The 57,671-nt window shown below is 67.5% G+C and carries 38 protein-coding genes and 1 pseudogene; 8 read left to right on the forward strand and 31 right to left on the reverse strand.

Features of this window, described 5'->3' with window-relative positions; translation table 11 throughout:
- The 10 genes and pseudogenes from DIE02_RS19900 to DIE02_RS19945 form a co-directional block, all read right to left on the reverse strand.
- Positions 1-264, reverse strand: a pseudogene (locus DIE02_RS19900) (c-type cytochrome biogenesis protein CcsB); the annotation flags it as partial.
- A gap of 183 nt (positions 265-447) precedes the next feature.
- Complete coding sequence (locus DIE02_RS19905) at positions 448-1,119, reverse strand: cytochrome c (RefSeq protein WP_124521873.1); 672 nt, start codon at positions 1,117-1,119, stop codon at positions 448-450.
- 43 nt (positions 1,120-1,162) lie between these two features.
- Positions 1,163-2,548, reverse strand: coding sequence for a cytochrome C (locus tag DIE02_RS19910; RefSeq protein WP_185641327.1), 1,386 nt, complete (start codon positions 2,546-2,548; stop codon positions 1,163-1,165).
- Positions 2,549-2,696: 148 nt separating this feature from the next.
- Entirely contained in the window at positions 2,697-4,346 is a 1,650-nt protein-coding gene (locus DIE02_RS19915) for a c-type cytochrome (RefSeq protein WP_409364199.1), read from the reverse strand.
- A 74-nt stretch (positions 4,347-4,420) separates the two neighbouring features.
- Positions 4,421-5,251, reverse strand: coding sequence for a hypothetical protein (locus tag DIE02_RS19920; RefSeq protein ID WP_124521877.1), 831 nt, complete (start codon positions 5,249-5,251; stop codon positions 4,421-4,423).
- Between the two features lie 5 nt (positions 5,252-5,256).
- Complete coding sequence (locus tag DIE02_RS19925) at positions 5,257-6,096, reverse strand: outer membrane lipoprotein-sorting protein (RefSeq protein ID WP_124521879.1); 840 nt, start codon at positions 6,094-6,096, stop codon at positions 5,257-5,259.
- Between the two features lie 61 nt (positions 6,097-6,157).
- Entirely contained in the window at positions 6,158-6,658 is a 501-nt protein-coding gene (locus tag DIE02_RS19930; RefSeq protein WP_124521881.1) for a hypothetical protein, read from the reverse strand.
- On the reverse strand, positions 6,655-15,309 hold the full coding sequence (locus DIE02_RS19935) for a choice-of-anchor Q domain-containing protein (protein ID WP_124521883.1): 8,655 nt from the start codon (positions 15,307-15,309) through the stop codon (positions 6,655-6,657). The genes DIE02_RS19930 and DIE02_RS19935 overlap by 4 nt, the downstream gene beginning before the upstream one ends.
- A 17-nt stretch (positions 15,310-15,326) precedes the next feature.
- Positions 15,327-16,976 (reverse strand): multicopper oxidase domain-containing protein, encoded by a 1,650-nt coding sequence (locus DIE02_RS19940; protein WP_124521885.1) that lies wholly within the window; start codon positions 16,974-16,976, stop codon positions 15,327-15,329.
- A 66-nt stretch (positions 16,977-17,042) separates the two neighbouring features.
- Entirely contained in the window at positions 17,043-18,626 is a 1,584-nt protein-coding gene (locus tag DIE02_RS19945; protein ID WP_124521887.1) for a multicopper oxidase family protein, read from the reverse strand.
- A gap of 730 nt (positions 18,627-19,356) precedes the next feature.
- Here DIE02_RS19945 and DIE02_RS19950 point away from each other — a divergent pair.
- From DIE02_RS19950 to DIE02_RS19965, 4 genes are all read left to right on the forward strand, one after another.
- Positions 19,357-20,181 (forward strand): IclR family transcriptional regulator, encoded by an 825-nt coding sequence (locus DIE02_RS19950; RefSeq protein ID WP_124487387.1) that lies wholly within the window; start codon positions 19,357-19,359, stop codon positions 20,179-20,181.
- A gap of 273 nt (positions 20,182-20,454) precedes the next feature.
- A complete protein-coding gene (locus tag DIE02_RS19955) occupies positions 20,455-21,822 on the forward strand; it encodes an MdtA/MuxA family multidrug efflux RND transporter periplasmic adaptor subunit (RefSeq protein WP_124487388.1) in 1,368 nt (455 codons plus the stop codon).
- A gap of 15 nt (positions 21,823-21,837) precedes the next feature.
- Complete coding sequence (locus tag DIE02_RS19960) at positions 21,838-24,957, forward strand: MdtB/MuxB family multidrug efflux RND transporter permease subunit (RefSeq protein ID WP_044848932.1); 3,120 nt, start codon at positions 21,838-21,840, stop codon at positions 24,955-24,957.
- A 104-nt stretch (positions 24,958-25,061) separates the two neighbouring features.
- Positions 25,062-28,370: an efflux RND transporter permease subunit gene (locus DIE02_RS19965; RefSeq protein WP_124487389.1), complete on the forward strand. Its 3,309-nt coding sequence runs from the start codon at positions 25,062-25,064 to the stop codon at positions 28,368-28,370.
- A gap of 69 nt (positions 28,371-28,439) precedes the next feature.
- Here DIE02_RS19965 and DIE02_RS19970 read toward each other — a convergent pair whose 3' ends face one another.
- The 4 genes from DIE02_RS19970 to DIE02_RS19985 form a co-directional block, all read right to left on the reverse strand.
- On the reverse strand, positions 28,440-29,402 hold the full coding sequence (locus DIE02_RS19970) for an AraC family transcriptional regulator (protein WP_124487390.1): 963 nt from the start codon (positions 29,400-29,402) through the stop codon (positions 28,440-28,442).
- 31 nt (positions 29,403-29,433) lie between these two features.
- The gene (locus DIE02_RS19975; protein ID WP_124487391.1) at positions 29,434-30,528 is read right to left on the reverse strand and encodes a porin; all 1,095 of its coding nucleotides are present in this window, start codon (positions 30,526-30,528) and stop codon (positions 29,434-29,436) included.
- Between the two features lie 88 nt (positions 30,529-30,616).
- Positions 30,617-32,821: a molybdopterin cofactor-binding domain-containing protein gene (locus DIE02_RS19980; protein ID WP_124521889.1), complete on the reverse strand. Its 2,205-nt coding sequence runs from the start codon at positions 32,819-32,821 to the stop codon at positions 30,617-30,619.
- Positions 32,805-33,245, reverse strand: coding sequence for a (2Fe-2S)-binding protein (locus DIE02_RS19985; protein WP_124487393.1), 441 nt, complete (start codon positions 33,243-33,245; stop codon positions 32,805-32,807). The genes DIE02_RS19980 and DIE02_RS19985 overlap by 17 nt, the downstream gene beginning before the upstream one ends.
- Before the next feature lie 276 nt (positions 33,246-33,521).
- On the opposite strand from DIE02_RS19985, the gene DIE02_RS19990 reads away from it, so the two are divergent.
- Entirely contained in the window at positions 33,522-33,905 is a 384-nt protein-coding gene (locus DIE02_RS19990) for a VOC family protein (RefSeq protein ID WP_409362226.1), read from the forward strand.
- A gap of 104 nt (positions 33,906-34,009) precedes the next feature.
- On the opposite strand, the gene DIE02_RS19995 is transcribed toward DIE02_RS19990, so the two are convergent.
- A complete protein-coding gene (locus DIE02_RS19995) occupies positions 34,010-35,515 on the reverse strand; it encodes an NYN domain-containing protein (RefSeq protein ID WP_124521891.1) in 1,506 nt (501 codons plus the stop codon).
- 252 nt (positions 35,516-35,767) lie between these two features.
- Here DIE02_RS19995 and DIE02_RS20000 point away from each other — a divergent pair, with 252 nt between their 5' ends.
- Positions 35,768-36,397 carry an SDR family oxidoreductase gene (locus DIE02_RS20000; protein WP_124487395.1) on the forward strand — a complete coding sequence of 210 codons (630 nt, stop codon included), beginning with the start codon at positions 35,768-35,770 and terminating at the stop codon, positions 36,395-36,397.
- 107 nt (positions 36,398-36,504) lie between these two features.
- On the opposite strand, the gene DIE02_RS20005 is transcribed toward DIE02_RS20000, so the two are convergent.
- Entirely contained in the window at positions 36,505-37,056 is a 552-nt protein-coding gene (locus DIE02_RS20005) for a peroxiredoxin (RefSeq protein ID WP_124487396.1), read from the reverse strand.
- Between the two features lie 279 nt (positions 37,057-37,335).
- Here DIE02_RS20005 and cdpA point away from each other — a divergent pair, with 279 nt between their 5' ends.
- Together cdpA and DIE02_RS20015 are read left to right on the forward strand one after the other, a co-directional pair.
- Complete coding sequence (gene cdpA / locus DIE02_RS20010; RefSeq protein ID WP_193759872.1) at positions 37,336-39,075, forward strand: cyclic di-GMP phosphodiesterase CdpA; 1,740 nt, start codon at positions 37,336-37,338, stop codon at positions 39,073-39,075.
- A 27-nt stretch (positions 39,076-39,102) separates the two neighbouring features.
- Positions 39,103-40,614 (forward strand): HDOD domain-containing protein, encoded by a 1,512-nt coding sequence (locus DIE02_RS20015; protein ID WP_124487397.1) that lies wholly within the window; start codon positions 39,103-39,105, stop codon positions 40,612-40,614.
- 78 nt (positions 40,615-40,692) lie between these two features.
- On the opposite strand, the gene DIE02_RS20020 is transcribed toward DIE02_RS20015, so the two are convergent.
- The 15 genes from DIE02_RS20020 to hpnJ form a co-directional block, all read right to left on the reverse strand.
- Complete coding sequence (locus DIE02_RS20020; protein WP_044849131.1) at positions 40,693-41,487, reverse strand: ABC transporter substrate-binding protein; 795 nt, start codon at positions 41,485-41,487, stop codon at positions 40,693-40,695.
- 356 nt (positions 41,488-41,843) lie between these two features.
- A complete protein-coding gene (astE, locus tag DIE02_RS20030) occupies positions 41,844-42,902 on the reverse strand; it encodes a succinylglutamate desuccinylase (protein ID WP_124487398.1) in 1,059 nt (352 codons plus the stop codon).
- Positions 42,886-44,226 carry an N-succinylarginine dihydrolase gene (gene astB / locus DIE02_RS20035; protein ID WP_044849129.1) on the reverse strand — a complete coding sequence of 447 codons (1,341 nt, stop codon included), beginning with the start codon at positions 44,224-44,226 and terminating at the stop codon, positions 42,886-42,888. The genes astE and astB overlap by 17 nt, the downstream gene beginning before the upstream one ends.
- A 14-nt stretch (positions 44,227-44,240) precedes the next feature.
- Entirely contained in the window at positions 44,241-45,704 is a 1,464-nt protein-coding gene (gene astD, locus DIE02_RS20040; RefSeq protein WP_124487400.1) for a succinylglutamate-semialdehyde dehydrogenase, read from the reverse strand.
- Positions 45,705-45,711: 7 nt separating this feature from the next.
- Positions 45,712-46,743 (reverse strand): arginine N-succinyltransferase, encoded by a 1,032-nt coding sequence (gene astA, locus DIE02_RS20045; protein WP_124487401.1) that lies wholly within the window; start codon positions 46,741-46,743, stop codon positions 45,712-45,714.
- On the reverse strand, positions 46,740-47,792 hold the full coding sequence (aruF, locus tag DIE02_RS20050; protein ID WP_044849126.1) for an arginine/ornithine succinyltransferase subunit alpha: 1,053 nt from the start codon (positions 47,790-47,792) through the stop codon (positions 46,740-46,742). The genes astA and aruF overlap by 4 nt, the downstream gene beginning before the upstream one ends.
- 30 nt (positions 47,793-47,822) lie before the next feature.
- Positions 47,823-49,055, reverse strand: coding sequence for an aspartate aminotransferase family protein (locus DIE02_RS20055; RefSeq protein ID WP_044849125.1), 1,233 nt, complete (start codon positions 49,053-49,055; stop codon positions 47,823-47,825).
- A 946-nt stretch (positions 49,056-50,001) separates the two neighbouring features.
- Positions 50,002-51,045, reverse strand: coding sequence for a GlxA family transcriptional regulator (locus DIE02_RS20070; protein WP_124487403.1), 1,044 nt, complete (start codon positions 51,043-51,045; stop codon positions 50,002-50,004).
- 19 nt (positions 51,046-51,064) lie between these two features.
- Positions 51,065-51,865 carry an ABC transporter ATP-binding protein gene (locus tag DIE02_RS20075; protein ID WP_124487404.1) on the reverse strand — a complete coding sequence of 267 codons (801 nt, stop codon included), beginning with the start codon at positions 51,863-51,865 and terminating at the stop codon, positions 51,065-51,067.
- A gap of 20 nt (positions 51,866-51,885) precedes the next feature.
- The gene (locus DIE02_RS20080) at positions 51,886-52,599 is read right to left on the reverse strand and encodes an ABC transporter permease (protein ID WP_044849122.1); all 714 of its coding nucleotides are present in this window, start codon (positions 52,597-52,599) and stop codon (positions 51,886-51,888) included.
- The gene (locus DIE02_RS20085; RefSeq protein ID WP_044849121.1) at positions 52,596-53,285 is read right to left on the reverse strand and encodes an ABC transporter permease; all 690 of its coding nucleotides are present in this window, start codon (positions 53,283-53,285) and stop codon (positions 52,596-52,598) included. Before DIE02_RS20085 ends, DIE02_RS20080 begins: the two co-directional genes overlap by 4 nt.
- A gap of 265 nt (positions 53,286-53,550) precedes the next feature.
- A complete protein-coding gene (locus DIE02_RS20090; protein WP_044849120.1) occupies positions 53,551-54,108 on the reverse strand; it encodes a lipoprotein in 558 nt (185 codons plus the stop codon).
- Positions 54,109-54,196: 88 nt separating this feature from the next.
- A complete protein-coding gene (locus DIE02_RS20095) occupies positions 54,197-55,237 on the reverse strand; it encodes a lysylphosphatidylglycerol synthase domain-containing protein (RefSeq protein WP_044849119.1) in 1,041 nt (346 codons plus the stop codon).
- Positions 55,234-56,118 (reverse strand): hopanoid biosynthesis-associated protein HpnK, encoded by an 885-nt coding sequence (gene hpnK / locus DIE02_RS20100; protein WP_124487405.1) that lies wholly within the window; start codon positions 56,116-56,118, stop codon positions 55,234-55,236. The genes DIE02_RS20095 and hpnK overlap by 4 nt, the downstream gene beginning before the upstream one ends.
- Positions 56,119-56,121: 3 nt before the next feature.
- On the reverse strand, positions 56,122-57,564 hold the full coding sequence (hpnJ, locus tag DIE02_RS20105; RefSeq protein WP_308234889.1) for a hopanoid biosynthesis associated radical SAM protein HpnJ: 1,443 nt from the start codon (positions 57,562-57,564) through the stop codon (positions 56,122-56,124).
- Positions 57,565-57,671: the final 107 nt, after the last annotated feature.

Genomic DNA, 57,671 nt, shown 5'->3' on the forward strand with positions numbered 1-57,671 from the left:
CAGCCGCGCGGGCTTCCAGCGCCAGCCGAGCACGACGAGCGCCGGCACGGTGCCGATCATCACCGCCTTGTCGTAGTCATTCATGTGTTCGTTGTAATGCACGAACGCATGGCCCGCGCACGCCACGAGTGCCAGTGCGAACAGCCAGTCGATGACCGACAGGCGCGCGAGGAACGGACGGTCGTCGCCCGGCCCGCACGCGCGAACCGCGGCCGGCGCGCGAAGTCGTCGAGGCAGCCGATACAGTGACGCGGCAACGGACATCATGCCGCCGCGGGACGATTGAATGGCTTTCATGAGCGTCACCAGGATGGAACCATCGGATGCAAATAAAAAGAGGCGCCCCGCCCCGGGGGAGACGAGACACCTAAACGATCGCCGCCGGCGCCGCTCGTCTGCCCGCCCCGCGGCACCTGCCGCATGTGACGCCGGTTCGGCGCCGGCGGCTCATTGCGCGGCCGACGGGCTCGCCGGTGCGTCGGCTTCCGGCGGAAACGCCTCGACATAGGCCGCGACCGCGCGCATTTCCTGCTCGGTCATGTTCGCGCACACCCCCTTCATCACCGCACCGCGTGGCCGCGTGTCGGTTTCCCGGAAAACCCTCAGCTGCTTCAGCACGTAGTCCGCGTGCTGGCCGGCGAGCCGGGGAAACCCGGTCATGCCCTCGCCATGCTGGCCATGACAGCCGACACAGGCCGACACGCCCTTGTCCGGCAGTCCCGATACGAAGATCGCCTTCCCCGCGTCGAGCAGCAGGCGATCGCCGACCGCGCCGAGCACCGCCGGCTGGCTCGAGAAATAATCGGCGAGCTGGTCGATCTGCGCATCGGTCAGATGCGTGAAGCCCCACATGTAGCGCTTCGCATTCGGATCGGCACGCGCGTGATGCTTGAAGTCGGTCAACTGGTCGACGAGGTATTCCTTGCGTTGCCCGGCGAGCTTCGGAAACATCGGCGATATCGACACGCCGGTCGCGCCATGGCAGTTCGAGCACACCTGCAATGCAATGGTCTTGCCCGACACGGCCGGATTGTCGACTTCCCGAGACCGCTCCAGGTCGTGACAACCCGATGCCGCCAGCACCAGCGCAAGCCAAGCGAAATGGGTCACCTTGTTCATGTCAGCGCTCTCCCTGCCGCAATGTCCGTCGCCCCGCCGGATGTCAGAACGAAGCCAGCCATAGATAGATGAACAGCGTGTCGTTGTCCCTTGCATTGCGCCCGTTGCCGTCGTAGTTGGTCGTCGCGCCGAGGAACTTGGTGAAATGCGTGTACTGGATGCCGACGCGAACGTGCTGATCCGGCATCCAGAATATTTCCGGCGTCCATCCCTGGGTATTCGGATGGAAGTTCGCGCTCGCCGCATAGGCGGTGCTGTCCGCGGTTCCCGTCGTATTGAAGAACGACAGGCTGACGCCGTACTTCGACTGGTAGATGTACGACGCCTTGAGCCGCAACGAATTCAGGTTCGCGGCCGTGTTGTCGCTCACGACGAAATTGTTCGGATCGTGAATGTTCTCGCGTATGTAGCGCGCCTGCGCGGTGATCGTGTGCGGCTCGAGCAGGTACTGGTACTGCGTGTCGAAACCGTAGTCGCGATAGCGCGTCACGCCCGTGCCGAAGATCGGGAAACTGTTCGGGTCGTTCGGATAGACGTTGACGCTCAGCCCGAACGCGCCGACCATCAGGCTGTGTGGCCCCCATTCGCGCGTCAGCGCGATGCGCGCATACGGGTTGTAGCCGCGCAGATAGACCTGCGGGTGGTCCGGGTTGCCCGCGTGGTTGCCCTTGCTCAGGAACGACCAGATGCCGTCGGCGGTGCTGTAGGCGGTCAGCTCCGCATAGACCGTCTTGTTCCAGTACAGGTACCCGCCCATGCCGACGACCTGCATCGCGAGACCGCCCTCGATGATCGGCGTGACCGGAACGCCGGCCACCGGGCTGATCGCCGAGCCGATGTACGGATAGCTCCAGGCCGGCGCGGTATTGAATACATCCTGCACGGTCGGGTTGTTGTGGAGCGTCAGGCCGAGGATCAGATCGTTGGCCGGAGACATGATCCGGTCGACGAAGCGGAAGTCGGTGTTGTCCGACGCCCACCAGCCTTTCCATTTTCCGTTGGCATCCTGATGATCGTAGTTCGTATAGGTGAATTGCGCGAAGCCGCCGAGATGATCGGTGATCTTCCCGGCGAGGAACACGCTCGCGAAGTCGAAGATCGGCAGGCCGTTCTTCGGCGTGATCGGATTGCCGCTGGCGTCGCTGTTGGCTCGCGTCTTGCTCAGGTCGCCAATCGCCATCGCCGCGAGCGGAATCGTACGTTCGCCCAACGTATAGCCATTCAGCTTGAACATGCGCCCGTACGGCGTCAGTTCGGGAAACTGCCCGCCGGCATGGCAGGCGACGCAGCTCTGCCCGGTCTGGCGCGCGAAGATCGGCAACGCGTGCCCGACGGACGCCTGCAGCATCGCGAGCGCCGCGATCACGATCATCCAGCCGCGATGCACCCGGCGATGACGCGTGTCATGCCCGACAGGAAGCGTTGTCATGGCGGTTTCCCTCCTCACGCCGTATGGCCCGCGCTGCGCCGGAACGTCGCGCGATGTCTCCATTGTGCGAAGCACCCGCGAAAACCGGCATGGGGAGATTTCCTCCATACGCGGCCTGATTCCTACTCCATCTCGACCCGCGCTCCGCTCAGGGGACGATCCAGGGCCCGTCTGCGGCAAGCTTCGTGCGATCCGGCCCGGCGAACCGCACGATATAACCGCCCTTCGACGCGAAGCGCTGCCCGGGCGCGAGTGTCAGGCGCGGGTAATAGCCGGTCAGGATGCGACGTTCGAGCATGTCCTCGATGCGCTCGACGAGGTACTCGCGCACGAACGCATCGACCAGGTGGCTCAGCGTCTCGGCGAGCAGGCCACACGCGAGATACGTGTCCGCCTGCACTTGCGGCGCGACCATCGGAATGTGCCGGATCGTGAACCAGCCGAACGCGTAGTCGACGCGCACGCGCCGCCCTTCGGGCAGGTCGAATGGATAGGCGACGCGTGTCACGCCGCGCCAGCTCGTCGGCAGCGGCGTGCTGTCGAGCCCGCCGAGCAGCCCCGACATGAACACCGTGTCCGCCGCGGGCGGCACATGCTCGAGCGCCGCGAGGTCGGGTGGCCGCAGCCACAGTACGAGCGCATCGTCGCGCGGCATCCCGTGCAACGCATGCGTGACGCCCTCGTGAGGCGCAAGCGCGCGATTCGACACCGCGATGCCGTGCGCCTTCAGCGCGGCGGCCAGCGCCTGTGCGCCCCGCTCGCCGTTGTCGCCCGCGCGATAGACCTGCCTGACCGTCTTCACCGGCCGCGCACCGGCTTCGTCCAGGATGCGCTTCGCGATCAGGTCCGACTCGAGCAGTACGCCGCGCGAAAAGTACACGGAGTAGAAATCGCGATCGGTCTCGACCGGCACCTCGACATTCGGAAACAGGCACGGCACGGCCTCCTGTTCGCAGAAGTCGTGAACGGGCGCCCAGTTCCTGCCGCCGAGCCCCGACACGACGGCCAGCACCGGCTGCCGCTCGAGATACGCGTTCAGCTGCGCATGCCACGTGTCCGGCGGCCCGGTGAGCGACCAGACATGCAACTCCCAGCGCCGATTGACCATGAACATCATTTTTCGCGTCGAGCGCAACGGCGGCGTCGCGCCGAACGGAAACGCGTTCTTGTCCGCGAAGTAGTGCTGCAGGACGTCGAGCATGCCGGCCCGCTTCACCGGGTCCGCGTCCGGCGTGACGATCGTCGCGAAATGCAGCACCGTGTCCGTTACGCCCGGCAGCCTGCGCCGGTCGAGGCGTTTCAGATAGCTGCTCAGCGCGGCCATGTCGGCATCGTCGAGCGCGTACTGCGGCATCAGCCTGCCGAGCGGCCGGCCCTCCGAATCGATCCCTTCGCGCACGGCCCGCGCGAGCCGTTCTTCCGTGTACGGTTCGCGATCGGTGCGCATGTCGGGCACATACGGAATGTCGAGATCCTCACCGGTTTGCGCGCGAGGATGCGCCAGGTAGCGCCACGTGATCGGCGGGATCGTATTGTTGCCTTCCTTCGATCCGAGGCCGCTGCGCCGGTGGCAATTGATGCAGGCCGCCGCGGCACCGCGCAGACGCACGCCGTCCTGATGCACCGCTTCGAGCGGCGCGCCCGAACCGAGGATGCCGCGCCGGTAGATCGCCTCGCCCGCGCCCGCATCCGCCGGCTCGGCGGATGCAGATGGTGCAGCGGCCGCGGTCGGCGCAGCGGGCGCTGGCTCTTCGCCAATCGCCTGCCCTGTGCTCGCGCCCAGCGCGACCAGGAGCATCCACCGCGCCAGCCGCCTGCGCGACGCAGGCTGGCACGCCCCCGCGAGGGCGCGCAGCCGCCCCCGGATGCCGTTCATGGCCGTACCGTCGGCCGGCCGACGCCGGGCTGTATCGGCGACGCGTTCGCATCGATTGCCACTGGACGGCGTCCGCCCGGCGAAGCGGGCCGGGCGAAAATCGCGTCGTCGAGCGGCGGATTCAGCGACACCTTGTCGATGATCAGCGTGTCCTTGCTCGGCGCCGCCGCCGTTCCGCTCTCGATCTTCATCGGAATCTGCAGGCCGTCGATGCGCTTGAAGTTGCTGTAGTTCACCTCCACGGTGAGCGGGCCGCCGGGCCCGCGCACCACGCGGTCGGTCTTCACGTCCAGGAACGTGCGGCCGTCGATCCACACGTGGCGCACCGCGCCCGACGGCAGCTTCACCGCGAGGCGGTACGCGTCGTGGCCGCCGAGCGGTTCGACGCCGTCCAGCGTAACGGCGATGCCCTTCGCGTCATGGTCGATCAGCGGTCCGTCGATCACCTGCTCGTCGCGCGCGGACATCAACTCGCCCGGCGTATACGGCCGCAGGCCCGCGCCACCGCTCGCGCCCTGCTTCCAGCCTTCGCGGCCGTCGAACACGCGCACGGCCTTCTGGTTGAGCACGGTGAGCTCGAAGCGCGTCTTGTTGGGCCGCTTCATCGCGAGGATGAACGGCATGTCGCGCACCGGTGCGTTCGGGCTGTCCACATGGCCCGACCAGACCATCGTCTCGACCTTGCGCCAGGCGTCGAGCCCGCCGCGCGCCGCGATATTCTTCTCGACGACCTGGTCCGCGGTCAGGCCCTGTCCCGGCAGTTGCCTGCACGCGCAGAGGGCCGCCATCGCGCAGCCGGCGAGCACCCACGATCCGATCCGTCCCATGGCCGTCACCTCGTCCGGCTATCCGTCGGGTGACCCGCCGCCCTGGCGACGGTGAGCGGCGGCTTGCCGAACAACGCGTCGTCGGCCGCCTCGTTGAGCGCGACGTGCTCGATCGTGATCCGGTGCGTCTGCTTGACGCCGCTCACGACGGTCTCGAGCGTGTGCGGCATGACCAGCCCGTTCTCCTTCCTGTAATCGCGATAGAAGATGGTGACGCTGTGCGTCTTGCCGTCCAGTACGCGCGGTTCGCCGTCGATCTTCAGTTCGAGGAAGCTCGACGCGTCGACCCACAGGCGCCGCGTCGCGCCGTCCTTCATCGTCAGCTTCAGCACGTACGCGCGGTGCCCTTCCACCTGCTCGGTGCCGAGCGTCTCGATCGTGGTGCCCTTGTTCGCGTAGTCGATCAGCGGGCCGTCGAGCTCGGCGGACGACGCGGCCGACTTGAGCTGCGCCGGCGTATACGGCTCGACGTCGTTGCGGCCGAGGTACGGCCGCACGAGCCAGCCCTGCGAGCCGTCGTACACCTGCAGCGCGGTCTGCTGCTCGAACTGGATCTCGAGCCGGCTCTTGCGCGGGCGCTTCAGCGTCAGCGTGAACGGCAGCTTCACGTTCTTCTTGCCGCCCGCATCGAGCTGGCCCGTCATCCTGAGCGTCGACACCGCCCGCCACGCCGGCAAGCCGCCGCGCGCCGCGGCATTGCGCGCGGCGATCTGCGCCGCGTCCATGCGTGCGGCCGATGCCGCCTGCGCATTCCCCGCCGCCGAGGCCGCGAAGGCGACCTGGCCGAAAGTCAGAAAGACGGCGGCGCACGCCACCGAAATCGACTTGAAAAGAAACCGGTTCATGACTGCTCTCCCCGCATGCAGGCCGCCCGTTGCCGATGCGCGACGGCACGCGTTTATGTGATTACTCGACCACCAGCCCGTCGATATGCAGCGAATCGATCAGGATGCTGACCCGTTCGCCGCGCTTGATCGGCCCTCCCTTGTTGGAAAACACCATCCAGTACTCCTGGCCGGCGATCAGTTGGCCGGTCTGCCGCAGCGCGCCGATCTGGTCCATCACCGGAATCACGAGCATCGCGTGGCTCGTTTCTCCGTACAGGTAGACGGTCGACTTCGTGTCGGCGAGCAGCCGCGCCTTGTCCGGATCGACCACGCGGTAGCTGAAGCGGATCAGGTTGCCCGACGCGGTGCTGCGCACGTGCAGGTCGTCGATGCCCTTGCCCATCTGGTAATAGGCCTTCGCCTCGCGCGGCAGGCTCACCGGCACGTACGGCGAGCGCCGGTGCGCGGCCTCGGCCGGCGCGTCCTGCCCGGCCGCGGCCGGCCGAGGCAGGACCACGGCAACGTACGCGCCGCCCGCGAGCAGCAGCGCCGCTGCCGTACGCCACGCGGCCCGTTTCACCGCAGCGCCCCGGTGAGCGTGGCGGGTGCCGCCTGCGCCGGAATCGGCGCCGGCGGGCGCGGCGCGGTACCCGGTTGGGTACGGGTCTGCGTCTGCGTGCGATTGCGCGGCGGCGTCTGGGTCGGGGCCTGCAGCAGCACGTTCGACGGCGGCCGCGCGAGCGCCGGAGTCTGCGTCAACGCACCGGCCGGCCGCGGCCGCGCCGCCGGTGCGAGCCGCGGCGCGCCTGCCAGCGGCCGCCGCAACGCCGGCGCCTGGATCTGCGTCAGCGGCTGGAGGCCGTTGAGCAGGCCCTGGATCCCGCCGGCGCCCGGCAGCCCGGCGAGCAAACCCGCCACGCCGGCCGGCTGGTTCCCGCCCAACGCCAGCGGATCGGTCGGCCCGCCGCCGAGCAGGCCGCCCAGCAGGCCCGGCGTCACGTACTCGACCGCGCCGATGTCGTAGCCGTTGCCTTGCGGCCGCGGCGTGCCGAAGATGTCGTGATTCGGTGCGCCGCGCCCGGTGGCCGCCCCGATCGCCGGCGACGTGCCCTTGATCGAGTAGTTGCCCATCATCACGTTGTAACCCGCACTGCCCGGCGTGAGCGCCTCGTTGAACAGCGACAGCGGCCCATACGACATGTTGATCCACTGGTTGCCTTCATCGGGCGTGGCCGTCGGCATCAGCCCGAACAGCGGATTCGGCAGCACCGCGTCGGCGATCCCGGGCGGCACGGCGAAGCCGTTCCCGCCGGCTTCCGGCGGCACCCGCGACCCGTTGCAGTACTGGCCCACCGTCTGCGGATCCGCCGCGATGTTGGTCGTGGCGTAGCCCGCCGTGCTGGTCATGATCGAATGCTGCGGATTCATCGTCAGCCCGGATTGATGATTGGCCGGCCCGGTGTCGCCCCACGCGCCGATGTCCCAATAGAACGGCGGGGTCGTGCCGCCCGTCACGCAAAAGCCTGTCGACTTCCCCTGCTGGTTCAGGACCGGGTTCAACGTGACCGCGTTCTGCACGCCGGGGATGTTCGGGTTCGGCTGCGAACTCACCGAGATGTAGAACGAGCGGTTTTGCCAGAACAGGTTGTTGGTCAGCACCGGGTTCGAGAACTTCGTGCAGTTCGGCTCATCCGCGGGACACCTGACGTTCCCCCTGAAATTCGCGGGCGGGACGAACGCTGCCAGCAGGTTCTGCGTATGGGACGTCGTCTCCAGCCCGGCCGGCTGCTGCGTCGAGGCCTCGATGAAACTCGTGCAGGTCGAGTCCGCGCTGTTCGGGCTGCTCGTGCATCCCGGCGGCGGCACGTTCGACTGCGACGCGGCCGGCGTATTGAACAGCACGCCCGCCGACGCCGTCGCATCGTTCGCGATCACCGTGTTGTTGATGAAGTCCACGCGCACCGCATCCTGCAGCGACACGCCGCCGCCCGACCAGCCGGCCACGTTGTCCGCGATGATGTTGTTGATCACGCGCACCTTGTACCACTTGTTCGGGTTGCCGAGGTTGCGCTGCACGTCCGTGCCGTTGACGCTCTGCAGCCGCAGGCCGCCGCCCTTGCCGCTTTCCGCGGTATTGCCCATGATCAGGTTGCCGTCGATCACCAGATCCGGGCCGATGCCGTCGGACAGCTGCGGCGCGCAATCGACGTCGACGAGGCTGTTCTCGCAGAACGTGCCGTCGGGCGGCACGCCCTGCGCGATGATGCCGCCGCCGTACGTCGGCAACGTCGGGTTGTTGCTCTGGTTGAACAGCACCACGTTGTGCGACAGGTCGCCGTTGTAGCTGAACCCGAAGTGCGCGACGCCGCCGCCGTCACCGCTGCTGATGTTGCCGCACACCCAGTTGTAGTTGAACTTGTAGTAGTCGGCGCCCGAGCAGAGCGTCACGCCACCTGCCGACGACGGCGTGGTCGAGTTGATCTCGTCGCCGTACGACGCGTTCCCCGTCACCGCGTTGTGATGAACGTTGACGAACGTGTTGTACATGAACGGCAGCTGCGTCACGCCGTCCGCGGCGATGGTGCCGTCGGGCACTTCCACCTGGCCGACCGTGATGCCGCCCGACAGCGTGCCGGCATTGCCGGTCACCCGGTTGTTCGAGACCTCCGTGTAATGGTTCCAGCCGTGCAGGAAGATCCCGCCGCCGCCCTGCGAGCTGTTGGTGACCGTGATCCCGTCGATGCGCGACGGGTTGCACAGGAAGTTGCTGTAGTTCGGGTCGTTCGGATCCGTCGTGCAGTCGTGCCGCGTCAGCAGCGTGCAGACACCGTTCGCGGTGCAGTTTGTGCTCGGCTTCACCCCCTTGCCCAGCACCGTGATACCCGCGCCTTCATACGCGCCCAGCAGCGACGGCTCCATCAGCAGCTCGCCCAGGTTGCCGTTCAGCGTACTGTCCCAGCCGACGGTCGGCTCGAACGGGATCGGATCCGCGTGCCCTTGCATCTGCGTCGAGCACTGATAGGTGCCTGACGGATCGTACGGGTTGTTGGTCGGCGAGATCGGCTTCGTCGGGTCGTATGCGGCCGAAATCATCCCGCCGTCCAGCGACGTGCCGAACAGGCACGAGATCAGCCTGCGCCACGGATCGAGCTTGCCGGACGGATGCGTGTTCGCGTTGACCGTCACCGACCCGGCGCCGACGCCTTGCAGCCGCACCGGCTTCCACATCACCAGCATCTCGTTGTACGTGCCCGGGCCGACGACGATCATGTCGCCCGCGCTCGCATGATCGATCGCGGTCTGCAGCGCGTTGCTCGCGCCGTTCTCGCCGCCTACGTAGGTCGGCGTCTTGCCGCCGACCGTCACCGTGATCGCGTCGATCGAGCGCTTGCCGTTGCCGGCCGTGACCACGAGCTCGCCGCACTGCGTCGCCGGCGCGCCCATCTGCTGGATCGTGCAGGTCGACGGCGCCGTCAGCCCCGGCAGCACCGGAATGCTCAGGTCGGGCACGGTGACGACGATCTGCGTGTCGCTCCACGACACGACCGGTGCCTTGACGCCCGCGATCGTGACCGTACCGGTGCCCTGCGTGTTGCCGAATCCGTAATGGCGCGTGATGAACTTCTGGTTGAACGGCGCCGTGGTCTGGCTCGGTCCTGTATACGCGTGGTTCACCACCTGTTGGTCGCCCAGCGCCTTGATCGTCAGCGTCTTGCCGGGCGCACTGACCCACGGGCCCGCGCCCGCGCCGATCGCATCGCCGGTCACGCTCGAGATCGCCGGCGTCGCATCCGGATACGCGCAGTCGGGCTGGTTGTATCCGTCGGCGAACGCCTGCACCGGCACCACCGGCGTATCCATGTATTGCGTCTGCCCGGGCATGAACGGAATCTCGTAACAGAACTGGCTGTAGGCCGGGTTGTACAGCGGATCGGTCATCATCTTGCCCGGATGATTCGGATCGGGGATCGGGCCCGGGTCGTTCATGCACGTGACCATCATCGTCGGCGCATAGCCGGTCGGGTTCGGCGGGTTCACTTCCCAGGTCGAGAAGGTCAGCCCGTTGTAGATGCCCCACTGGTCCGAATAGGTACGCGAGGTTTCGTTGCCGGAGAAATCCTTGAACGAGATCGGCACGTTCGGCACCGCGAACTTTTCGCCGAACTGCGGCGAATACGGGTCGAACTCCGACGAGAAGTCGTCGAGCATGAAACCCGTGTAGTGCGCCGCAACGTGCGTCGAGCTGAAGATCCAGAACTTCGCGAGCACCGATTCCTCGTCGGTCAGCATCACCTCCTTGCGATCGCACAGATGCCGGGACGCGCCCGCGAACGGTGCGACTTCCTTCGAGCCCGGGAACAGGCTGATGTAGTCCGGCACGATACGCAGCTCGCCGACGCACGGCCAGAACCGCTCGACGCTGCCAGTGTCGCCTTCGGCATGCGGCGTCGAACCGAGGTTCGTGGTCGGGTTCTGCGCGTTGTTCTGGTTGTACGTCGAGTTCACCGCGGCCTGGTCGGGCAGGATGAAGATCGCGCCGATCCCGGCGAACTGCTGCGTCACCGGTGCGATGAAGTTGTCGCCGATCAGGATGTTCTTGTCTTCCTCCTTCACCAGTTCATAGCCCGGCGGCACGATGATCTCGACCACGTACTTGCCGGCCGGCAGCATCGGCGTGCCGTCGACGGGGTTCTTGCCGACGCAGATCGTGCAGTTCGACGCGACCGGCTTGCCGTTCGCGTCCGTCGCCGTCACGCTCGGGAACTTGTACATCCCGTCATACGGCGCCGGCTGGATCTGGTTGAACACGTGCATGCCGTCGTAGCACTTGAACTGCGCGTTCGCCGGCAGTTGCCGATGCTGCGGATCGAGCCAGTTGGTGCTGTTCTTCAGCGTGAAGTAGAACGGGTCGTTCGGATCCTGGCCCGGGCAGTTCATGTTCGGCGTCACGCCGTCCGTGCGGAAGCCCTGCGCCCAGTCGTCCCAGCTCGCCGTCTTGGTCGTGTCCACCAGCGTCAGGTTGGTCGTGCCGTCCGTGGCCGTGCCCTCCTGATACAGGTTCACCGTGACGTTCGGCACGTTGGGCGTCCACTTCGTGTGGATCAGCAGCGTCGGATCGTCGAACGGCCGCGTCGACGCATAGATCACCTCGCCGCGAATCCCGCCGTTCTCGCCCTTCGCGAACGGCGTCTTGCCGAACTCGATGAACGAGTTCTGCCCGGAGAAACCCTGCCATGCCTCCGAGTTCACCCACGGCGGATCGACCCGGCCCGTCGAGCCGCTGCCGGTCGACGTGCAATCCGCGTCCGCGCAGTAGCGCGCGCCCGGCACCCGCAGGTTCGGCGGCACGGGCAAGGTTTCGACCGTGTTCGCGAAATTCCCGGCGATCGTCGAGTTGCCGCTGCCGGGCACGCCGGTGCTGTCGACCGGACCGCCCGCGTCGTACACGACGTGTGTGCCGCTCGACTTGTAGCGCGTCTGGTCGTCGTCCACCACGTACCAGTTGAACAACGGGAACACTTCGTTGAACGGCGCGTAGCCATTGCCGTCCGTGTTATTGAAGCTCGAGAAGCTGCCGTCGCGGAACCGCAGGTTGGTCGACGCCAGCGCGATGCCGGGATCGTCCGGGTGCGAGATGCCGTCGCCGTGCAGGTCGATGAAGGTCCGCGTATAGAGGTTCGTCTGCCACTGCAGCACGGCGAGATCGCCGACGTCGACCGTCGTGCTCCCGTTGGCCGCAGGCAGTTGGACCGCCTTCGCCAACCCGTCGACGATCTGGTCGTTCCATTGATCGAAGACCGTGATGCGCGTCGTGCCGCTCGGCAGGCCACTGATCGTGAACTTGCCCTGGCTGTCGCACTTCGTGAAGCCGTAATCCTCGCCGTCCGGATCGCCGACGCTCACGTAGCATTGCGAGAACGCCAGCGAATCGTGCGACCCGCTGCTGTACAGATTCTCGTTCGGCGGACGGCTGTAGTGCAGGTTCGTCACGCGGCCCGTGAGCGTGTTCGGGCACGCGCCGGTGTCGCACAGCCCCGTCTTGGCCGCGTTGGTGCGCCGCGCGTTGATCGTCTTCGGATTCGCGAAGCCGATCGACACGTGATAGCCGGCCGGCCCGAACTCCTGGAAGTACGCGGGCCCGCCGACCTTGATGAACGCGTCATGCGCCTTCTGGCCGTCGAGCGTGTTGGTCTGCAGCCATTCCTCGCCGCGGCCGATCCGGTCGGCCGCCGGCGTCGCGATCACGCCGTAGCGTCCGGGCATCAGGTTCGCGATGACGGCCTGGCCGACCAGCGGCGACAGCGTCTTGCCGTCCGATTCGTATTTCGGGCAGGTCGGGATCATGCCGACCAGGCCGTCGGTCGCCGGCGTGATCGGGCATGCATTGAGCCCGGTGAGCGGATCGACGGTGCCCTGCAGCGAATTCGACAGCGGCATGTTGAACATGTCGTAGGTCATCTGCCCGGTCGGGTCGCCGGTGCCGCCGGCGTCGTCCCAGAGCTTGATCTCGAAGCCGCCGAGGCCCGGCTCGCGTGCGGTGCCGAAACCGTCGGTCCCGCCGCTGACATCCACTTCGCCGTTCAGCGGCGCATCGTCCTCGAACACGAACACCGACAGCTTCGCGGTCTGGTACGGGGTTTCCGTCAGCAGCACGTTGAGCTGTCCGGCTTGGCCCGCCGCGGTCTGCCCGGCCTTCGCGGCCGCGATCTGCGCAGGCGAAATCGGCGCGCCGCCCATGCTGTGGCCGCACTTGCCGGTGCCCGGCGCGAAATCCGCGCCGCTCGGGCCCGACGGGCAGTCGAGCGCGATGCTGAATTGCCGCGTGGTGTTGGCGGGCGGCACGCCGCCGCCATTCACGAACGTGTTGCCCGCGTCGCCCGGCAGGATCGAGATGTAGTAATGCTTGGTCGGATCGAGCGCCACGTATTTCGGATCGACCGGCGTCTGCTGCGAAACGTTGGTGCCGGTGCGGCACGCGCCGTTGCCGACGTCGCACACGGTCGGCAGGTGCGTGTTGGACACCGGGTCGTACACGGTCTGCCCGGATTCGCACGCGACGGTGCCGACACAGCCGGCCGCCACCACCGGCATGTAGCTCGTATGGAAGTTCGTGCCGAGACTCGGCACCGGCAGCGGCGGGCAGTTCGCCGGCCGCGACGTCGCCGAGTTCACCTGGCAAGCCGGATCGATCTGCATCGTGCGGTCTTCCTCGATGATCCAGCGATAGTCGGTGAGCTTGACCATCTTGTTCGGTGCGACCGCGTCCGGCGCCATGCTGGGCGCATCCATCACGTTCACGACCAGCCCGCTGCCGGGATTGAACGTGACCGTCACGGTCCCCGCGTTCGCGCTCGTCTGGTTCTGCGTGTTGGTGACCTTGTACTGGAACGTCATCGTCTGCGCGGACGCGCCGGCCATCGGCGGCGTCGTCGGCATCGCGGTAAACGAGCCGTCCGGGTTCAGCGTCACGGTGCCGTTCGTCGCGCTCGACGCGACGATCTGCGCGGTGAGCGGCAGCCCGGCCGGATCGCTCGCGCTGGCGAGCACGCCGGGTGCGCCGATCTGAACCTGCGACGCGATGTTGCTCGAGAAGCTCGCATTGCCCGCCGTGGGGATCGACAGGCACTTGTTGCTCGTGGTGCACGCGGTCAACGTCACCTTCGCCGTCACCGGCGGCGTGCCGTTCGTCGACTGGTAGACGAAGCTGTCGTTCGTCGCGCTGCTCGACAGGTACGTGAAGGTACCGTCCGTGTTCAGCTTCAGCGTGCCGCTGGCGGGCGGCGTCTGGACCTTCACGCCGTAGACGCCGGAGTCGTTCGCGATCACGCCCTTGGCCGGATCCGACACGGCGAGTGTCGTGCCCGGCACGAAGTAGTAGTTCGCGCCCGTGGCGGTCGGCGTTTCGCCGATACCGGCGGTCGCGGACGGCTGCGCGTTGTTGACCGCAATGTAGGCCTGCATCCCGCCGTCACGCAGATTGTTGGTCGACAGGCTCAGCTCGCGGTCGTACACGGGCATCGCCCCGGCAGCCGGCGCGTTCACCATCACGTCGTAGGTCTTGCCTGCAGCCATGAACACCGAGTTCTGGATGCGCTGCGTGCCAGGTAGCACGTTGCCGTCCTCGGCGACCAGCGCGAACCCGGGCACGGCCGGATTGCCGGTTTGCGCGCCGACCACGGCCGGAACGTGCATGCGCAGGCCGGCGTTCACCAGGCGCACCAGCACCTGCCCGGTCGACGCCGGCACGTTCGCGCTCGGCGGGAACGACGACGCGTTCGGGTTGGTGCGATCGAAGGCCACGCCGTTGATCAGGTAATAGCGCGGATCGTAGTTCACCACCGGCGGATAGCAGGTGCCGAACGTGATCGACTTCGAGTCGCCGCACCCGCCCGGCTGCCCCGACCACGCGGCAGTTTCGCTGAAGCCCTTGGTCGCGACGGCCGCGGCGACCGCCGCGTTCTGCACCGGATCGATCTCGCTCATCACGAGCGGCACGTCGGCGTCATAGCAGGACGCCGAATTCGGATACGCCAGCTTCGTCGACGCGCACGTCGAGCTGGCAACGGCCGGGCTCTTCACGACCAGCACGCCGTACAGGCCCATCGGCCCCTGGATCGACGGGTGAGTGCCCGACTCCAGCAGATAGGTGCCGGGCTTCAGGTTCGGCCACGTGAGCGTGGTGTGCGATTTCGGATCGGTCGACGCCGGCACCTCGGTCCCGAACGACTCGACGCGCGGCCCTTGCGCGGGCGGCACGAACGACGCCATCGGCGCGGTCGAAGTCGCGGTGACGATCGGCCAGGTCGTGGCGGTCTGCGTCGGATGGACCGGGCTCGGCGTGGTCGTCGGTTTGTCGCCGAGACCGCCGCCCAACTGCCCGACGATTACGAGCGAGGTCGGCACGGGCGCCGGCAGGTTGTTCGTCAGGTTGATCTGCAGTTGCCCCGCCGGCACGGTGACCACCACCGGCGACCAGTTCGCGCCGGCGGTCGTGTTCGCGGCCGCGCAGGTGGCATTCACGGCTGGCGCCGCCGCGACGCCGGCCGGCGTGCAGCTGTAGCCCCACATCGGCACGGACTGTCCGTCCGGCATCAACGCCGTGGACGCCTTCGCCGTGAGATTGACGACCGCTTGCGCGAAACATGCCTCGCCTGCCGTCAGCAAGATGGATGCCGCGACCCCCGCCTTGAACAGATCAAGGAACGTCGCCGTGAGCTTGGTGGATCTCATCGCCTTTCTCCCCACCCCTAATTGGATTCGTCGATCGGAAATACCGGAGGATCAACGAGCATCATCATCATCATTCCGCCGGGGAAGATGTTGTTCGTCGTGATCTCGCGCTCGTTATGCGAGTGCCACATGAACGCGAAGCCTGCTTCCGTCGCCGGCGGGTTCAAGATCGTGTTGCTCGGCGGCGAGGTGCCCGTCGGCGCCGTCGCACGCACGGTCGCGTCCGGTCCGAGATACGGACTGCCGCCATACCAGAAGCCGTTCGTCAGGATGTTCGAGTCCGGCAACGTGACCGGCCCGCCGCTGCCGACCTTGCCGAACGGCGCCTTCTCGAGCGCCTTGCCGTGGTCCTGGCACCACTCGTAGTAATTCGGCGCGTCGCGGGGGGCCGGCGGATTCGATGCCGTCGTGTAGTAGCCGTTCGCGTCCGGCACGCAGACTGAGCCGTCGCCCGCGTAGTGCGCGTAGACGTCCCAGTTCAGGCCCTTGCCGGTCCAGTAGAAAATCCCGTCGATCGTGGCGCCGGGCGTCGTGGTGGTCGTGAACAGCAGCGGGCCGGCCGGCAGCCGCGGATTCGCCGGGTGGTTCGGGTCGGCCGGGCTCAGCAACAGGTTGCCGTCGCGCGCCAGCACGCGCACGTGATTGCCGTGCTCGTGGAACGGATGCTGCCAGCGGCCGGTACCGATGATCCGCAGCAGCACCAGTTCGCCCGGATGCATGTGCGGGTTGCCGTTATACGGCTGGTGCGGGTACTGCGGCGCGTAGTTCGGATCCATGTCGTCCGGCATCGAGCGGCCGTTGACCATGAAATACGCCGGGTGATAAGGCTCGGTCTCGACGGTCATGCAGCCGGTCGGCTTGGTGCACGACGTATTCGCGGCGACCTGCTGCTCAGCCTGCTGATGGATGCGCGGATCCATTTCGGAGAACTGAAAAAGATACTCACGATCGTAGCAGGCGGCGCTGTTGTCGTATGCCGCCACAGCGTTGCGGAAATCGTGCTGGCCGAACGGCCTGCCCGAATCCGGCAGCGCCATGCAGCCCGCCGTGTTGACCGCCGTATTCGGCAGCACGATGATCGCGCCGTACAGCCCCATCTCGATCTGCAGATCGCCCTGCGTGCCGCTGTAGTACGTATGCGTGCCCGGCGTCGCCGCGACGAACGAGTAGGTGACCGTCGCGCCGTGCTGCGCTTCCTGCGCCAGCAGCCCGGCAACGCCGGAGGTGCCGCTGCAGGTCTTGCCGTCCGGGCTCAGGGTGCCCGTGCACACGACGAAGCCGGGAAACAGCATCGACGTGTTGCCGGCCGCCGCCGGCAGGTTGTTGGTGAGCGTCACGGTGATGATGTCGCCCTGCCTGACGATCAGCGTCGGACCGGGAATCTGCATCGTCGGACAGGTCGCGCCCGTAATCGTCGACGGCGAGAAGACGAGCGGCGTCGCACTGGTCGCTGCGCAGCCGTAGCCCCACGAATAAACGCTCGTGCCATCGGGCTGGGTGATGCGCGCCTCCTGGGCAGTGAGGTTGAATACCTTGCCGGTGATGCCCGGCGCCGCAGCTTGCGCGTGCATCGACAGCAACGCGGCGAGCGTCGCGATGCCGACACGGGCGAGCCGTCCAAGGCGGGCGAGCGTCGCGGTCCACGCATGGTGAGTGATGTGTCCCACGGCTTTTCTCCTCAGTGCAGGACTTCCCGGCCGGGCCTGCCCGACGACTCGGGCAGGCCCCGGTCATCAAAGAGTGCAATGCTTCGTGACCGGATCCACCGCACGGCAGATGTGAACCTCGGTCATCAGGCCGCCGAAGTTCTCCTGATCGTTCGACAGGTGATCGAGGTTCGGCGTGTACAGGTAGAAGATCTGGCCCGAGTGGTATTTCGTCTTGTCGCTGGCGTCGAGAATCAGGTCGAGCGATTCGCCGCCGCCAAGCGTGATCGAGTTCGTGTCGTAGGCCAGGTTGTTGCCGGCCATGTCGCGCAGCAGGCGGGCATTGATCGCGACCACGTGCATCGGGATGCCGAGCGACGCCAGCGTCTGGTATTCGGTGACATCGAGATCCGAGATCCGCAACAGCGCCCGGCCGCCCGCCGGAATGTTGATCAGCGTCGACAGCGGTTGCGACGGATGCATCGTGCTGTCCGACGCGGGTGTCGACATCGCCCCTTCGGTCACCGTGTCCGGATAGCTGCGGCCGTTCAGCAGGAAGAACTTGTCCTTCATGTCGGTGAACGGCTCCGGATTGAACGTCATGCCGACGAAGTGGAAGTTCGGATCGAAGCCGTGGATCTGGATCGGATACTCGACGTCGTACGCGGTCGAGCCGTCGCCGTCGTTGTACGCGTAGAGCGACAGCGTTTCCGGCGTGGTCGCCGGAATGTTGGCGTTGGCCGCGCGCACGAGGCCGTTGTTCTGCTTCGGCAGCGGCGTCGAGCACAGAATGTCGTTGCCGCAGCGCGTGCGCAGGTCCGACTGCTGCGTGACCAGCGCCTGGTACAGCGACAGGCCTTTCGGCACCCGGTCCTGGCGCGGCCGCACGTAGATCTGGCCGACCATGCCCATCTGCAGGTGCTCCGGCGGCGTGATGTGGCAGTGCCAGAAATAGGTGCCCGCATCCGGCGCGAGATAGTAGTACGTGAAGCTCGCGCCGATGTTGATCGCGACCGACGCGTCCGGTACGCCGTCATAGAACGACGACGCGTTCGGATAACCGTGGAAGTGCACCGTGTGCCGCTCGAACAGGTCCGGGCGCATGATCATCCCGACGTTCGTGAGCGTGAGGAAGAACTCGTCGTCCTCGTCGATTGCCATCATCGGCGCCGGCTGGTTGCCGTTCATCACGCCGATGTCCATGATCGGCCGCGGATCGACGTGGCCGGTCAGCGCGCCGCCTGCATCCGGATCGGGCGCGAGGCCGACCGCGCCGTTGTAGGTCGGGTCCGTCCTGGGATCGCCGACGGTGTTGAACACCGACGCGAGCTCCGTGCCGGGCAGCCCGGCCTTGATGTCCGCGAGCCCGGACAGCGGGCCGAACGCGAACAGGTAGGTCTGCACGCCGTTGGCCATCGTGGCGTAGCCGTCCCCGCCCGAAATCTGCTGGCACTTGATCGCGCCGTTCACGGCGCCGGTCGACGTGGAATTCTGGCCGGTATAGGTCGGCTTCGTGTACGCGGGTTCGCCGACCCCGGGCGCCAGCGCGGTCGGGTGGGACGGCGTGGTCGACGGGCACTGGACGCGAAACGACTGGGCAAACGATGGAATAGCGCACATCAGGAGCAACAGTGCCGCCACACTGCTGCAACACGCGCGGGTACTGAACATATGACCTCCATCCAAGGGGTCCGCCAGCGACACGCGCTGGACGTCATGCTCTGCTGCAGACGCGGGCCGCGAAGCTTTCACGGCCCGTACCGGCATTCTGCGGACGCGCGCGCAAGGCCGGGATGGGTCACCCTCCTACTTTTGCATAGGGGGTCCCCGGCGAACGGGAAGCATCGTTTGCCGCACGATCGGCGCACACGGCGAGGGCATGCCGGCGGCGCGGCCGGCCGATGATCGAAATGACGGAAACGAAGGTCCGGCGCCGAACGACGCGGCGATCCGGGGGGAGGATGGCTGGCGACGCGGTAGACTTCGCTGTGGCGAAACCGCGGCGTTCAGGCCCTGAGGGCGGGCTTGCCGGCCTGCAACGGGAAACGACGGGCAAAAAAAAGCGCCACGGAGACCGTGGCGCTAAAAAAGTTCTAGCCATTCCGAGGGCCGTGCTAGAACCTGAGAGACTGCGCGAAACACCGTTGCCGGTTAAACTCCTGAAACGATGTTTCGAAAACGTGAGACATTCTTTCCGTTTCCGCCCGACAAGTCAAGCGGTATTTGCACCGGTTTGTTCACTTTCCGGCAATGCTCATTTGAGCACTTTCCTAATAAACCAAGGGTGAACCCGTAAAATCGCATCGAATGAACGATTCACCCATGGAACATGCATCTTTTGACAATCATCCTACAATACCAACAAAATGAAATCGAGTTTCGGAAATAGAGAGAATCCCTCGTGTCGACATCTGTAACGCCTCCCGCGCCCCGAGACCGCGAATCGTCGCCGGACGAGATCACCGCGCTCGCGCGCGGCCTCGCCGTGCTGCGCCGCATCGCGGCCGCCGACGCCCCGGTCAGCAACCGCGAGCTGACCGAATTGACGGGCATCCCGAAGCCGACCGTGTCGCGCATCACGGCGACGCTCGTCAGCGCCGGCTTCCTGTTCCAGCTGCCCGACAGCGAGCGCTTCGTGCTGACTGCGTCGGTGCTGGAGCTGAGCCACGGCTTCCTGCGCAACTTCGACATCCGCGCACGCTCGCGGCCGTTCATGATCGAACTCGCCGAGCGCACGTCGCTGTCGGTGCACCTCGCGGTGCGCGACCGGCTCGACATGGTCGCGATCGACGTGATCCGGCCGCGCTCGGCCGTGCTCGTCACGCGCCTCGAGATCGGCTCGCGGATGGACATCGCGCGCACCGCGGTCGGCCGAGCGTATCTCGCGGCGCTGGAGGACGACGAGCGCCGCACGCTGCTCGACGCGCTGCGCGCGACGGCCGGCGACGACTGGCCGCACGTATCGGCGCGCCTGACCCCCGGCCTCGAGGACGCGATGCGCGCCGGCCACGCGATCGCGATCGGCGAATGGCGCGAAGGGCTGAATGCGGTCGCGGCCGGGTTCGTCGGCCCGTCGGGCCAGCGCTATTCGGTGAACTGCGGCGGCGCATCGAGTCAGTGCCCGCCCGAATGGCTGCAGGAACACGTGGTGCCCGCGCTGCACGAGTGCATCGCGAAAATCACCCGCGAGATCGGCGGCGCGCCGGCCCGGCGCAGCGCCGTGTAATCGATCCGTCATCGCCCCGTCGCGTTCTGTAACGACCGTAACCCGTTGAAAGATAGACGACTGGACTGTAACGGGGACGGGACGTAGGATCATGCCCATCGTCGCGCCGCATTCGCGGCGCGCACCGCTCTTTTCTTTTTCCGCGCAGACCGGAAGGGCCCGGACCGAGCCGGCCTTCCGGCACCGCATGCCCCTGCGCCGCCCAGGCCCGTTTTCCAGCCCGGTTTCGAGCCCGTTTCCCGGCCTGCCGAGCCGTCTTCCTGACAGAACCCGATGGACAATCAACAAAAGCCCACGCCCCCTTCGAAGGATCCCGCCTCCCCCGCCGCGCGCCGACCGCGCCGCACGCTGGTGATCGGGACGCTCGCGGTCGTCGTCATCGGCGGCCTGCTGTGGTGGCACCCGTGGAACCGCACGCAGGCCGACGCGCAGGCGGCGGCCAGCGCGGCCTCCGGCGCGAGCGCAGGCGGCGGCCATCGCGGCCGCGGCGGCCCCGCCGCGATGGCGAACGTTCCGCAACCGGTATCGGTCGCGACCGCGACGCAGGGCGAGATGCCGATCGTGCTGTCCGCGCTCGGCACCGTGACGCCGCTCGCGAGCGTTACGGTCAAGACGCAGCTGTCGGGCTACCTGCAGTCGGTCGCGTTCCAGGAAGGCCAGATCGTCAGGAAGGGCGACCTGCTCGCGCAGATCGACCCGCGCCCGTACCAGGTCGCGCTCGAGAACGCCGAAGGCACGCACGCGCGCGACTCGGCACTGCTCGCGACGGCCCGCCTCGACCTGAAGCGCTACCAGACGCTGCTGTCGCAGGATTCGATCGCGTCGCAGACGGTCGACACCCAGGCATCGCTCGTCAAGCAATATGAAGGAACGGTGAAGACCGACCAGGCGGCGATCGATTCCGCGAAGCTGAACCTCGCGTACGCGCGCATCACGGCGCCGGTGTCGGGCCGCGTCGGCCTGCGCCAGGTCGACCCCGGCAACTACGTGACGCCGGGCGACACGAACGGGATCGTCGTGATCACGCAGCTGCAGCCGATGAGCGTGATCTTCACGACTTCGGAAGACAACCTGCCGCAGATCGTCAAGCAGGTGAACGCGGGCCGGAAACTGTCGGTCACCGCGTACAACCGCAACAACACGGTACCGCTCGAGACGGGTTCGCTCGCCACGCTCGACAACCAGATCGACACCAGCACCGGCACGGTCAAGCTGCGTGCGACCTTCGATAACAAGGAAGGGCTGCTGTTCCCGAATCAGTTCGTGAACGCGCGGCTGCTGGTCGACGTGATGCGCGATGCGACGATCGTGCCGACGGCCGCCGTGCTGACGGGCTCGATCGGCCAGTTCGTGTACATCGTGAAGCCCGACAACACGGTGACGGTGCGCAAGGTCACGATCGGCCCGGTCGACGGCGAGCGCACGAGCATCGTCAGCGGCGTCGCGCTCGGCGAGCGCGTGGTCACCGACGGCTCCGACCGGCTGCGCGAAGGCGCGAAGATCACGATCCCGGCCGACAAGCCGAAAGGCGCGTCGGGCGCGCACGGCGCCGGCGCGGCGTCCGGCGCATCGGGCGCGGCCGCCCGCCGCGGCGGACACAAGCACGGCGCGTCGCAGGCAGCGGCCCCCGCGGCCCAGTAACGCGCGGGCCGCTCGATGAATCCCTCCCGCCTCTTCATTCTCCGGCCGGTCGGCACCGCCCTCCTGATGGCGGCGATCATGCTGGCCGGTCTCGTCGCGCTGCGCTTCCTGCCGCTCGCCGCCCTGCCCGAGGTCGACTACCCGACGATCCAGGTCCAGACCTTCTATCCGGGCGCGAGCCCGGAGGTGATGACGTCGGCGGTCACCGCGCCGCTGGAGCGGCAGTTCGGCCAGATGCCGTCGCTGAACCAGATGTCGTCGCAAAGCTCGGCCGGCGCGTCGGTGATCACGCTGCAGTTCTCGCTCGACCTGCCGCTCGACATCGCCGAACAGGAAGTGCAGGCCGCGATCAACGCGGCCGGCAACCTGCTGCCGTCCGACCTCCCTGCCCCGCCGATCTACGCGAAGGTCAACCCGGCCGACGCGCCGGTGCTGACCCTCGCGATCACGTCGAAGACCCTGCCGCTCACCCAGGTGCAGGACCTGACCGACACGCGTCTCGCGATGAAGATCTCGCAGATCGCGGGCGTCGGCCTCGTCAGCCTGTCGGGCGGCAACCGGCCGGCCGTGCGGATCCAGGCGAACCCGACCGCGCTCGCGCAGTACGGGATGAACCTCGACGACCTGCGCACGACGATCTCGAACCTGAACGTGAACACGCCGAAGGGCAACTTCGACGGCCCGACGCGCGCGTACACGATCAACGCGAACGACCAGCTCACCAGCGCCGATCAATACAACGACGCGGTCGTCGCCTACAAGAGCGGCCGCCCGGTGATGCTGACCGACGTCGCGAAGATCGTCGCCGGCTCCGAGAACACCAAGCTCGGCGCGTGGGTCAATGCGGAGCCCGCGATCATCCTGAACGTGCAGCGCCAGCCGGGCGCGAACGTGATCGCGACCGTCGACGCGATCAAGGCGCAGCTGCCGAAGCTGCAGGAGACGCTGCCCGCCGCGCTCGACGTGCAGATCGTCACCGACCGCACGACGATGATCCGCGCCGCCGTGCGCGACGTGCAGTTCGAGCTGCTGCTCGCGGTCGCGCTGGTCGTGCTGGTGATGTACCTGTTCCTCGCGAACGTCTACGCGACCATCATCCCGAGCCTGTCGGTGCCGCTGTCGCTGATCGGCACGCTCGCGGTGATGTACATGGCCGGCTTCTCGCTGAACAACCTGTCGCTGATGGCGCTCACCATCGCGACCGGCTTCGTCGTCGACGACGCGATCGTGATGATCGAGAACATCGCGCGCTACGTCGAGGAAGGCGACACGGGCCTCGAGGCCGCGCTGAAGGGCTCGAGACAGATCGGCTTCACGATCATCTCGCTGACGGTGTCGCTGATCGCGGTGCTGATCCCGCTGCTGTTCATGGGCGACGTGGTCGGGCGCCTGTTCCACGAGTTCGCGATCACGCTCGCGGTGACGATCGTGATCTCGGCGATCGTGTCGCTCACGCTCGTGCCGATGATGTGCGCGAAGCTGCTGCGCCATTCGCCGCCGCCGGAGAGCCACCGCTTCGAGGCGCGCGTGCACCGCGCGATCGACTGGGTGATCGCACGCTACGGGGTCGCGCTCGAATGGGTGCTGAACCGCCAGCGCTCGACGCTCGTCGTCGCGGTGCTGACGCTCGTGCTGACCGGCCTGCTCTACGTGTTCATACCGAAGGGCTTCTTCCCCGCGCAAGACACCGGCGTGATCCAGGCGATCACGCAGGCGCCGCAGTCGATCTCGTACGGCGCGATGGCCGAACGCCAGCAGGCGCTCGCGGCCGAGATCCTGAAGGATCCGAACGTCGCGAGCCTCACGTCGTTCATCGGTGTCGACGGCAGCAACATCACGCTGAACAGCGGCCGGATGCTGATCAACCTGAAGGCGCGCGACGCCCGCTCCGAATCGTCCGCGCAGATCATCCGCGACCTGCAGCAGCGCGTCGCGAACGTGACCGGCATCTCGCTGTTCATGCAGTCGGTGCAGGACCTGACGATCGACTCGACCGTGAGCCCGACGCAGTACCAGTTCATGCTGACGAGCCCGAACCCGGACGAGTTCGCGACCTGGGTGCCGAAGCTCGTCACGCGGCTGCAGAAGGAGCCGTCGCTCGCCGACGTCGCGACCGACCTGCAGAGCAACGGCCAGTCGGTCTACATCGAGATCGACCGCGCGAGCGCCGCGCGCTTCGGCATCACGCCGGCGACCGTCGACAACGCGCTGTACGACGCGTTCGGCCAGCGCATCGTGTCGACCATCTTCACGCAGTCGAACCAGTATCGCGTGATTCTCGAGTCGGAGCCGAAGGAGCAGCATTACGCCGAATCGCTGAGCGACATCTACCTGCCGTCCGCGGGCGGCGGCCAGGTGCCGCTGTCGTCGATCGCGTCGTTCCACGAGCGGCCGTCGCCGCTGCTCGTCGCGCACCTGTCGCAGTTCCCGTCGACGACGATCTCGTTCAACCTCGCGCCGGGCGCGTCGCTCGGCGAGGCCGTGAAGGCGATCGGCGCCGCCGAGCAGGACATCGGCCTGCCCGGCTCGTTCCAGACGCGCTTCCAGGGCGCCGCGCTCGCGTTCCAGGCGTCGCTGTCGAACCAGCTGTTCCTGATCCTCGCGGCGGTCGTCACGATGTACATCGTGCTCGGCGTGCTGTACGAGAGCTACATCCACCCGATCACGATCCTGTCGACGCTGCCGTCGGCCGGCGTCGGCGCGCTGCTTGCGCTGATGATCACCGGGCACGACCTCGACATCATCGGGATCATCGGGATCGTGCTGCTGATCGGCATCGTGAAGAAGAACGCGATCATGATGATCGACTTCGCGCTCGAAGCCGAGCGGGTCGAAGGCAAGCCGCCGCGCGAGGCGATCTACCAGGCGTGCCTGCTGCGCTTCCGGCCGATCCTGATGACGACGCTCGCCGCGCTGCTCGGCGCGGTGCCGCTGATCGTCGGCGCGGGTGCGGGCTCCGAGCTGCGCCAGCCGCTCGGGATCGCGATCGCGGGCGGCCTGATCGTGTCGCAGGTGCTGACGCTGTTCACGACGCCGGTGATCTACCTCGGCTTCGACAGCCTCGCACGCCGCGTGCGCGGCTGGTTCGAGCGGCACGGCCCCGGCGCCGATGCCGGCAAGCACACGGGTGCGTAAATGAACCGCCCCCCACGCTCACTTCGTTCGCGTGGGGGGGCGCAGCCCCCCCATCTCCCGAAAACGCATCCGTCGGAACACGCGGCCGCCCAGCGAGTGCCAACATGAACCTGTCGCGCCCCTTCATCACCCGCCCCGTCGCGACGACGCTGCTCGCGCTCGGCGTCGCGCTCGCGGGCCTGTTCGCGTTCATCAGGCTGCCGGTGTCGCCGCTGCCGCAGGTCGACTTCCCGACCATCTCGGTGCAGGCGTCGCTGCCCGGCGCGAGCCCCGAGACGGTCGCGACCAGCGTGACGAGCCCGCTCGAGCGGCACCTCGGCTCGATCGCCGACGTCAGCGAAATGACGTCGACCAGTACCGTCGGCAACGCGCGGATCACCCTGCAGTTCGGGCTGAACCGCGACATCGACGGCGCCGCGCGCGACGTGCAGGCCGCGATCAACGCGGCGCGCGCCGACCTGCCCGCGTCGCTCAGGAGCAACCCGACGTATCGCAAGGTCAACCCGGCCGACTCGCCGATCATGATCGTGTCGCTCACGTCGGAAACGTCGTCGCCCGCGAAACTGTACGACGCCGCATCGACGGTACTGCAGCAGTCGCTGTCGCAGATCGACGGGATCGGCCAGGTGTCGGTGAGCGGCTCCGCGAACCCGGCCGTGCGCGTCGAGCTCGAGCCGCACGCGCTGTTCCACTACGGGATCGGCCTCGAGGACGTGCGGGCCGCGCTCGCGTCCGCGAACGCGAACAGCCCGAAGGGCGCGATCGAGTTCGGCCCGAAGCACTACCAGCTCTATACGAACGACCAGGCGTCGCAGGCGTCGCAGTACAGCGACCTCGTCGTCGCTTACCGCAAAGGCGCGGCCGTGCGGCTGTCCGACCTGTCCGAGGTCGTGGACGGCGTCGAGGACCTGCGCAACCTCGGTTTGTCGAACGGCAAGCGCGCGGTGCTCGTGATCCTCTACCGCTCGCCCGGCGCGAACATCATCGAGACGATCGACCGCGTGCGCGCGGCGCTGCCGCAGCTCACCGCGTCGCTGCCGGCCGACATCACGGTCACGCCGGTGCTCGACCGTTCGACGACGATCCGTGCGTCGCTGAAGGACACCGAGCACACGCTGCTGATCGCGGTCAGCCTGGTCGTGATGGTCGTGTTCCTGTTCCTGCGCAACTGGCGCGCGACGCTGATCCCGAGCGTCGCGGTGCCGATCTCGATCATCGGCACGTTCGGCGCGATGTACCTGCTCGGCTTCTCGATCGACAACCTGTCGCTGATGGCGCTGATCGTCGCGACCGGCTTCGTCGTCGACGATGCGATCGTCGTGCTCGAGAACATCACGCGCCACATCGAGAACGGCAAGCCGAGGTTGCAGGCTGCGTTCGACGGCGCGCGCGAGGTCGGCTTCACGGTGCTGTCGATGAGCATCTCGCTCGTCGCGGTGTTCCTGCCGATCCTGCTGATGGGCGGCATCGTCGGGCGGCTGTTCCGCGAGTTCGCGCTGACGCTGTCGCTCGCGATCGGCGTGTCGCTCGCGGTGTCGCTCACCGTCACGCCGATGATGTGCGCGCGGCTGCTGCGCGAATCTCACGAGGTGCAGGAGGAAGGCCGCCTCGGCCGCTTCCTCGAGCGCTTCTTCACGCGGATGCAGCTCGGCTACGAGCGCTCGCTGTCGTGGGCGCTGCGCCGCCCGCTGCTGGTGCTGCTGATCCTGTTCGCGACGGTCGGGCTGAACGTCTACCTGTACATCATCGTGCCGAAGGGCTTCTTCCCGCAGCAGGACACCGGGCTGATGATCGGCGGCATCCAGGCCGACCAGTCGACCTCGTTCCAGGCGATGAAGCTGAAGTTCGCCGAGATGATGCGGATCGTGCAGGCGAACCCGAACGTGAAGAGCGTCGCGGGCTTCACCGGCGGCACCCAGACCAACTCGGGCTTCATGTTCGTGACGCTGAAGGACCGCACCGAGCGCAAGCTGTCGGCCGACCAGGTGATCCAGCAGCTGCGCAGGCCGCTGTCGGACGTCGCGGGCGCGCGCACGTTCCTGCAGGCCGCGCAGGACATCCGCGTCGGCGGCCGGCAAAGCAGCGCGCAGTACCAGTTCACGCTGCTCGGCGATTCGAGCGCCGAGCTGTACAAGTGGGCGCCGCTCCTGACCGAGGCGCTGCAAAAGCGCGCCGAGCTGACCGACGTGAACTCCGACCAGCAGCAAGGCGGCCTCGAGGCGATGGTGACGATCGACCGCGCGAGCGCCGCGCGGCTCGGCATCAAGCCCGCGCAGATCGACAACACGCTGTACGACGCGTTCGGCCAGCGCCAGGTCTCGACGATCTACAACCCGCTGAACCAGTACCACGTCGTGATGGAGGTCGCGCCGAAATACTGGCAGAGCCCGGAGATGCTGAACCAGGTGTGGATCAGCACGTCGGGCGGCAGCGCGAACGGCTCGCAGACCACCAACGCGGCGGCCGGCACCTTCGTCGCGACCTCGGCCGGCACGTCGAGCGCCGGCACGGCCGCGACGAGCGCCGCGGCGATCGCGTCCGATTCCGCGCGCAACCAGGCGCTGAACTCGATCGCGTCGAGCGGCAAGTCGAGCGCGTCGTCGGGCGCGGCGGTGTCGACGTCGAAGTCGACGATGATTCCGCTGTCCGCGATCGCGACCTTCGGCCCGAGCACGACGCCGCTGTCGGTCAACCACCAGGGGCTGTTCGTCGCGACGACGATCTCGTTCAACCTGCCGCCGGGCGTGTCGCTGTCGCAGGCGACCCAGGTGATCTACCAGACGATGGCGCAGATCGGCGTGCCGCCGACGATCGTCGGCAGCTTCCAGGGCACCGCGCAGGCGTTCCAGCAGTCGCTGAACAACCAGCCGATCCTGATTCTCGCGGCGCTGCTGGCCGTCTACATCGTGCTCGGGATCCTGTACGAGAGCTACATCCACCCGATCACGATCCTGTCGACGCTGCCGTCGGCCGGCGTCGGCGCCCTCCTCGCGCTGCTGCTGTTCAAGACCGAGTTCAGCATCATCGCGCTGATCGGCGTGATCCTGCTGATCGGTATCGTGAAGAAGAACGCGATCATGATGGTCGACTTCGCGATCGACCAGACGCGCAACGGCAACAAATCGTCGTTCGATGCGATCCACGAGGCGTGCCTGCTGCGCTTCCGGCCGATCATGATGACCACGATGGCGGCACTCCTCGGCGCGCTGCCGCTCGCGTTCGGCCACGGCGACGGCGCCGAGCTGCGCGCGCCGCTCGGGATCGCGATCGCCGGCGGCCTGATCATGTCGCAGGTGCTGACGCTCTATACGACGCCGGTCGTCTATCTGTACATGGACCGGTTCCGCGTGTGGGGCGAAAAGCGCCGCAACCGCCGCGGCAATTCGGGCGGACCGGCGGTGGCCGGGGAGTAACGGCACGCGGCCGCTTCGAGAATCGCGAGCCTGCGCGCAAGCGCGGGCTCGCGATAGCGCGACGAGCCGTCATCCATGTCGCGCGAGGTCATACAGATCCTTTGCGTTGCGCGCATAGCGGCGCGGCGCCATTCCCGACCAGCGATGAAACGCGCGCGCAAATGCCTTCTCCGACGTGTAGCCGACCCGCTCGGCGACCTCGATCAGCCGCAGCTTGCCGTGCGCGAGCTCGCCGCTCGCCAGATACATCCGGTAGGCGGTCAGGTGGACGATCGGCGTCTCGCCGACCAGTTCCGCAAAACGCGCGCAAAAGCGCGAGCGCGACATGCCGGCCTCGGCCGCGAGACTCGCGAGCTGCCAGTTGCGGCGCGGGTCGCGGTGCATCAGCGCCATCGCACGGCCGATCTGCGGATCGGTCAGGCCGCGCAGCCAGCCCGTATGATTTGCCGACGACTGCAGGTGCGCGCGCAACAGCTGCACGAACAGCACGTCGGCGAGACGCGTCGCGGCGACGGCCCAGCCGGGCTGGCACGCCATCGACTCCTCGATGAAGCTCTGCAGCGTGCTCGCGAGCCAGGGCGCGACGGCCGCGTCGTTCGCGCGGACGTGGATCAGTGGCGGCAGCACGGATAACAGCGGGCTGCGCACGAGGTCGCGATAAATGACGATCCCGGTATAGAGGTCGCTGGTCGCGCCGCCGCCGCCCGCGGCAAATTCGAGCGGCGTGTCGAAGCGCGGCCGGATGCCCTTGTCCGCCATCAACGTATCGAACGGCACCGGTGGCTCGTCGAGCGACGACGCCATCACGTGCTCGTCGCCGTGCGGCAGCAGCACGAAGTCGCCCGGCCCCACGTGCACGGGCGCGGCACCGGCGACCGAGAGGAAGAACGGGCTGCCCGCGCAGGTGCGAAACGGTGCGCCCGCGACGGCCGGCTTGCGGATCGCCCACGGTGCGCTCAACGTGAAGCGCCCGGTGACGACCGCATCGGCCCGCAGATCGGCCAGCACGTCGCTGAGAAGATCAGTCGTCATCGTCGGAGTCTCCGTGGTGCGTGCCGCCGGCTCAAAAGCGCTGCTGGATGCCCGCCATCACGCCGACCTGGTTCCGGCCGGCGCCGACGGTGCCGCCGGCCGCCACCGCCGACGTGCCGAGTGCGCTGTTCGTCATATAGCCGACCGACGTATAGAGCATCGTACGCTTCGACAGGCTGTAATTGGCGCGCGCGACGAACAGGTTCGAGTCGTAGCGGCCGCGCAGCAGGTAGCGCACCGCCTGTGCGTCGAACGATAGCGCCGGCGTCGCGTAGACCGTGCCGCCCGCGAAGAAGATGTCCGACTGGCTGTGCGTCGCGGCCGCCGTGTTACGGCGGATCCAGCCCGCGCCGAGTTTCGCGATGCCGAATTTCACGTACGCGTCGACGATCGTGCGCGTGTCCGTATAGCCGGGGCTCGACAGCGGCGCCGACGCACCCGCGCCGCCGTGCATCACGTCGTACGAAGCGGCCGCGCCGAACTGCGGCGCGTCGTACGCGACCATCATCGTGTACTGGCGGCAGGCGACCGGATCGCCCGCCACGTTGCCCGCGCAGTTCGTGGCCGACGGGCCGGCCGGGCCCGCGCCGTCGCGCCCGGTGCTGTAGGTGCCGCCGAGCGTCAGGCCGCCGAAGTGGCCGAGATAGCCGACCGCGTTGTCGCTGCGCGCGTTCGGCAGATAGCTGTCGAAGCTCGCCATCGAATGAATCGACGGGCCGATCACGTCGGCGTTCAGCAGCACCAGCATCGACATGTTCATCTGCCGCCCGAGGGTGAGCGCCCCGTACGGCGATTCGATGCCGACGTTCGCCTGCCGGCCGAAGAGCCGGCCGCCGTAGTTCAGCGCGCCCGAGTTCAGCGCGAAGCCGTTCTCGAGCACGAAGAACACGCGATAGCCGCCGCCGAGATCCTCGACGCCGCGCAACCCGAAGCGCGACGGCACCTCGCCGGTCAGCGACGGCATGCCGGCGACCGAGCCGCCGCCCGCCGCGTTGTTGTAGTACTGGACGCCGGTATCGACGATGCCGTACAGCGTCACGCTGCTCTGCGCATGCGCGCCCGGCGACACGGCAGCGGCGGCCGCCGCGAACGAAACGGCCGTCGCGGCCGTGCGGAAGGTTTTCATGGAATTCTCCAGACCAGTCGTGTAGTTATGCTTGATATTGACCGGCGTCGCATCGCACGCCGCCGGCCTTGGGGGAACACCGGAAAGCTCAGGTCACGAGCGGCGTGGCGAACGGCATCGAGCGCGGCCGCTCGCCGGTCGCATGCCAGATCGCGTCGGCGACGGCCGGTGCGACCGGCGGCAACGCGACTTCGCCGCAGCCTTGCGGGTCGCGATCGCTGTCGACGATCACGACGTCGATCTTCGGCATCGCGGCCAGACCGAGCAGCGGGTAGTCCGCGAAATTGCGCTGCACGACCGCGCCGTGCGCGAACGTGATCTCGCTTCGGAACGTATTGGTCAGCGCGAAGCCGACGCCGCCTTCGACCATCTCGCGAATCAGCAGCGGATTGATCGCGCGGCCGCAGTCGATCCCGCACACGATCCGCTCGAGCTTCACGTTGCCGCCCGTCACGCGCACCTCGGCGATCGTCGCGACGTACGTGCGGAACGCGCCGCCGCGCCCCGTGTACAACGAATACGCGACGCCGCGCGACAGGCCGGCCGGCGCGCGGCCGAACCAGTTCGCGCGCGCGGCCGTCGCGTCGAGCACGCGCAGCGCGAGCGGGTCGTGCTTGAGCAACGCGCGCCGGTATCGCACGGGGTCGGCCCGCGCCGTGTGCGCGAGTTCGTTTACAAAGCTCTCGAGGAAAAACACCGTCGACGTGCTGCCGACGCTGCGCATGAAGCTGACCGGAATCGGCTGCATCACCGTGACCGAGTCGACCAGCAGGTTCGGCACGTCGTAGCAAAGGTCGTACAAGCCGTCGAGCATCGTCTCGTCCCAGGCACCCGCCTTCTCGTAGCGGTCGCGCTTGATCGCCGCATACAGCGAGTGGCCGGCGACGCGCGCATGCAGCGCGACCGGCAGCCCGTCGCTACCGAGCGCGGCGCGCAACCGCGCAGACGCGCACGGCCGATAGAAGCCGTGACGGATATCGTCCTCGCGCGAGCGGATCACCTTCACCGGCCGCCCCACCGCTTTCGACGCGACGGCCGCATGCACGACGAAATCGGGCACGTACTTGCGGCCGAAGCTGCCGCCGAGAAACGTCGTGTTGACGATGATGCGCTCGGCCGGCATGCCGAACAGCGCCGACAGCGCCCAGCGCACCTTGTCCTGCCCCTGGATCGGCCCCCACACCTCGATCTCGTCCGCCCGCACGTGCACGGTCGCGTTGACGGGCTCCATCGTCGCGTGAACGATGTACGGCGTGTGGTAGTCGGCTTCGACGAGCGTGCCGGCCTCGGCGAGCCGGCGAGCGGGCTCGCCGATCGTCGTCGCGACCGCCGCGTGCTCCGCCTGCAGCGCGCCCTTGCACTGCGCGAGAATCGTCGCGCTGTCGAACGCCGGCGTCGGGCCCGCATCCCACACGATGTCCGCCGCATCGCACGCCTTCTTCGCCTGCCAGTAGGTGTGCGCGACAACGATCACCGCGTCCTTCGCGAGCACGACGTCCGCGACGCCGGGCATCGCACGCAACGCATCGCGATTGTTCACGGCCGTCGGCCGGCCGTTCAGCGTCGGCGCCATCGCCAGCGCGCCGACCAGCATATCGGGCACCTGCACGTCGATGCCGTAGATCGCGCTGCCGTCGACTTTCGCGGGCACGTCGAGCTTGTGCAGCGGACGACCGATCAGCGTGTGCGCGGATTCCGGCTTCAGGCGCGGCTGCGGGTCGTGCGGCAGCTTCGCGGCGGCATCGACGAGTTCGCCATATGACAGCGACCGGCCGCTCGGCGCATGGATGACACGGCCGTCGCGCGTCACGCACTGCGTGTCGCGCACGCCGAGCCGCGCGGCACCGGCCCGCAGGAACGCCGAGCGCGCCTGCGCGCCCGCGATGCGCAGCCGCGTGTAGAACATCGTCGCCGACATCGATGCGCCGACGAACTGCTGCGGCGCCTCGTTCGCGGCGTCGATCCGGTACGCGTCGCGCCCCGTGACGAATTCGATCGTCACGCTGCGCCAGTCAGCATCCATCTCGTCGGCGAGCACCTGCGGCAGCCCCGTGTAGACGCCCTGCCCGACTTCGGCTTGCGACAGGCCGATGATCGTCGTGCCGTCAGCGTCGACGCGCACCCAGTCGTTGATCTCGCGAAAGCGTGCGCCGTCGCCGGCCGCCTGCACGACGTCGCCGATCGCGAGCGGCAGCAGCAGGCTGCCCGCCAGCGCGACGCCGCCCTTCAGGAATACGCGCCGCGATGCATTCGGCGTGTGCCGCACCCGCACCGCGTCAGCCGGCCGCGACATGGATGGCCTCGCGAATGCGTTGATAGGTCGCGCAGCGGCACAGGTTCGTGACGGCCTGGTCGATCTGCGCGTCGGTCGGCTTGCGATGCCGCGCGAGTAGCGCGGCGGTGGCCATCACCATCCCCGACTGGCAGTAGCCACACTGCGGCACGTCCTTCTCGATCCACGCGCGCTGCACCGGGTGTGAGCGATCGTGCGACAGCCCCTCGATCGTCGTGACCGCGCGACCCGCGACGCTCGCGGCCGGCAGCACGCACGAGCGTGCGGCCTCGCCGTCGAGATGCACGGTGCAGGCACCGCACGCGCCGATGCCGCAGCCGTATTTGGTGCCGGTGAGCCGGGCCGTGTCGCGTATGACCCACAGCAGCGGCGTATCGGGATCGCCGTCGAAATCGAACGGCTGGCCGTTCAGCGTGAAGCGCATCGTCTGTCTCCCTGTTGCGCATCGCCGGTTCGTCATCCGGCGGATGGCGGCGATGGTTGACAGGGATTCTTGGCGGCGCAAAAAGCCACGCCAATGACCTTTGCTCCCGAAAAAGTAGCCGATCGTCCAGATCGTTGCAGACGACGATTCGCTGATGGCCGCCGCACCAGCCGCCGTCGTGGCCGCCGCGCTCGCCGCCCATCCGGCTTGCACGCCGGCGGTGATCGACTATCGTGTGTTCATGCCCACCCTCGCGCCCCGTCCCGGGGACCCGCCATGAACGTCCAGCTGAACCATACGATCGTCTGGTGCCGCGACAAGCACGCATCGAGCCGCTTCCTCACCGAACTTCTGGAACTGCCGCCGCCGACGCCGTTCGGCGCGATGCTGGTCGTCCGGCTCGACAACGGCGTGTCGCTCGATTTTTATGAAAAAGAGGGGGAGATCACGGCCCAGCACTACGCGTTCCTGACCGACGAGGCCGGCTTCGATCGCGTGTTCGCGCGCATTCGTGCGCGCGGCCTGCCGCACTGGGCGGATCCGGCGAAGCGGCAGCCCGGTGAGATCTACCGCCATGACGGCGGTCGTGGTGTGTATTTCGACGATCCGGACGGTCACTTCCTCGAGGTGATGACGCGGCCGTACGTGCTGAACGGATAACGAAGCGCGTCGGCCGGTGTTGCACCGGCCGACGCGGCGGCACGGGCAGCGCCCTCGGTCGGACGCCGTCCCGCCCGGACGCCCGCTGACGCCCGCTGACTCCGTTACTCGGCGGCGGCAGCCGTCTTGCGCGGACGGCGCGCGCGGGTCGCCGTCTTGCGGGCCGGCTTCTTCGGCTTGGCGCCGGCTGCTGCGTCGGCGGCCGCTTCAACGGTCGATTCGGCGGTCGGTGCGGCTTCGTGCGACGGCTGCGCGGCAGCCGCCGAGGCACCGTACTCGCCGGCCGTCGGCGCCGCGTGCTGCGCCGCGACGTGCCGGTCCTCGCCGTGCTCCGCGTCGCGATGTGTCGCTTCTGCATGCTTGCCTTCCGCATGCTTGTCGCCACCGTGCTTCGCACCGCCGTGCGCGGCCTCGTCCGGATTCGCCGCCGTGTGACGGCCGGCCCCCTTCGCATCGCCCGCCTGCTTCACGCCGGCCTTCTTCGCCCCCGCCTTCTTCGCCGCGGTCTTGCGCGCGCGCTTGCGGCCATCCTTCGCGTCACCGTGCGTGTCGGTCGCTTCATTCGCGTCGGCCGTCGCGGCCGGCACGAGCGCCGCTTCGTTCACGAAGTCGACGACGTCCGCGTCGTCGGCATCGGCCCGCACGCTTTCACCGACAGCCGCTTCCGCCTGCTGCCCGCGGCGTCGCGGCTCGCGCTCGGCCGTTGCGGCTTCCCCGTGGCGCCCGCCGTGACCGTGCTGCGCGCCGCCCGTATCGCGCGCCGCCGCCACCGGCTCGGCCGCCGCCGCGGACTGGCGCGGCCGCGACACGAACGCGCCCGACTTGTCGTCGCGTCCCACCTCGAGCAGGCCGCGCGCCTGCGCTTCGTCGAGCAGGTTGCCGAATGCGCGGAAACCGTAATACGACTCGTTGAAGTCCGGCTTGCGGCGCTTGATCGCGCTCTTGAGCACCGACGCCCAGATCTTGCCGACGTCGTCGCGCTCCGACGCCAGCGCATCGAACGTCTCGACCGCGAGCGCGATCGCCTCGCTGCGGCGCACTTCCAGTTCCGGCTTGCGCGACGGCTCGTCGGCGCGCTTCGCGCCGCCGTTGCCGGTGCGCTGCTGTTCGCGCTTCGCCAGCGCGCGCTGCTGCTCGCGCACCAGGTCGTCGTAGAAAATGAATTCGTCGCAGTTCGCGACCAGCAGGTCCGACGTCGACTTCTTCACGCCGACCCCGATCACCTTCTTCGCGTTCTCGCGCAGCTTCGACACGAGCGGCGAGAAATCCGAGTCGCCGCTGATGATCACGAACGTATCGACGTGCGACTTCGTGTAGCAGAGATCGAGCGCGTCCACGACGAGCCGGATGTCGGCCGAATTCTTGCCCGACTGGCGCACGTGCGGAATCTCGATCAGCTCGAAGCTCGCCTCGTGCATCGAGGCCTTGAAGCCCTTGTAGCGCTCCCAGTCGCAATACGCCTTCTTCACGACGATGCTGCCCTTCAGCAGCAGCCGCTCCAGGACGGGCTTGATGTCGAATTTCTCGTACTTCGCGTCGCGCACGCCGAGCGCGACGTTCTCGAAGTCGCAGAATACGGCCATGCTGACGTTGTCCAGGGGTAATGCCATGTGTACTCCAACCGGTTGGTCGCCGCGTTGTATTGCCTGGCGGCGAAAAATGCATCGCGCACATGATAGCCGGTCGGCGGGGCGATTCCGCGATCCGTGCGCGCGAGCGCGCGGAGACGGGGCGCCGCGCCGGCCGTTTCGGTGCGGTACAGCCCCAATTACCCGAGCGCCGCCGCCCCGATCGACATACACTTGAGTATCGGTCGTCCGTCCCTATCTGGAAGGACGACGCATCGAGCAAGGAGCGGTTTCATGACGACGAAGGTATTGCTGATTGGCGCGACCGGCCGCACCGGCCGGGCCTGCGCGGATCTGCTGCTGGAGCAGCCGGAATTCGAGGTGACTGCGCTGGTGCGCCGGCACGGCTATGCGCTGCCGGGCGCGAAGGTCGTCGAGGCCGATCTGACGGGCGATTTCTCGCACGCGTTCCAGGGCATCACGCACGTGATCTACGCGGCCGGCTCGGCGGAATCGGAAGGCGCCGCCGAAGAGGAGCAGATCGACCGCGACGCGGTCGCGCGCGCGGCCGAGCATGCGCTCGCCTACAACGTGCAGAAGCTGGTCGTGATCAGTTCGCTGACCGCGTACTGGCCGGAGCGCAGCGGCGACGCGCTGCGCCACTACTCGCAGATGAAGCGCGAAGGTGACGACCGCGTGATCGCGTCGGGCATCGATTACGTGATCCTGCGCCCCGGCCCGCTCGCGGACGGCCCGGGCGTCGGCAAGATCGCGCTGACCGAGGAGCCGCTCGACGCAGCGCCGCCGGTGTCGCGCCAGGATGTCGCGTGGGCCGCGATCGAGGCGATCAAGCTGGGCATTTCGCGCAAGGTCATCGGCTTCGTCGGCGGCAGCGTGCCGATCGAACAGGCATTGCGCGCCTGACGCTTGCCCGGCCTGCCCGCGCCGCCACGGGGCGGCCGCGTGTCATCGCGCCTGCGGCCCGCGAAGCGGGCCGCTTTACGGCGGGCTGACCGCCTGCGGATGGCTGCTTACGGCTTCGGATGCGCGTCGGCCCACGCCTTCACCGCGCCGAGCGTGTTCTCGACATGCTTGTCGGGCGACAGGCTCGTATATTCGTACAACACCTTCCCTTCCGGCGAAATCACGTAGGACACGCGGTTCGCGCGATCGAGCGCGGGCAGCTTCGCGTCGTATTCGCGGATGATCTTCGCGTCCGGATCGGCCGCGACCGGGAACTTGCTGCGGCACTCGCTCACCGAGAACTTCGTCAGCGTGTCGATGTTGTCCGCGGATACGCCGATCACCGTCGCGCCGTAAGCCTTGTAACGATCGACCGCATCCGCGAACGCATGCGCCTCGATGGTGCAGCCCTTCGTGAACGCGGCCGGGTAGAAGTACAGCACGACCGGTCCGTGCTTCAGCGCATCGGCCAGCGAGTACGTGTAAGTCTTGCCGCCCAGCGACGCCTGCGTCGTGAAAGGGGGCGCCGCGTCGCCCGGCTTCAGTTCCGCCAGCGCGACCCGCGCATGGCCGGCCACCAGCAGCGCCGCCGCGGCGCCCACCCATAGTTTTCGCTTCATCTGCGTCCTCATTTCTTATAAAGTCAGCCTCGATGTAGGCCGTATCGGCGTTCGCCTGTCGAACGCCGATGTGCGCGACCCGGTCCAGCGGCCGTGCCAGCCGCGGCCGGCCGGTTAAAGATTTCGCGCAGCCTGCCGTTATTTCTTCCGGACAACCAGTTCCAGCCCTTCACGTCAGCGAGACACATGGAAGCCAACAGGAAACAGACGCCACGCAAGGGCTCCTGGCGCAATGCCTTGCATACGCTGCGCCGCTTCGCCTGGTCGGGCGGCGCGCTGATGCCTGCGCGCGCCGGCGCGCCGCGCCGCGACGACACCGTGCGCAACTGGCTGGAACAGACGGTCGGCACGGTGGACTTCCTCGCCCATGTCGACCGCGAGCTGCGTTTCCTGTACGTGTCCGATGCGAGCCTGCGCTTCATCGGCTATCACCGCGACTACCTGCACACGCTGACGCTGCGCGACCTGATCGCGGAACAGGATACCGCGACGCTCGAAGGCCTGCTTGCACGCGCCGCGCGCTCCGGCCAGGTCGAGAAGGCGACGATGTGCATCGTCAAGTCGCTCACCTATCCGCTCGACGTCGAGGTCCGCGCGTTCAAGAGCCGCCACCACGGCGTCGACGGCTTCGCGATCGCGGCGTTCGACGTGTCGGCCTGGCGTGCGCTCGAGGCCCGCCTGACGTACGAGATGCACCACGACCCGATGACGGGGCTCGGCAACCTGTCCGCACTCGTGCCGGCGCTGATGCGCGCCCAGCAGGCCGCCGACGAAAGCGGCACCTGTGCCGCCCTGCTGCTGCTCGACCTCGACGACTACCAGCGCATCAACCGCGCGCTCGGCTACGACGCCGGCGACACGCTGTTGCGCGACACCGCGCAGCGGCTGCAGGCGCTCGTCGCGCCCGGCGAGCAACTCGCGCGTGTCGCGAGCGACAAGTTCGCGGTCGTGCTCACCGCACCGGACCGCGCACACGCGAGCAATGCCGCGGACGCGCTCGCGCGCCGGCTGCAGGCCGCGGTGCGCGAACCTTACGCGTACCAGGGGCAGACCGTCCACCTGTCCGCGAGCATCGGCATCGCCGTGTACCCGGACGAACGGGCTGCGCCCCATCGCGCGCAGCATCACAGCCCGCTGCTGCGCCGCGCCGACCACGCCCTCGCGCAGGCGAAGGCCTCGGGCGGCAACGCGCTCGCGTTTCACGCGCCGGTCGACGATCCGGCCGACGCCGAGCGGCTCAAGCTCGAAGCCGACCTGTACGACGGCGTGCGCAACGGCGAGTTCTCGCTCCACTTCCAGCCGATCACGCGCAGCCAGTCGGGGGCGGTGGACGGCGTCGAGGCGCTGATCCGCTGGCGTCATCCGGTGCACGGCCTCGTGCCGCCGGCGACCTTCATTCCGCTCGCCGAATCGATCGGCCTGATCAACTATCTCGGCAACTGGGTGCTCAAGGCCGCGTGCATGCAGCTCGTCGCCTGGGATCGCCAGGGGCTCGCGCTGCAGTACGTGGCGGTCAACGTGTCGCCGCAGCAGTTCCGCGACCCGCGCTTCACGCAGAGCGTGCGCGAGGCGATCGCGCTGACGGGCATCGATCCGCGCCGCATCGTGCTGGAAATCACCGAAAGCCTGCTGATGCACGACCCCGTGCAGGCAAAGGGGCTGCTCGAGGAGCTGACCGAGCTCGGCATCCGCTTCGCGATCGACGATTTCGGCACCGGCTATTCGAGCCTCGCCTACCTGCAGCGCTTCCCGCTCGCGAAGCTGAAGATCGACCGCAGCTTCGTCGAGAACCTGCTGACGTCGCGCAACGACCGCGCGATCGTGTCGGCGGTGGTCGGCCTCGCGCAGACGCTCGATCTCGAACTCGTCGCGGAAGGCGTCGAGACCGAGGCACAGCGCGAACTGCTGACCGAGATGGGCTGCAACCACATCCAGGGCTGGCTCGTGTGCCAGGCGCTGCCGTCCGAGGAACTCGCACGGCGCTTCGAGGCGCAGCAGCTGCGCCTGCACGCCGCCTGACGCGCGCGGCGAACCGGATAGATCCGTATGTCAATCACCGCACACCTGCCCCGCACGGCGCTGCTCGACAAGCTGTGGGCCCGGATGAACGAACGGGGCGACTTCCCGCTGCTGTCGGAATCGCTGCGCGCGACGATGGCCGCGATGAAGAACGACGACCTCGACTTCACCGCGCTCGTGCGCGTCGTGCTGTCGGATTTCGCGCTCACGCAGAAAGTCCTGCGGCTCGCCAATTCCGCGATGTACATGGCGTTCGGCGGCAACATCACGACCGTCACGCGGGCGCTGATGGTGCTCGGCATGGACACGGTCGGCCATCTGGTCGTCGGGCTGAAGCTCGTCGACCACTTCCACCACAGCACGCCGCGCCGCATCGACGCGAAGCTCGAGCTGAACCGCGCGCTGCTGTCCGGCTGCGTCGCGCGCAAGCTCACCGAGCATGCGGAGCTGCGCGGCGGCGAGGAAGCCGTCGTCTGCACGCTGATGCGCCAGGTCGGCAAGCTGCTGGTGGTCTGCTACCTCGACAGCGAATGGGACCGGATCCGCCGTCGCGCCGCCGAGCTGGACGGCGACGATGCGGCCGCGTGCATCGACGTGCTCGGCGTCGGCTTCGACGAGATCGGTATCGAGGCCGCCGCGAACTGGCGGCTGCCCGACGTGATCCGCGCCGGGATGGCCGACGGCGACGGCAGTACCGCGCATGCCGCGAGCCTCGACGAGGACGATGACGACGCCGATCGCCAGCGCTCCCGCGACGCGTGCGCCGACGACAGCCCCGGCCGCGTACGCTGGCTGCGCGCGGTGAGCCGCTGCTCGACCGATGTCGCCGGTGCGCTCGCGATGCCCGCGGGGCCGCAGCGCGACGCGCACATCGCGGTGCTCGCGCAGCACTACGGCCAGGAGCTGGACATCGACGCCGACGCGCTGGTGGCGATCGCCGACCGGCTCGCATCCGAGGAAGCGAGCGACACCGTGATGCGCGAGATCGTCGAGTTGCGCGCGAACGCCGACGCGATCGCGCGGGCGCAGCCCGATCCCGAGGCATGCCTCGAGGCCGGTCTCGCGGACCTGCGCGCGCTGCCGTCCGAGCACGTGCTGACGCCGGTGCTCGCGCTCGCGTCGGAAAGCCTGCTCGCGGGCCTCGCGTTCACGCGCACCGTGATGTTCGTGCGCCGGGAAGACGGCGCGTTCGCCGCGCGTCTCGGCTTCGGCCCGGGCGTCGATGCGGCGCTCGACCGGCTGTGCTTCGACGAGCGCTTCGAGCCGGACGTATTCCATCTCGCGATCACGAACTCGGTCGGCATCTTCATCGAGCAGGCGCAGGACCCGAAGATGGTGAAGCGCCTGCCCGCGTGGTATCTCGACGCGCTTCCGGACACGCGCGCGTTCGTGCTTCTGCCGGTGCGCGTCGGCGCGAAAACGGTCGGCCTGCTGTACGGCGACTGGGCCGGCGCGCAGCCGGCGCGCAAGATCACGCAGCAGGAGATGAGCGTGCTCAACGAACTCGCGCGCGAACTGGGGCGGTTCTTTCCCGCGTAATCGGCGTGATGCGGGCGGCGCCCCAAAAGCAAACCGGCCGCAAAAGCGGCCGGCTGCAGGTACGACGGATCGAAATGCTTACTTGAGCGTGACCGGCACGCTGAAGTACTTCTTCGCGAGGTTGTCGATCGTGCCGTCGGCCTTCAGTTCCTTCAGCGCCTGATCGAGCGCGGTCTTCAGCGCCGCGTCGTTCTTGCGCAGACCGAAGCCGACGCCCGAACCGAGGATCTCGGCATCGCTGACCGTTCCGCCGGCGAAGCCGAAGCCCTGGCCTTGCGGCTTCGACAGGAAGCCCTTCGAGCCCGCCTCCGAATCCTGGAACGCCGCGTCGAGACGGCCCGACTTCAGGTCGGCGTAGGCCAGGTCCTGCGTCTGGTACGGCACGACTTCGACGCCGGCCGGCGCCCACTTCTTCTTCGCGTACGCTTCCTGGATCGTGCCCTGCAGCACGCCGACGCGCTTGCCCTTCAGTGCTTGCGGGGTCGGCTGCAGGCCGCTGCCCTGCTTCGCGATCAGCTGGTTCGGGATCGTGTAGATCGGATCGGTGAACGCGATCGCGTGCTTGCGCTGGTCGGTGATCGTCATGTCCGAGTTGATCGCGTCGAACTTGCGCGCCTGCAGCGCGGGGATCAGGCCGTCGAAGTCGTTCTCGACCCACACGCACTTCGTCTTCAGCTTCGCGCACACCGCGTTGCCGATGTCGATGTCGAAGCCGGTCAGCTTGCCGTCGGGCGTCTTGTATTCGAACGGCGCGTACGAGGCCTCGACGCCGAACCGGATCTCCTTCAGATCCGCTGCCATCGCGCTGCCTGCCGCCACGGCCGATGCCGCCACTACCGCGTGCGCGGCCACTTTACGCCAATCCAACTTCATCAGGTGTTCTCCTCGATACTCGAATGTTCCGGAACTACGGGCGCATGCATCATCGCAGGGTCGGATGGCGACGCCAATGCCGATGCCGCGCCTTGATGCGGCGCAACAGCCGCAAGGCCGCGATTGTACCAATCCGCGCGGCCCGGCACGGCAAAGCGGCCGCCGGCCCGCGATGCTGCGCTGCGTGCGCGATGACGGCAGGATGCGCCGTCGAACTTGCAAGACGATGTCGCAAATACGCAAGCGCGACGCACGGGCCGTCTGCGCGGCATGCGGGCGTCGATCGCAAAAAAGGGAAATGCGGCCGGACGATGCGCGTGCCGCGGCCCCCGCAGCCACGCGCCACCGGCCTTGGATCAGACGAGTGCGGCCAGCGTCTCGCGCGTCGTATCGACCACCAGCAGCCCCGCGCGCAGGCCCGGCTTCACGGCCGGATTCGGAAACACGATGCGCTCCTCGTCGTGCTGCACCGTGTAGCGGTAGTCGCCGTCCTGCGCGAGTACCGTGCCGCGCGCGAACGCGGTGAAATTCGCGACGTCGGCCGCGACGAACAGCTCGAGCGCATCGCTCTGCTTCGTGATCTGGTCGATCACGGTGAACACGCGCGGCAACGCGGCGTCGACGTCGCGCGGCGCACCGGACACGAGCTTGCGCACCGCACGGTCCGCCGGCGCGAAGCGCGACAGGTCGTTCTGGCCGAACGGCCGCACCTTGCCGAGTTCGAGCGTGCACGCGAGCGCGCCGCAGTGCTCGGCCGTGTAATGCGAATACGTGTTGCCCTTCGCGGTATGCAGCAGCACGGCCGCGATGCGCGCATCGCCGAGCCATTCGACCATCTTGCGGGCAGGCGGCGTGCCCGTGTGCGGCAGCAGCGCGAACTGTTCGAACACCGATGCGCGGATCGCCGTGTGCATGTCGACGTGCCAGCGCGCGCTGCCGGCCGGCGCGGCCGCGAAGAACGCGGCGGCCGCCGCTTCGAGCTGCACCGCGCGCGGCGCTTCGCGGCTCGCGGGCACTTGCGCGTGACGGCCGCTGAACAGGCGGTTCAGGTCGTCGTCGAGATAGCGTGCGCCCGCGCGCATGGCCGGCACGTTGCCGAGCACGACGAGCAGGCGGCACGCGAGCGGCAACGTGCCCGCCGCGAGATCGCGCACGAGCATCGACAGCAGCTCGATCGGCGCGGTCTCGTCGCCATGCACGCCGGCCGACACGAGCACGCTCGCACGCGCCGCAGCGCCCGCTTCATCCGCTACCGGCTCGAGCGCGAGCAGCCCGTCGCCGAGCCAATGCCAGCGCACCGCGCCGTTCGCGCACGTGCCGACCTTCACGGCCGGCGCGTCGCCCGCGAGCGTGAACGCGAGGAAGTCGTCGAGCAGCACGGCGGCCGGCACGCGGGACTCAGCGCTGGAAGTCATACAGCGAGCCGACGCGCAGGATCTGCGTGAGCTCGTCGAGCGCCGTGCGCGATTCGTCGAGCAGCGTCGGATCGGCGAGGTCTTCCGGTGCGAGACGGTCGCGGTAGTGCTTTTCGATCCACGCGTCGAGCGACGCGAACAGCGTGTCGTTGATCCACACGTTCGACGTGACGGCCGCACGCTCGGCGTCGTTCAGCACGACGCGCAGGCGCAGGCAAGCCGGGCCGCCGCCGTTCTTCATGCTTTCGCGCAGGTCGAACACGAGCACGTCGCGGATCGGGCCGTTGCCGGCCGCGAGCTGGTCGAGATAGGCGGCAACGTTCGCGTTCTCGCGGCATTCCTGCGGCACGACGAGCACCTGCGAGCCGTCCGCGCGCGACAGCAGCTGGCTGTTGAACAGGTACGACGTGACCGCATCGTTCACGCTCACGGCCGCATCGGGCACCTCGATCACGTTCAGCCGCGCGCCGCGCGCGTCGAGCGTGGCCGTCAGCGTGTCGTAGATCGCCTGCTTGTTGACGAACGCGCGCTCGTGCGTGAACAGCGTGTCGCGGTTGCCGACCGAGATCACGTCGTTGTGGAACACGCCTGCATCGATCACGTCCGGATCCTGCTGCGCATAGACCGTCGCCGTTTCGGCGAGACCGTGGCGATGCGCAACCGCGCGGCTCGCCTCGAAGGTCTGGCGCGCCGGGAAGCGCTTCGGCTCCACGCCGCGGCGGTATTCCGCGCGGCCGTACACGAAGAACTCGACGCCGGGCAGGCCGTATTCGGCGCAAAAGCGCGTGTGGTTGGCCGCGCCCTCGTCGCCGAGTGCCGGCGTGCCCGTCAGCGCCTCGTGCACCGCGAAGTGCGCGGGATCGGCGAACAGCGTCGACAGCGTGCGGCGCGTCGCTTCGTGCTCGATCGCGCGATGCAGCTTGCTGCACAGGTTGGCCGGCGTGAAGTGCACGCGGCCGTCGCTCGTGTCGGCCGACGGGCTGACGGTCGCCGCGTTCGCGGTCCACATCGCCGACGCCGAGCTCGCCGCGGCGAGCAGCTCGGGCGCCTGCTTCGCGGCCTTCGCGATCACGTCCGCATCCTTGCCGGAGAAGCCGAGCTCGCGCAGCAGGCGCAGCGACGGACGCTCCTGCGGCGGCAGCACGCCTTGCGCGAAGCCGAGGTCCGCGAGCTGCTTCATCTTGCGCAGCCCCTGCTTCGCGGCGGCCTTCGGATTCGCGGCCGACTTCTCGTTGTTGAGCGACGCCACGTTGCCGAACGACAGCCCGGCGTAGTTGTGGGTCGGGCCGACGAGTCCGTCGAAATTGGCTTCTTGTGCGTTCATCGTCGTTCCCTCGATCAGAAATGCAGGCCCGGCGACAGGCTCGCGGGCAAGGTCAGTTGGGTGCTTTCCACCGACGCCATCGGATATGCGCAATAGTCGGCCGCGTAGTACGCGCTCGGCCGATGGTTGCCCGAGCGGCCCGTGCCGCCGAACGGCGCGGCGGACGATGCGCCGTTGGTCGGGCGGTTCCAGTTGACGATCCCGGCACGGATCGTGCGGCGGAAGTGATCCCATGCGTCGGCGTCGTCGGCGAGCAGGCCGGCCGACAGGCCGAACGCCGTGTCGTTCGCGCGCTCGATCGCTTCGTCGAACGTCGCGTAGCGGACGATCTGCGCGAGCGGGCCGAAGTGCTCTTCGTCGGGCAGGTTCGCCACGCCGGTCACGTCGATGATCGACGCGTTCACGAAGCCCAGGCGCGGATCGCGCTGCGTCATCGCGATGATCGGCTGCGCGCCCTGCTCGATCAGGCGCGACTGCGCGTCGACGAGCTTGGCGGCCGCGCGTGCCGAGATCACCGCGCCCATGAACGGCTGCGGATCGGCGTCGAACACGTCGGCCGTGATCTTCGACGTGACGTCGGCGAAGCGTGCGAGGAAGCGGTCGCCGAACGCGCCCTGCGGCACGAAGATGCGGCGTGCGCACGTGCAGCGCTGGCCGGCAGACAGGAACGCCGACTGGATCGTGTGATGCACGGCCGCGTCGACGTCCTCGACTTCGCCGATCACGAGCGGGTTGTTGCCGCCCATCTCGAGCGCGAGCACGATTTCCGGACGGCCGCCGAACTGCTTGTGCAGCAGCGTGCCGGTATCCGAGCTGCCGGTGAAGAACAGCCCGTCGATCTGCCGGTGATTCGCGAGCGCGATGCCCGTGTCCTTCTCGCCCTGCACGAGGTTCAGCACGCCGGCCGGCAACCCGGCTTCCTGCCACACCTCGACCGTCGCGCGCGCGACGCCCGGGGCGAGCTCCGACGGCTTGAACACGACCGTGTTGCCCGCGATCAGCGCCGGCACGATATGACCGTTCGGCAAGTGGCCGGGAAAGTTGTACGGGCCGAACACCGCGACGACGCCGTGCGGGCGATGGCGCAGCACCGCGACGCCGTCGGCCATGTCCTGGCGCTTCTCGCCGGTGCGTTCCTGGTAGGCCTGGATCGAGATACCGACCTTCGCGGCCATCGCCGCGACTTCGGTGCGGGCTTCCCACAGCGGCTTGCCGGTCTCGCGGCCGATCGCGGTCGCGATCGCTTCCTTGCGTTCGGTGAGCAGCGCGGCGAAGCGCTTGACGATTTCGCAGCGCGCTTCGAAGTCGAGCGCCGACCAGCCGGCGAACGCGCGGCGCGCGCTCGCGACCGCGCGGTCGACGTCGGCCACCGACGCGCTTTCGCCCTGCCATGCGATCGCGTCCGTGCCCGGGTTGCGCGAAGCGAAGACGGGGCCCGAGCCTGCGACCCAGGCGCCGTCGATGAAGAGTTCCGTCATGATTCGTTTATCCCTGTTTGACTTTGAGCGGCAGCACGCGGACCGGATCGCCGGCCTTCACGTCGAGCGCGGCGGCATCGTCGGCCGACAGCACGAACGACCCGTTCGCGACCACGCCCGGCGCGACGCCGACGCGGAAATCGCCGAGCGACGTGTTCGATACGAGCGACTTCGGCATATCTTCCCGCACGTCGGGCACGCCGATCGCGACCGGCACGACGACGCTCTCGCGCACCGTGCGCAGGTCGTTGACGTGGCATTCGAGCACCGGGCCCGCGTCGAAGATGTCGACGTGGTTCTGGTAGCGCAGCCCTTCGGCCTCGAGCATCTTGCGGGCCGGCAGCGTGTCGCGGTGCGTGAGGCCGACCGCGTCCTGCGCGTCCTGCGGCAGCAGGTCGACGTACACCGGATAGCGCGGCATCAGTTCCGCGAGGAACGACTTGCGGCCGTGCGAGCTGAGGTAGTCGGCCGCGTTGAAATCGATCTGGTAGAAGTGCGAACCGACCGCGCGCCAGAACGGCGACGTGCCGTCCTCGTCGAAGTGGCCGCGCAGCTCCGCGCAGATGCGTTCCGGGAAGCGTTCGCGGAACTGCGCGATGAACATGAAGCGCGAGCGCGACAGCAGGCCGCCGACCCCGCCCGTGCGGTAACGCGGGCTCAGGAACAGCGAGCACACTTCCGCGTAGCCCGTCAGGTCGTGCGAGATGTTCAGCGCGGACATCCGCGTCCACACGCCGAGCTCCTGGCTCGCGTGCACGACCGTGCTCACCCGATAGTTGTAGAACGGCTGTTCGAGGCCGACCTGCGTCTCGATCCCGCACACGCCCGCGATGTCGCCCGTCTTCGATTCTTCCATCACGAAGAAGTAGCCGGCCTCGCCCGGCGCGGCCTCGCCGTCGAGCGTGCGGCGCGTGCGTTCGATGCGCGCGGCGAGCGCGTCGCGATCGGGCTTGAACGTGGTCAGGCCCGGCCCGGTTTCCTTAGCGAGCGACACGAGCGCGTCGACGTCGCCCGTTTGTACGACCCGAACGACGATCATGCTGCGTCTCCCTTCATGTCTTCATCGTCGCGGCGGTGCAGCGGCACGCAGCGCACGACATCACCATCCTTCACATCGAGCGCCGCGCGCACGTCGCCGGCGAGCGGCGCGTCGGCCGTATCGCCCGGCAGGTCGGCCAGCACGCAGCGGAACGATTCGCCGCTGCCGGTCGACACCATGTACGCGACGTCGCCCTGCTGATGCGCGGCTTCGCGCACCGTGCGCTCCGCGCCGTGCTTCACGCATGCGGTGCGGTCGACCTGCGCGGTGAGCACGGGGCCCGCGTCGAAGATGTCGACGAAGCGGTCCGGCTCGAAGCCTTCCTCGAGATGGATGTCGTACGCGAGCAGCGCCGTTTCGTTCGGCTCGCCGAGCACGCGCTGCGCGGCTTCCGGCAGCAGCGGCACGTAAAGCGGATACGCCGGCATCACTTCCGCGATGAACGTGCGGCTGCGGCCGCCCGACGCGATGTCGACGTCGGTGAAGTTGCGGCCGAAGAACTTGCGGCCCACCGCTTCCCAGAACGGCGATGCGCCCGTGCTGTCGCTCACGCCGAGCAGCAGCGTGAACACTTCCGGCGTGAAGCGGCGGCGGTTCGCGGCGATGTACATCATCCGCGCACGCGAGATCAGGTGCGCGGCCGCGTCGCCGCGCAGCGACGGATCGACGTAGAAGCCCGCCAGCCGGCTCTTGCCGGTCAGCTCGTGCGACATCGTGAGCGCGTGGATCTTGCGGTTCACGTGCAGCTCGCGCGACGCGTGGATCAGTGCATCGTTGCGGAATGCGTAGAACGGTTCCGAGTAGCCGGCCGCGGCCACGATGCTCGCCGTGCCGAGCAGCTTGCCCGTCGACGAATCCTCGAGCACGAAGAGGTAGAACTCCTCGCCGGCGAAGTCGACGTCCGCGCGAAACGAATCCTCGGAGAGCGCCACGCGCGCTTCGAGCGCCGCGCGATCGTGCGGCAGCGAGTGCAGGACCGGCTGCGCAGTGCGCGCCATGTGCGCGAGCGCATCGAGATCCGTGAGTTTGCCGGGGCGAACAAATAGCATCGTCGTTCCTGTCTGCGATGGGCGCGCCGATCAGCGCGCGGTGGCTTCCTGGGCCGCGAGCACCTGCTCGACTGCCTTCTCGAAGCGCTTCACGCCTTCGTCGAGCAGGTCGAACGGGATCACGAGCGACGGCACGAAGCGCAGCACGTTCGGGCCCGCGATCAGCATGATCAGGCCGTTCTCGGCGGCGGCGGTGACGAAGTCCTTCGCGCGGCCGTCGAATGCGGCGGTGAGTTCCGCGCCGACCAGCAGGCCCTTGCCGCGGATGTCCTTGAAGATGCCGAAGCGTGCGTTGATGCGTTCCAGCGCGCCCTTCAGGCGCACGCTGCGTTCGCGCACGCCTTCGAGCAGCGCCGGGTCGCCGATCAGCTCGACGACCTTGTCCGCGATCGCCGACGCGAGCGGGTTGCCGCCGTACGTCGTGCCGTGCACGCCGACCTTGAAGTGGGCGGCCAGTTCGTTCGTCGTCAGCATCGCGCCGATCGGGAAACCGTTGCCGAGTGCCTTCGCGGTCGTGAGGATGTCCGGCGTGACGCCCGTGTCCATGTATGCGTAGAACTGGCCCGTGCGGCCAACGCCCGTCTGCACTTCGTCGAAGATCAGCACTGCGTCGTTGGCGTCGCACGCTTCGCGCAGTGCCTTCAGGAAGGCCGGATCGGCCGGGATCACGCCGCCTTCGCCCTGCACCGGCTCGACGATCACCGCGCAGGTTTGCGGGCCGATCGCGGCCTTGGCCGCTTCGATGTCGTTGAACGGCAGGTGCTTGATGCCTTCCGGCACCGGGCCGAAGCCTTCCGAGTATTTCGGCTGGCCGCCGACGCTGACCGTGAAGAACGTACGGCCGTGGAACGACTGGACGAACGACACGATTTCGTACTTGTCGGCGCCGTGGCGGTCGAATGCGACGCGGCGCGCGAGTTTCAGCGCGGCTTCGTTCGCTTCCGCGCCCGAGTTCGCGAAGAATGCGCGGTCGGCGAAGGTCAGCGCTTCGAGGCGCTTCGCGAGGCGCAGCACCGGCTCGTTCGTGTAGCCGTTGCCGATGTGCCAGAGCTTGCGGCCTTGTTCGTCCAGGACCTTCAGCAGTTCCGGGTGGCCGTGGCCGAGCGACGTGACGGCGATGCCGCAGGCGAAATCCACGTATTCGCGGCCGGCCGTGTCCCACACGCGCGAGCCCTCTGCACGGTCCGGCACGAACGGCGCGGGGGAGAATACCGGCACCATCACTTCGTCGAATGTCTGGCGGGTCACGGTCGAGGTCGTCATGGTCGTTCCTTTCGGTTTCGTAAGAGGGTTCAACAGGATCAAGTTTAGGTAAGGGTGACGCAAGCGTCTTGCGGAATTGCGACGGGTTCTATCGGAAGCGGATGGTTCGACTTATTTTGCCCTCCCGGCGGGGGGCTGGTTTGGTCGTGTGCTTTATTGGGGCCGTTTGGGTGGTGCGCTCGCCGTTGACGTGAAGCACCTGTGATCGTGTCGGTCTATTAGCGTCGCCCCTGCGCGGGGCGGCGGTTACTTTTCTTTGTCTTGCCAAAGAAAAGTAACCAAAAGAAAGGCGCCCGGATAACGCATGACTTCCCGGTGCCATGGCCACCGGAGTGGCCCTCGCCTAAGTGTCCGCGCCAGTCCGGAACCCGGAGTGGTTCGAGCAATGGTTCTGACACCACTCACCACCACGCGGAGTGGTATACCGCCCGCTAGCTCCGCCCTCGCTTCGCTCGGCCGACAGGTCCACACGTCCCGCTTCGCAAAGCTGTCGGTCGATTGATTTGCACAATTGCGGCAAGCGACGCATGAATTCAATAAATTGAAATCGTCGTTGTGGTACAGCGGCCCCTCACTGATTTGGGGAACTGATCAGTGGGTGTCCATATGTGGCGCGGTCGCATGAATGCGGCCGAAGAACCTTGCAGCCGAGCATAGCGAGGATGGAGCTAGCGGGCGGTATACCGCTCCGTTGCGTAGGGAGTGGTGTCAGAACCATTGCTCGAACCACTCCGGGTTCCCGACTGGCGCGGACACTTAGGCGAGGGCCACTTGGTGGACTACGGCACCGGGAAGTCATGCGTTATCCGGGCGCCTTTCTTTTGGTTACTTTTCTTTGGCAAGACAAAGAAAAGTAACCGCCGCCCCGCGCAGGGGCGACGCTAATAGACCGACACGATCGCAGGTGATTCACGTCAAACGCAAGCGCACCATCAAAAAAACAGAATCAATCCTTAGCCCCCCGCTCAACAAGCGCGCCCCCGCGAGGCTCCCCCCCACCGCCGGTCTGCTTCTCGAGCCAGGCTCTCCGATCCTCCCGAGGCGTGACCCCAAACCTTTCGCGGTACGCATTGGAAAAGTGCGCAGCAGAAGAAAACCCACAGGCGAGGCTCACCTGAACGACCGACTTGCTGGTCCGCTGCAACTGCGTGCGAGCCTTGAGCAACCGGAGATTGAGGTAATACTTGGAGGGCATCGCCCCGAGATACTGCCGGAAGAGCCGCTCCAGCTGCCGCCGCGACACGCCGACGAGCCCGGCGATCTCATCGGTCGTCAAAGGATCCTCGACATTGGCTTCCATCAAAAGCAACGCATCGTTCAGCCGAGGATGCCGCTCACCGGGCGCGGTCACAAAAGGAATCCGCTGCCGCTCCTCGCCGCTGCGCAGCGTGCCGGCCCCGAGCGCGTCGGCAATGCGCTCACCCAGGTCCGCCCCGTGTTCCCGGCCGATCATGGCCAGCATGAAATCGACGGTCGCCTGCCCGCCCGCACAGGTCGCCCGATCGCGATCGATCTCGAAGATCTGCTGCGTGACGATCGAGCGCTCGAACTGTTCGGCGAACTGCTGATACGTCTCCCAGTTCACGCTCACGCGATATCCGGAAAGCTGCCCGGCCATCGCGAGCCACCACACGCCGTGGTGAATCCCCGTGACGACCGGCGTGCGCTGCCCCACCCGCGCGAGACTCGCAAGAAACAACCGATAGTCGGCAAACTGCTGAAACCGCTCCGACACGACGATCAGCCAGTCGCACGCGATCGCATCGTTGAACGCCGCATCGGCATGCCACTGCGCGCCGCCGGCGAGCGGCACCGGCCGCCCGTCCCACGAACACACCTGCCAGCGATACAGCAAGCGCCCGTCGATCTCGTTCGCGAGATGCAACGCATCGACGATCGGACCCACACCCGACATCGACACGGGCGGCAATGCAACGATCGCCACCTGCGTCGTGCGGGTGGCGCCTGCGGGACGAGACACCGGTACCACGTATGAAACGCCCTTCGCGTTACTTGAGGCTACCCGACAGGAACTGCTTCAGACGCTCGCTCTGCGGACGCACCAGCACCTCCTTCGGATCACCCTCTTCCTCGGTCCGCCCCTGATGCAGGAACATCACGTGATTCGACACGTTGCGCGCGAAACCCATCTCGTGCGTGACGACGATCATCGTGCGGCCTTCCTCGGCCAGCTTCTGCATCACCTTCAGCACCTCCCCGACGAGCTCCGGATCGAGCGCCGACGTCGGCTCGTCGAACAGCATCACGTCCGGATGCATCGCCAGCGCCCGCGCGATCGCGACACGCTGCTGCTGGCCACCCGACAAATGCGACGGATACTGCTTCTCGACGCGCGGCGGCAAACCGACCTTCTCCAGGTACTCGCGCGCACGCTCCTCGGCTTCCTTCTTCGCAATGCCGAGCACGTGCACCGGCGCTTCCATCACGTTCTCGAGCACGTTCATGTGCGCCCAGAGGTTGAAGTGCTGGAACACCATCGCGAGCTTGGTGCGGATGCGCTGCAGCTGCTTGTGATCGGCCACCTCGAGCGCACCGGCGCGGTCGGTCCTGGTGCGCACGGCCTCGCCGTCGACGACGATCTGCCCCGCATTCGGCCGCTCGAGAAAATTGATGCAGCGCAGGAACGTGCTCTTGCCGGAACCGCTGGCGCCGATGATGCTGATGACGTCGCCGGCCTTCGCGTTCAGCGACACGCCCTTGAGCACCTCGTTGTCGCCATAGCGCTTGTGAATGTCGACCGCGGCAAGCTTGGTGGAAGCGGACGCGCTCGTTTGAGTGATCTCGGCCATCTGGCTCTCCTCGAATGAAATCAATGACGGCCGGCCGCGAGATACGCGAGCCAGTGGCGCTCCGCCCGGCGAAATGCCGCGACGAGTGCGAACGATACCGCAAGATAGATCAGTGCGGCGATCCCGAACGACTGGAACGCCATGTACGTCGCGGAATTGGCGTCACGCGCGACCTTCAGGATGTCGGGCACGGTCGCCGTGAACGCAACGGTGGTCGCGTGCAGCATCAGGATCACCTCGTTGCTGTACAGCGGCAGCGCACGGCGCAGCGCCGACGGCAGGATCACCCGGCGGTACATCGTGAACGGCGACATCCCGTACGCACGCGCCGCCTCGACCTCGCCGTGCGGAATCGCACGAATCGCACCCGCGAAGATCTCGGTGGTGTACGCGCAGGTGTTCAGCGCGAACGCGAGGATCGCGCAGTTGAAGCCGCTGCGGAAGAACGCGTCGAGCAGCGAGTGCGAGCGCACGAACTCGAGGCTGTACATGCCCGTGTACAGCAACAGCAGCTGCACGTAGAGCGGCGTGCCGCGGAACACGTACGTGTAGAACCGCACCGGCATCGACAGCCACTTCTTCTTCGACACGCGTGCGACCGCGAGCGGCACCGCGCACACGAAGCCGAGCGAAATCGACGCGACGAGCAGCCACAGCGTCACCGCAAGGCCGGAGAGGCGCTGGCCGTCCCAGTAAAGGAACGCCTGGCCGAATTCCTGGAGGATCTCGATCATAGTTCTGCGTGGCGCACGCCCGTGGAATAACGTTTCTCGAGCTGGATCAGCACGAGGTTGGAAACGGTCGTGATCGCGAGGTAGATCAGCGCCGCAACGAGGATGAAGAAGAACATGTTGAACGTGCTCTTGCCGGCGTCCTGCGCCGCCTTCACGACGTCCGCGAGACCGATGATCGACACCAGCGCGGTCGCCTTCACGAGCACCTGCCAGTTGTTGCCGATGCCAGGCAGCGCGAAGCGCATCATCTGCGGAAACATGATCCGCACGAACACGCGCAGCCCGCTCATCCCGTACGCCGAGCCGGCCTCGAGCTGGCCGCGCGGCACCGACAGGAACGCACCGCGGAACGTCTCGGTGAAGTACGCGCCGTAGATGAAGCCGAGCGTCAGCACGCCGGCGACGAACGGGTCGATGTCGATCTGGTCCCAGCCGACGAGGTCGGTGAACTGGTTCAGCCAGATCTGGATGCTGTAGAACAACAGCAGCATCAGGACGAGATCGGGCACCGAGCGGATCAGCGTCGTATAACCGGTCGCGACCGCTCGCAGCACCCGGTTGTGCGACAGCTTCGCCACCGCGCCGATCAGCCCCAGCGCCACCGCAGCGGCGAGCGACAGCACCGACAGCTCGATGGTCTGCACGGTGCCGGCCCAGAGGACAGGACCAAAGCCGTAAAGGAACACGCGCGTCTCCAGTGTTGATGTGAACACCGGCGCGCTCACTGTCCGGCGCCGGGCTGACGCGGATAGTCGCAAGCGAAATTGTTTGCCTCAAATCACCGTGCGCGCGATTGCTGCGTCGCAGCAATTCACCCTACCATTTGCAGGCACGGCCTACCGCGCTGTTTCAAAAGGAAAAAAGCCGCTTCCTGACAGTCGGATGACACGCAGGGAAGCGGACTTTTTGCAATTTTCCGGTCGCTTTTTCGATATAGCGCCGGACGCGGGTTCAGCGCCCTTTCAGGATGTCGGAGCGCGAAGTCGTATAGACAAGCCCGTCCGGGCCGAAATGGACGTTGAAGAACGCGTCGGTGTTGACGCCGTCCTCGAGCCAGCGCCAGCTCCATACGGTCTCGGGCTTCAGCGGATACTGCGCGACGTCGCCCGGCTTGCCGAGCAGGCGGCGCACCTCGTCCTCGGTCATCCCCGGGCGCACCTTCGCGAAGTTCTCGGCGGTCAGCACCTGCGTCGCGCCCGTGTAATACCCGCCCGGGTCGAGGTCAACGAACCAGGTCTGGTTGCCCATCGGGCCACGCGGGTATTCGAGGCGCTTCGAGCCGTCGGTGAACGCGCGCTCGGTCTCGGGCTTGCCCATCGTGGCGCGCACGTCGGCTTCGGTCGAGACGCCGGCCTTCAGCCCCTTGAGCAGCAGCGGCGCCGGCTTGATCGCGTTGAAGAAGTCCCTGATACGTTGCACGTCGAGATTGCCTTGCTTGTCGTCGCAGCCGGTCAGCGCCAGCGCGGCAGCCAGCATCGTGACGGGAAGCAGCCGGAAACGGAAGATCATCGGAAGAAATGCGCGTCGAGAAAACACGCGGCAAGGATACTCGCGCAACGCCAAAAGCGCGAGACGGACCGCGCGGCCCGTCTCGTGATCAATGCGTCGTTTCGGTTTGCACCTGGGCCTCGCGGCCCGCTTGCGGGGCGCGCGGCCCGGCCGGCACCGCCTTGATCCGGCGGCGCGTGCGCACCAGCTCGGCCAGTTGCCACGACCCGAGCGCGAGACAGCCGAACAGCACCTCGCGGCCGCGCTTGACCAGCGCGAGCGACAGCGCCGTCTCGCGATCGACGCCGAACATCTGCGCGAGCAGCACGACGGTCGCCTCCTGCACGCCGAGACCGCCCGGCACCATGAACGCCGCATGCCGCACGGCCTGCGTCATCGCCTCGATCGCGATCGCGCCGCCGATCGAGACCGGATGACCGAGCAGCGCGAGCGCCCAGTAGATTTCGAGCGCGCCGAGCACGTAGCCGGACAGCTGCCAGAAGAACGCACTGAACAGCAGCGGCGTGCGCGACATCAGCGCGTCGATGTCGCCGTCGAGGCGGCGGCCGTCGACGCCCTGCAGCAACCGGTGCGAATCGCCGAGCAGACGCCCCGCGAACCGCTCGATCGCATGGAAGATCCCGCCGCGCCGCATCAGCACGACGCCGAGCACCGGCAGCGGCAGGGTCAGCAGCAGCGCGAGGCCGATCGTGCCGCCGCCCATGTCGTGCGTCGTCGCGAGCAGCAGCACGAGGCCGAGCGCCGCGAACGCATACTGGACGACGATCGTCACCAGCACCTCGACGATCACCGACGCGGTCACGCGGCTCGCGTCGGGCACCTGCCAGCGCGCCATCCGGATCCCGACCAGCTCGCCGCCGATCCCGACGACCGGCAGCAGCCGGTTCACCGCTTCACGCACGGTCGCGACCCACCACAGGAACGACAGCGACGCGCGCCGGTCGAGCAGCTGGTGCCACGCATACGCGTCGAGCAGCAGCGGCAGCGCATGGAACGGCACGAGCCACAGCAGCGCGAAGCCGGCGCGCTCGAGCATCCGCGTCACGTCGCCGATGCCTTCGTGCAGCCCGAGCGCGAGCAGGATCCCGATGCCGATCGGCCAGCCGAGCCATTTGATCCACTTGGTCATGACGGCTGCGCCCCCGCTTCGCGCGACGCGTGCGTGCCGCGCCGCGCCGCCGGCTGGCCGAACACGTCGGCAAAACCGCCGGTCGCGACGCCCGCGGCCTTCAGCGCGGCCGCGACGCGCGGCGACAGCAGCGCATCCAGTTCGTCGACCGGCCGGTAAGCGGCCATCGTCGGCGTGATCGGGCCGTCCCCGGCTTCCGCCGGATGACAGTAGATCTCGCCGACCCCGGGCGGCAGCGCCGCGAGCGCGTCGAGCAGCACGCGCTCGTCCATCGCGCCCGTATGCTCGATGCCGACCACGTAGTCGTTGTGCGCGAGCCCCGCACGGTCGAGCCGCGCGCGCACCAGCGCGATCCACGGCTTGAGCAGCGCGGGCGCGCGCGTTTCGTACGGCAGCCGCACCGCACGCAGCCCGTAGTCGCGGCCGATCTCGATGATCATCGACAGCACGGTCGGATGCAGGTGGAAATGCTTGTGCGCGTTCACGTGGTCGAGCGGCAGGCCGCTCGCCGCGAACGCGTCGAACTGCGCGCGGATCTCGCGGCGCAGCTGCGCACGCACGTGCGGCAGGAAGAAGAAGCGGCAGCCGTCCTTCGCCATCGCATCGCCGAAGCGCCCGTCGCGGCCGACGAGCGCGGGAATGTCATGCGCGGGCAGCGTGGCCGGCCCGTCCGCGAGGACGAGATGCAGGCCGACCGCGAGCGACGGCAGGCGCCGCGCGCGTTCGATCGCGTCCTGCGCCGCGGGCGCACCGACCATCAGGCTCGCGGCGTTCAGCACGCCGTCGCGATGCGCGCGCTCGACCGCCGCGTTGACGCGCGGATGCAGCCCGAAGTCGTCCGCGGTGAAGATCAGCGCCCGCGCCGCCCGCTGCGTCGCCACGAATCAGGCCTCGTGCGCGCGCAGGAAGCGGAAGAACTCGACGCCTTCGCGCAAGCGACGCTTCATCATGTCCCAGCTCGTCAGCATCTCGCGGACGATCTCCCAGATCTTCGACGGGCGGAAGTAGAACTGGCGATAGAACTGCTCGAGATGGTGATAGATCTCGTCGCGCGACAGGTGCGGATAGCCGATCGCCGCGAGCTGCACGCCTTCCTTGCTGACCAGGTTGATGGTCTTGTTCTCTTCCATCCAGCCGTTCTCGACGGCCTGCTTGTAAAGCGTCGTGCCCGGATACGGCGCGGCGAGCGACACCTGGATCGTGTGCGGATTGATTTCCTTCGCGTACTCGATCGTCTTCTTGATGGTGTCCTGCGTCTCGCCCGGCAGGCCGAGGATGAAGGTGCCGTGGATCTTGATCCCGAGCTTCTTGCAGTCCGCGCTGAAGCGGCGCGCGAAATCGGTGCGCACGCCCTTCTTGATGTTCACGAGGATCTGGTCGTCGCCGGATTCGAAGCCGACCAGCAGCAGGCGCAGGCCGTTTTCCTTCATGATCTTCAGCGACTTGTACGGCACGTTCGCCTTCGCGTTGCACGACCACGTCATGCCGAGCTTGCCCAGGCCGATGGCGATCGCTTCGGCGCGCGGCAGGTCGTCGGTGAAGGTGTCGTCGTCGAACATCAGCTCCTTCACTTCCGGCATGTTGTCGCGGATCCACTTCGCTTCCGCGAGCACGTTCTCGACCGAGCGCGTGCGGTAGCGGTGGCCGCTGACCGTCTGCGGCCACAGGCAGAACGTGCAGCGCGACTTGCAGCCGCGGCCCGTGTAGATCGACACGTACGGGTAGTTCAGGTAGCCGATGAAGTAGTTGTCGATCTTCAGGTCGCGCTTGTAGACGGGCGCGACGAACGGCAGTTCGTCCATGTTCTCGAGGATCGGACGCGCTTCGTTGTGCTCGATCGAGCCGTCCTTCGCGCGCCAGCTCAAGCCCTTGATCTCGGGGAACGGCTTGCCTTCGGCGATTTCCTTGCAGGTGTAGTCGAATTCCTCGCGGCACACGAAGTCGATCGCGTCGCTCGCCGTGAGCGAGTTGTGCGGATCGACCATCACCTTCGCGCCCACCATGCCGACCAGCATCGACGGCTTCATCTTCTTCAGATCCTGCGCGAACATCGCGTCGGTCGGGAACGACGGCGTGCTCGTGTGGATGATCACGAGATCGTAGTCGTTGGCGATCTTCAGCGTTTCCTCGACCGACAGGCCGTCGGCCGGCGCGTCGACGACGCGGCTGCCCGGCACGAGCGCGGCCGGCTGCGCGAGCCACGTCGGGTACCAGAAGGAACGGATTTCGCGCTTCGCCTGATAGCGCGAGCCGGCTCCGCCGTCGAAGCCGTCATACGAAGGGGCCTGCAAGAACAGCGTTTTCATGAATGCTCCAGTAGCCTGCATAGTTCGATTCGTTTCAACGATTCAGTCAATCAACCGCGGGCCGCCCTGCCGGCGCCCGCCTCTCTGTCATGTCGCGTCGCGCGACGTGGCCGCGCAACGCGTCTCGG

The organism is Burkholderia sp. Bp8991 (assembly GCF_003853795.1).
In the GTDB taxonomy this organism is placed as follows: domain Bacteria; phylum Pseudomonadota; class Gammaproteobacteria; order Burkholderiales; family Burkholderiaceae; genus Burkholderia.

Bases quoted from the DNA above. Each gene is read 5' to 3' on its own strand.
- DIE02_RS19905 (WP_124521873.1), bottom strand. From the start codon at position 1,119: ATGAACAAGGTGACCCATTTCGCTTGGCTTGCGCTGGTGCTGGCGGCA.
- DIE02_RS19910 (WP_185641327.1), bottom strand. From the start codon at position 2,548: ATGACAACGCTTCCTGTCGGGCATGACACGCGTCATCGCCGGGTGCAT.
- DIE02_RS19915 (WP_409364199.1), bottom strand. From the start codon at position 4,346: ATGCTCCTGGTCGCGCTGGGCGCGAGCACAGGGCAGGCGATTGGCGAA.
- DIE02_RS19920 (WP_124521877.1), bottom strand. From the start codon at position 5,251: ATGGGACGGATCGGATCGTGGGTGCTCGCCGGCTGCGCGATGGCGGCC.
- DIE02_RS19925 (WP_124521879.1), bottom strand. From the start codon at position 6,096: ATGAACCGGTTTCTTTTCAAGTCGATTTCGGTGGCGTGCGCCGCCGTC.
- DIE02_RS19935 (WP_124521883.1), bottom strand. From the start codon at position 15,309: ATGAGATCCACCAAGCTCACGGCGACGTTCCTTGATCTGTTCAAGGCG.
- DIE02_RS19945 (WP_124521887.1), bottom strand. From the start codon at position 18,626: ATGTTCAGTACCCGCGCGTGTTGCAGCAGTGTGGCGGCACTGTTGCTC.
- DIE02_RS19955 (WP_124487388.1), top strand. From the start codon at position 20,455: ATGGACAATCAACAAAAGCCCACGCCCCCTTCGAAGGATCCCGCCTCC.
- DIE02_RS19960 (WP_044848932.1), top strand. From the start codon at position 21,838: ATGAATCCCTCCCGCCTCTTCATTCTCCGGCCGGTCGGCACCGCCCTC.
- DIE02_RS19965 (WP_124487389.1), top strand. From the start codon at position 25,062: ATGAACCTGTCGCGCCCCTTCATCACCCGCCCCGTCGCGACGACGCTG.
- DIE02_RS19970 (WP_124487390.1), bottom strand. From the start codon at position 29,402: ATGACGACTGATCTTCTCAGCGACGTGCTGGCCGATCTGCGGGCCGAT.
- DIE02_RS19975 (WP_124487391.1), bottom strand. From the start codon at position 30,528: ATGAAAACCTTCCGCACGGCCGCGACGGCCGTTTCGTTCGCGGCGGCC.
- DIE02_RS19980 (WP_124521889.1), bottom strand. From the start codon at position 32,821: ATGTCGCGGCCGGCTGACGCGGTGCGGGTGCGGCACACGCCGAATGCA.
- DIE02_RS19985 (WP_124487393.1), bottom strand. From the start codon at position 33,245: ATGCGCTTCACGCTGAACGGCCAGCCGTTCGATTTCGACGGCGATCCC.
- DIE02_RS19990 (WP_409362226.1), top strand. From the start codon at position 33,522: ATGAACGTCCAGCTGAACCATACGATCGTCTGGTGCCGCGACAAGCAC.
- DIE02_RS19995 (WP_124521891.1), bottom strand. From the start codon at position 35,515: ATGGCATTACCCCTGGACAACGTCAGCATGGCCGTATTCTGCGACTTC.
- DIE02_RS20000 (WP_124487395.1), top strand. From the start codon at position 35,768: ATGACGACGAAGGTATTGCTGATTGGCGCGACCGGCCGCACCGGCCGG.
- DIE02_RS20005 (WP_124487396.1), bottom strand. From the start codon at position 37,056: ATGAAGCGAAAACTATGGGTGGGCGCCGCGGCGGCGCTGCTGGTGGCC.
- cdpA (WP_193759872.1), top strand. From the start codon at position 37,336: ATGCCTGCGCGCGCCGGCGCGCCGCGCCGCGACGACACCGTGCGCAAC.
- DIE02_RS20015 (WP_124487397.1), top strand. From the start codon at position 39,103: ATGTCAATCACCGCACACCTGCCCCGCACGGCGCTGCTCGACAAGCTG.
- DIE02_RS20020 (WP_044849131.1), bottom strand. From the start codon at position 41,487: ATGAAGTTGGATTGGCGTAAAGTGGCCGCGCACGCGGTAGTGGCGGCA.
- astE (WP_124487398.1), bottom strand. From the start codon at position 42,902: ATGACTTCCAGCGCTGAGTCCCGCGTGCCGGCCGCCGTGCTGCTCGAC.
- astB (WP_044849129.1), bottom strand. From the start codon at position 44,226: ATGAACGCACAAGAAGCCAATTTCGACGGACTCGTCGGCCCGACCCAC.
- astD (WP_124487400.1), bottom strand. From the start codon at position 45,704: ATGACGGAACTCTTCATCGACGGCGCCTGGGTCGCAGGCTCGGGCCCC.
- astA (WP_124487401.1), bottom strand. From the start codon at position 46,743: ATGATCGTCGTTCGGGTCGTACAAACGGGCGACGTCGACGCGCTCGTG.
- aruF (WP_044849126.1), bottom strand. From the start codon at position 47,792: ATGCTATTTGTTCGCCCCGGCAAACTCACGGATCTCGATGCGCTCGCG.
- DIE02_RS20055 (WP_044849125.1), bottom strand. From the start codon at position 49,055: ATGACGACCTCGACCGTGACCCGCCAGACATTCGACGAAGTGATGGTG.
- DIE02_RS20075 (WP_124487404.1), bottom strand. From the start codon at position 51,865: ATGGCCGAGATCACTCAAACGAGCGCGTCCGCTTCCACCAAGCTTGCC.
- DIE02_RS20080 (WP_044849122.1), bottom strand. From the start codon at position 52,599: ATGATCGAGATCCTCCAGGAATTCGGCCAGGCGTTCCTTTACTGGGAC.
- DIE02_RS20090 (WP_044849120.1), bottom strand. From the start codon at position 54,108: ATGATCTTCCGTTTCCGGCTGCTTCCCGTCACGATGCTGGCTGCCGCG.
- DIE02_RS20095 (WP_044849119.1), bottom strand. From the start codon at position 55,237: ATGACCAAGTGGATCAAATGGCTCGGCTGGCCGATCGGCATCGGGATC.
- hpnJ (WP_308234889.1), bottom strand. From the start codon at position 57,564: ATGCAGGCTACTGGAGCATTCATGAAAACGCTGTTCTTGCAGGCCCCT.